The organism is Streptomyces sp. NPDC059874, assembly GCF_042731135.1.
In the GTDB taxonomy this organism is placed as follows: Bacteria; Actinomycetota; Actinomycetes; order Streptomycetales; family Streptomycetaceae; genus Streptomyces.
The window spans coordinates 1-56,508 of sequence record NZ_JBHWJY010000005.1 but is presented as its reverse complement, the minus strand read 5'-3'; the positions used below and the strand labels follow the sequence as shown (position 1 = coordinate 56,508).

Sequence of the window (56,508 nt, the reverse complement as noted above, 5' to 3'; positions counted from 1 at the left end):
GCTCGACGACGCCGTGGAGCAGGCCGAGCTGATGAGCAACCTGATGCTCTGGACGCCCTGACCCCGGCCCGGCGGTGCCCGCTCAGAGTTCCGGGAGCAGCCGGTGGAGCGGGGTGCGGGAGCCCTCACGGTAGGCCGAGCGGAAGGCCTCCGGGGTGAGCCGGGCGCGCAGGAGCCCTTCGGCGCGGGGTGCGCGGGCGGCCGGCGGCCGGGTGCGGGCGACCGATCCGAGCAGCCGCGCGGCCTCGACGTAGTGCCCCTGGTCCGCCTCCAGTTCGGCGAGCAGCGCCGCCGAGAAGGCCTGGCCCAGGTGGTCCCCGAGGGCGAGCTGCGTCCGCAGGGCGTGCAGGAGCCCGGCCCGGGCCGCCGCCGGGCGGCCCTCGTGGCGGTGGACCAGCGCGTGGGCGAATCCGGTCCAGGAACCGGCCCAGGGGTCGGCGGGGCCGCCTGACGGGTCGGCGGGGCCGCCGGGCCGACCGACCGACAGCCCCTCCTCGACCGGGACGGAAGCCGGATCGGTGTACGCGAGGGCCATGGTGTGCGCTGCCCGGAGCGCCTCCCGGCCGGGGCCGAACTCCGGCTCTCCGGGCAGCAGTTCCAGCCCGTCCCGGTACTCAGCGGCGGCGTCCTCGTAGCGGTCCTCCCACAGGGCGATCGTGCCCCGCACGTGCGCGAGGTAGGCCAGGCAGGTGTCCTCCCCCTCCTGTACGGCCGCGCTCCACGCCTCGACCAGCTGGGGGTCCCCCCGGCCGGAGGTGGCGGGAGGAGCGGCGCCGTCCGCCTCGCCGCAGCTCGCCACCAGCCACGCCGCCAGCCACAGCGCGCGGGCCGGCCGCGGCGCGGGGTGCAGCGCCAGGGCCCGTTCCACATGGCGCCGGCCCTCCTCCATCAGCCCGCACGCCGACCACAGGAACCACAGCGACACCGCGATCTCCAGGGCCGCGGCGGGCCCCGGCGCGGACAGCGGGTTCATCGCCACCCGCAGCTCCGGCAGCTCCCGTACGGCCAGCGCCCGCGCCTCCCGCTGCGCCCCCTCCCGCCACAGCTGCCCCGCCCGCTCGGCCAGCACCCGGCAGCGCTCGTGGTGGCGCCGGGCGGCGGTCGCCCCGTCCCCGGCCGGGCCGTGCGCGAGCAGCCGGGCCGCGTGCGCCCGTACGGACAGCGGCAGCCGGTAGCGACCGGGCCCGCCGTCCGCGAGCAGGGCGGGGGCGAGGTCCCGCAGCGCCTCGGCCGCGTCCTCCCGGGTGAGCGCGCCGAAGCCGCACACCTCGGCGGCGGCCGCCGGATCGAAGGAGCCGGCGAAGACGGAGAGCCGCTCCCGCAGCAGCCGTTCGGCGGGCGGGGCCAGCCGGTACGAGCGCTCCGCGTCCACGCGCGTCCCCCGGCCCGCGCCGCCCGCGAGGAAGGTCAGCGGGTCCGCGGCCAGCCGTCGCAGGGCCTGGCCGGGGGCGTACTGGTGCGCGCGCCCCGCGGCGAGCTCCAGCGCGCCCGGGATTCCGTCGAGGGCCCGGCACAGGGCCGCCACGGCGCCGGCGTTGCGTTCGGTGAGCTCGAAGAAGGGGTCGGCGCCCCGGGCCCGCTCCTCGTAGAGGCGTACGGCCGCGTACCCGGCGATTTCGGCCACGGGCATCCGCCGGGCCGCATCGAGGGGCGCCGCCGGCAGCGACAACGGCGGCACGGCCGACGCGGCCTCCTCCCGGAGCCCGAGGCGACGCTGCGAGGTGGCCAGAATCCGCAGCCCCGGCAGCCGGGCGAGCAGCCGTCCCGCCAGGGCCCCGGCCTGCCGGCCGAGCTGCTCGCAGCCGTCCAGCACCAGCAGCGCCTCGCGTCCCGCGAGCGCGGCGAGGAGCTCGCCCTCCAGCTCGGGCAGCCGCCGCGGAGCCGGCCGGGCCAGGTCGACCCAGCGCGCGTCGATGCCGTCACTGCCGGTCAGGGAGCGGACGGTGCGTACGGCGAGCCGGGTCTTGCCGATGCCGGCCGGGCCGGTGAGGGTGACCAGGCGCTCGCCCGCGAGCAGCTTCGCGACGGCGGCCGTCTCCCGTTCGCGCCCGATGAAACTGGACAGTTCCGCCGGCACAGTCTGGCGCATGCCCGAGCCGGCCTCTCCCACAGATCCTCCCCCGATGTCCGACACGTTCCTACAACGGCCCGGTTGAGCTGTTGAATGCAGGAAGAGAGATGATCGGCCGAAAGTCCGGTTGACCGAACGGCTACCGGGAGATCCACCAGGTGAGGGTGATGAAGTCGGCCATTTCCGCCATGGACGACATGGACCGGGCGCTCGTCCACGCACTGCAGCTCGCGCCGCGCGCGAGCTGGGAGCGGCTGGGACCCGTGCTCGGCGCGCGCCCCGACACCCTCGCGCGCCGCTGGGAGCGGCTGACGGAGGCCGGCGAGGCGTGGATCAGCGGGATCGGGCTGCGCACGGGCGGCCGGCCGCCCCACATGGCCTGGGTGGAGGTCATCTGCGCCGCCGGCACCTCGCCGGCGGTCGCCGACACCCTGGTGGACGACGCGCACGCCCTCGCGGTGGAGCACAGCACCGGCGGACGTGACCTGATGGTCTTCGTCGCGGTGCCGGACCTGCACGCGCTGTACCGGTACCTGTCCTTCCGGGTGCAGCGGGTCCCCGGGGTCGTCTCCACCCGGTCCTCGGTGGTCACCGCCGTGCACTACGCCCCCGACCGCTGGCGCCTGGACCAGCTGACCCCGGCGCAGACCGACCGGCTGACCGGGCGGACCGGACGGACCCGCCGCCCGCCGGGCGGACCCGCCTCGCCTGCGCCCCTCGCCGGCGCCTCGATGTCGGAGGAGGAACGGCCGCTCGTGCTGGCGCTGGCCGCGGACGCGCGGCGCAGCGTGGCCTCGCTGGCGCGGGAGTTCGAGATGAGCGAGTCGACCGTACGCAGGCGACTGGCCCGCCTGGAGGCGGGGCACAGCCTGCGCTTCAGCAGCGCGCTCGCCTCGGGGCTGTCGGGGTGGCCGGTCGCGGCGACGGTGTGGGCGGAGGTGCCCGAGTACGAGGTCGCGGACTGCGCGGCGGCGGCCGCGGGGCTGCGCGAGACCCGGACGTGCATGTCCGTCAGCGGGCGCTGGAACTTCATGATCAGCGCGCGGTTGCGGACGGTGGAGGACCTCTCCCGCTACACCGCCGACCTCTCGCGGCGGCTGCCCGGGCTGCGCATCACGGACTCGGCCGTGTCGCTGCACGTGCGCAAGTCGGAGGCGCAGGAGTTGGACCACCACGGCCGTCGGATCCGGACGGTGCCGCCGGACATCTGGGCGGAGCCCGCGCCGGACGCCTCCGGCGTGGTCTGACGGACGTACCGACAGACGGGCGTACGGACAGGCGGGCGCGGAGCCCGTACGGAAACGGCGGTGCGCACGCCACGCCCGCAGTGGGTGGCGTGCGCACCGCCGTACGCTCCGGCGGACCGGTCAGTGGATCGGCACCGGTTCCGGGCCGGCCGTGGCCGCGCCCTTCCTGGCGCCGAGGTGGTTGAAGGCCAGGTTGAGCAGGATCGCGACCACGCAGCCGGTGCTGATGCCGGAGTCGAGGACGACCAGGAGGTCCTTCGGGAAGGCGTGGTAGAACTCCGGCGCGGCGATCGGGATCAGGCCGATGCCCACGGAGGCGGCGACGATCAGGGCGTTCTCGCCCTTCTCCATGGCCGCCCCGGCCAGGGTCTGGATTCCGCTGGCCGCGACCGAGCCGAAGAGGACGATGCCGGCGCCGCCGAGCACGGGCAGCGGGACCACGCCGATGACGGAGGCCGCCATCGGGCACAGGCCGAGCAGGATCAGGATGCCGCCGCCGGCGGCGACGACGAACCGGCTGCGGACCTTCGTCATGGCGACGAGCCCGATGTTCTGGGCGAAGGCGCTGCACATGAACCCGTTGAACAGCGGGCTGATCGCGCTGCCGAGGGTGTCGGCGCGCAGGCCGCCCTCGATGGTCTTGGCGTCCGCCGGACGGCCGACGATCTTGCCGAGCGCCAGGATGTCGGCGGTGGACTCGGTCATGCAGACGAGCATCACGATGCACATCGAGATGATCGCGGCGACCTGGAACTGCGGGATTCCGAAGTGGAAGGGGCTCGGGAAGCCCACCACGGAGGCGTTCTTGACGGCGTCGAAGCTCGTCATGCCCAGCGGAAGCGCGATGAGCGTGCCCGCGACCAGTCCGAGCAGGATGGAGATCTGCTGGAGGAAGCCGCGCAGGAACTTGCGCATGAGCAGGACGATCACCAGGGTGAGGGCCGCCATGCCGATGTTCCGCATCGAGCCGTAGTCGGTGGCGGTGCGGTTCCCGCCCTGCGACCAGTTGAAGGCGACGGGCAGGAGCGAGACGCCGATCAGGGTGATGACCGTGCCCGTGACGACCGGCGGGAAGAACCGGACGAGTTTGCCGAAGTAGGGGGCGGCGAAGAAGCCGATTATTCCGGCGACGATGATCGCGCCGAAGATGATGGGGATGGCGTTGTCCCCCTCCCCCTTTCCGATGGCGATCATCGGGGTCACGCCGGCGAACGAGACGCCGTTGACGAAGGGGAGTTTGGCGCCGATCTTCCAGAACCCGAGGGTCTGGAGGAGCGTCGCGAGGCCTGCGGTGAAGAGCGAGGCGCCCATCAGGAAGGCGGTCTGGGTGGCGGAGAGGCCCACGGCGGGGCCGACGATCATCGGCGGGGCGACGACACCCGCGTACATGGCGGCCACGTGCTGAAGACCGCTGGTGAACATTTTCAGCGGGGGCAGGGTCTCGTCGACCGGGTGTTTCTCCCCTGAGTCGCCTGAGACTTGCGGTACTGCGACTGCGTCTTTGCGAAACCTGGGCACCTGGGCCACGGCTTCCTCCGAACTGTTGAACACGTCGGCAGGGACGGGTTGTGTCTGGGAGGTGATGCGAATGCGAGTCGAGCCTGTATGGAGTTGTGAGTGGTGCGAATGCTTTTCCCAAGGGGTGCGGAAACGTCCACGGAAACGATTCGCCCAAACCGTCCCGCAGTTGATTTCGCGCATGGCGAAGCCGCCGGTCGTGCACATGATGAATCCAGTGGCAGAGCCATGGATGGAGCCACGGGATGAAACCAGTGGCGAGAGTCACCGCTCCCGGGGGCGCCTTCGGAATTCCTCAGGCGCTTCCCGGGAACGGCTGCCACGGACCCCGCTCGGGTCCGTGGCTGCCGGCCGGGGGCCGTCCCCCCCGGCCGGACTCCGTGGGATCAGGCCTGCGCGGAGATCCGCGCGAGGCGCTGTGCCTCTTCCCGGGTGGACACGGCGATGGCGTCCTCGTCGGCGAAGAGAAGGCGGTTGTTCTCGACGATCTGCTTGCCGTTGACGAACGACGCGGTCACCGGTGCGGCCGCACCGAAGACCAGCGCGGTGACCGGGTCGGCGATCGAGGAGTGCAGGAAGGTGTTCAGGTTCCACAGGACCAGGTCGGCGAGCTTGCCGACCTCGAGCGAACCGATGTTGTCGGCGCGGCCGAGGACCTGGGCGCCACCGTACGTACCCAGGCGCAGGGCCTGGCGCGCGTTCAGGGCGCGCTCGCGGTGGACCGGGTTCAGACGGTTGATCAGCAGCGCGTTGCGCAGCTCGGTGTGCAGCTCACCGGACTCGTTGGAGGCGGTGCCGTCCACGCCGAGGCCGACCGGGACGCCGGCGGCCAGCATGTCCGGGACGCGGGCGATGCCGGCGGCCAGACGGGCGTTGGAGGACGGGCAGTGCGCGACACCGGTCTTGGTCCGGGCGAACGCGGCGATGTCGGAGTCGTTCATGTGGACGCTGTGCGCCATCCACACGTCCTCGCCGAGCCAGCCGGTCGACTCGAAGTAGTCGGTCGGGCCCATGCCGAAGAGCTCGTGGCAGAACTTCTCTTCCTCGACGGTCTCCGAGCCGTGCGTGTGCATCCGCACACCCAGGCGGCGGGCCAGCTCGGCGCCCTGCTTCAGCAGCTCGGTGGAGACCGAGAAGGGGGAGCAGGGGGCGACGGCGACCTGGGTCATCGCGTCGAAGGAGGCGTCGTGGTACTTCTTCACCGTCGCCTCGGTGTCCGCGAGGGCACCTTCGAGGGTCTCGACCGCGTGGTCCGGCGGCAGACCGCCGTCCTTCTCGCTGCGGTCCATGGAACCGCGGGCGAGGGTGAAGCGGACGCCCATCTCGGACGCGGCGCGGATGATGGACCCGGACAGGTCGCCGGAGCCCTTGGGGAAGACGTAGTGGTGGTCCATGGCGGTGGTGACGCCGCCCTTGGCCATCGCGGCGAGGGAGCCCTGCGCGGCCGTGTACGTCATCTGCTCGTCGATGCGCGCCCAGGTCGGGTACAGCGCGACGAGCCAGTTGAAGAGGTTGTGGTCGGTGGCCAGGCCGCGCGTGATCCACTGGTAGAAGTGGTGGTGCGTGTTGACCAGACCGGGAGTCACGAGGTGTCCGGTGCCGTCGATGCGGCGGACGACGTTCTCGAGGTTGTCGGGGGCATTGCCCGCGCCGACGAACTCGATCTTGTTGCCGGCGATGACGACGTGACCCGAGGCGTACTCGGCGTCGTTCGCGTCGACGGTTGCAATCGCACAGTTTTCGATGACGATGCGCTCTACTGAGCCGTCATGCGAGGACGAAGCTGCCATGAGACATCCTTGTGCTTTCGGTGGCGGTACGGGCACGGCAAAACCCTGGGGATTTGAGTGCCGGAGCCGGGGGCCTTGGCAGCTGACAGTACTGCCGCCCCATATGTTGCTACCGGGTGCCGATTCATATGGTGAAGAGTGTCGCGCGGTCCCGGGGCCACTGCGGGGCCCCGGGACGACACGTGCCGAGCTTCGACCGGCCCCTTAGAGGTTGGTCATGTCCACGGGGATGCGGGCGTCGACGCCGTCGCGGAGAACCGTGGCCTCGATGAGACCGTAGGGACGGTCCGCAGCGAAGTACACCTCATTGTCGTTCTTGAGGCCGAAGGGCTCAAGGTCGACGAGGAAGTGGTGCTTGTTCGGGAGCGAGAAGCGGACCTCGTCGATCTCCGAACGGTGGTTGATGATGCGCGAACCCATCTGGTACAGGGTCTGCTGCAGCGAGAGGGAGTAGGTCTCCGCGAAGGCCTGAAGCATGTGCTTCTTGGTCTCGGCGTAGGACTTCTCCCAGTTGGGCATCCGCTGCTCGTCGTCCGACCAGTTGAAGCGCCAGCGACCCGACACCTGGGTGGCCAGGATGCGGTCGTACGCCTCCTGCAGGGTCGTGTACTTGTCCTTCACGTAACCCCAGAACTCGGAGTTCGTGGAGTTCATGACGATGAGGTCCTTGAGGCCGGAGATGACCTCCCAGTTCTTACCGTCGTACGTGATCTGGGTGACGCGGGTCTCCATGCCCTTGCGGACGAAGGAGTGGTTCACCTCGTCGGCGCCGATGAACTTGGAGTTGGCGTCGGACGTGGCGATCCGGTCCCAGGCGTACTCCTCGATCCGGATGCGCGCGCGGTGGATCGGCTCCTGGCTGTTGACGAACCAACGCGCCAGGTGGATGCCGAACTGCTCGGCGGACTCGATGCCGTACTCCTTGGCGAACGCGTACACCGTGTTCTTGGTGGTGTCGGTCGGCAGGCAGTTGGCGTTCGAGCCGGAGTAGTGGACGTCGTCCATGTCGCCGGAGAGGGCGACCGAGACGTTCAGGTCCTTGATGTGGTGGGTGTCGCCGTCCCGCGTGATCTTGACTACGCGGTTCTCTGCTTTGCCGTACTGGTTCTGGCCCAGAATGGTGGCCATGCTAGCTCCCTCGGTAAACGGAGTAGCCGAACGGGTTGAGCAGCAGCGGTACGTGATAGTGCTCGCCCGGGTTCACCGCGAAGGTGATGGTGACCTCGGGGAAGAACGCACCGCTGTCCCTTACGCGGGGGGCGTCCTGCTGTGCCTCGGCGGCTTGCTTCTTGGAGAAGTACGTCTCGGTCTCGAAGTCGAGACGCACGTGTGTGGTGCCCTCCGGCAGGTCGGGCAGGTCCTTGCAGCGCCCGTCCGCATCGGTGGCGGAGCCACCCAGGGCCGCCCACTCGCCGTCGAGACCCGTACGGGCCGACAGGGAGATGGCGACACCCTCGGCGGGCTTTCCGATGCTGGTGTCCAGGATGTGCGTGGACACCGACGCGGTGGTCTCGGTGCTCATGCTCACGCTCCTTCTTCTGCGAGTTCTACGAGTCGGGTCAGGCGGATCTTGTTGATCTTGACGAGCTCACCGCGGGCGATCTCTCGCTCCTGCTCCGGCGAGTTGTCGATCCGGACCTTGACCGCGTCCCGCATGAACTCACCGGTCGCACCGGTGGCGCAGATGAGGAAGACGTGGCCGAACTTCTCCTGGTACGCCAGGTTCAGTTCGAGGAGCTCGTTCTTGAGCTCCTCCGAGGCACCGGCCATGCCACGCTGCTCGCGGGCGGAGGTCGGGTCTCCCGGCTTCGGCCGGCCGATCGGCGCGTGGCCTCCCATTGCTTCGCCCAGGTCCTCCGCGGTGAGCTCCGCCATGGCGGCTTCGTTCGCGGCGAACAGGGACTCTGCGGTGGCGAAGGGGCGCTGGGCGAGCAGCTTGCTCCCCCATGCCGAACTGGCGCACACCTCGTGCAGCTCGGCCGTGGCCGCACTGTCATCCAAGGCGTTGAACCGGGTGAGACCCGGGGTCGGACTCGAAGTCACGGTAGGCCTCCGTGGCCTGTTGTTGCTTTGACGGGCTGCGCATAGCTAACGCTGTCCACAACACGGCGTCAACACTTTGTTGAAACTTCCCGTACACAAAAGCCGCCGCCCGGGTGAATCGGGCGGCGGCTCGTCACTGTGAGTCAGGATGCCTTCACTCTTGGGTGCTCTTTTTGGCCGTTTGAGCGTTGGCGTCCCGGTTCAGGTAGTTGTAGACCGTGAAGCGGCTTACACCCAGTGCGCCCGCGACCGTTTCCACACCGTGCCGCACGGAGAAGGCGCCTCGCGCCTCCAGTATGCGCACGACGTCCTGCTTGGACTTCCGGTCGAGCTGTGACAACGGTACGCCGTGCCGGCGCTCCAGGGCGGCCAGGATGTGGTCCAGCGAGTCCGAGAGCTGGGGCAGGCGGACGGCGAGCAGCTCCTGACCCTCCCAGGTGAGCACGACGTCGTCGGGCTGCGCCTGCGTCGGATCCATCAGCTCACCGCCCATGGCGTCGATCAGCGGCTTGATCGCGGTGACGAAGGGGTGGTCGCGGGGTTCGGTCACGGCTTCTCCTCCTCGATCACGTTGACCTGGAGCGAGACGCGCGTGGCGCCGGCCTCCAGGGAGTCGCGCAGCAGCGCGCCCACCGCGGCCAGCACGCTGTCGGCCTCACCCTCGGCCGTATTGCCGAACGGGCCGACATCCACCGCGTCCAGCTGGGCCTTCTGGATGACCTCTCGGGCCGCCACGGCGTGGGCAGGGGCCTCTTCGAGGTCGAAGGGCTCGGTCGTGAACTCCACTCTCAATCGCACGCGGTCAAGCTACCTCTCCGTCACGATTTTTCGGGAGCCCGCACTTGACATCCGCGCGCAAGCCCATGCAGTCTTCCATCAAGCAGAAACTAACTTCCGCAATACGGAAGGAGCGCACACCCCTCATGGGATACACGGACCAGCGCTTCGATGTGAACCTTTCGATCCTCTTCACGGAACTCCCGCTCCTGGAGCGCCCCGCGGCTGCCGCCGCGGCGGGCTTCACGGCGGTCGAGCTGTGGTGGCCCTGGATCGAGACCCCCACCCCCGCACAGGAGGAGCTCGACGCACTCAAGAACGCTCTTGAGGACGCCGGCACCCAGCTCGTGGGCCTGAACTTCTACGCCGGCCAGCTGCCGGGCCCGGACCGCGGTGCGGTCTCGGTTCCCGGTGAGGAGTCGGAGCGCTTCAACGCCAACATCAACGTGGCGGCGGACTTCGCCGCCTCGGTCGGCTGCAAGGCGCTCAACGCCCTGTACGGCAACCGCGTCGAAGGCGTGGACCCGGCCGTCCAGGACGAGCTCGCCCTGAAGAACCTGGTCGTGGCGGCTCAGGCCGCGGACCGCGTCGGCGCGATCCTCCTGATCGAGACCCTCAACAAGCCCGAGTCGCCGCTCTACCCGCTGGTGAGCGCCCCGGCCGGCATCGAGGTGGTGGACAAGGTGAACGAGGCCACCGGCCTCGGCAACGCCAAGTTCCTCCTCGACCTGTACCACCTGGCGATGAACGATGAGGACCTCTCCGAGGTCATCGAAAAGTACGCCGCCAAGACCGGGCACGTCCAGATCGCGGACAAGCCCGGACGCGGTGCCCCCGGCACCGGCGAGCTGCCCCTCGAGGAGCTGCTCGACCAGCTGAAGAAGGCCGGATACGAGGGCTACGTAGGCCTGGAGTACAAGGCCGCCGACGCCGCCGCCTCCTTCGAGTGGCTGCCGGCCGAGGCCCGCGCCGCGAAGTAAGCGGACAAAGTCCGGGCGATCAGCCAGGCACGTCACGAACTTTTCGTACAAAGCATTAAGAGAAGGACCCTCATCATGAGCAACCTCCCCAAGATCGCGTGGATCGGTCTCGGCATCATGGGCTCCCCCATGGCCGAGAACCTCCTGAAGGCCGGCTACTCGGTCACCGGTTTCACCCTGGAGCAGGACAAGCTGGACCGTCTGGCCGCCGCCGGCGGCTCCGCTGCCGGCTCGATCGCCGAGGCCGTCAAGGACGCCGACGTCATCATCACGATGGTGCCCGCCTCCCCGCAGGTCGAGGCCATCTCCTACGGTGAGAACGGCATCCTCGAGAACGCCAAGTCCGGCGCGCTGATCATCGACATGTCGTCGATCACCCCGCAGACCTCGATCGACCTCGCCAAGAACGCCGCCGAGAAGGGCATCCGCGTCATCGACGCCCCGGTGTCCGGCGGCGAGGCCGGCGCCATCGAGGCCGTCCTGTCGATCATGGTGGGTGGCGAGCAGGCCGACTTCGACGAGGCCCTCCCGGTCCTCGAGGCCCTCGGCAAGGTCATCGTCCTGTGCGGCCCGCACGGCTCCGGCCAGACGGTGAAGGCCGCCAACCAGCTCATCGTCGCGGTGAACATCCAGGCGTGCGCCGAGGCCGTCGTCTTCCTCGAGAAGTCGGGCGTGAACCTCGAAGCCGCTCTGGACGTGCTCAACGGCGGTCTGGCCGGCTCCACGGTCCTGACCCGCAAGAAGGCCAACTTCCTGAACCGCGACTTCAAGCCCGGTTTCCGGATCGACCTTCACCACAAGGACATGGGCATCGTCACCGACGCCGCCCGCAACGTCGGTGCGGCCCTGCCGGTCGGCGCGGTCGTCGCCCAGCTGGTCGCCTCGCTGCGCGCCCAGGGTGACGGTGGCCTGGACCACTCGGCCCTGCTCCGCGCGGTCGAGCGCCTCTCCGGCGCCCAGCTCTGATCTTCCAGAGCACCCTTCCCCCTCGGGGGACCTGAGTTTCCGGATGGCGTCGGTGCTGACACCTGTCCTGTCGCGCCCAAGTGCCGACGCCGTCCGGATTACCTCTCCTCAATCTTGTTCAACAAACTGTTGACGTTTAGTTCGCGCCGAATTTAGGCTGTTCCGCATGACGGAAGACTCTTTTCGTCAGCAGTTACCCGTACGGAAGGTCACCATGTCGAAGCGCACGCTGACGACCGAGTCCGGCGCCCCGGTCGCCGACAATCAGAACTCCGCCACCGCCGGCGTCGGTGGCCCGCTCCTGGTCCAGGACCAGCAGCTGATCGAGAAGCTTGCCCGCTTCAACCGTGAGCGCATCCCGGAGCGTGTGGTGCACGCCCGCGGCTCGGCCGCGTACGGCTACTTCGAGGTGACCGACGACGTCACCGCGTACACCAGCGCCGCGTTCCTGAACACGGTCGGCAAGAAGACCGAGACCTTCCTGCGGTTCTCCACCGTGGCCGACTCGCTGGGTGGCGCGGACGCGGTCCGCGACCCGCGCGGCTTCGCGCTGAAGTTCTACACCGAAGAGGGCAACTACGACCTCGTCGGCAACAACACCCCGGTGTTCTTCATCAAGGACCCGATCAAGTTCCCCGACTTCATCCACTCCCAGAAGCGCGACCCCTTCACGGGCAAGCAGGAGCCGGACAACGTCTGGGACTTCTGGGCGCACGCCCCCGAGGCGACGCACCAGATCACCTGGCTCATGGGTGACCGCGGTATCCCGGCGTCGTACCGTCACATGAACGGCTACGGCTCCCACACGTACCAGTGGACCAACGAGTCGGGCGAGGCCTTCTTCGTCAAGTACCACTTCAAGACGAACCAGGGCATCCGCTGCCTGTCGGGCGAGCAGGCCGCCGAGATCGTCGGTTCGGACGCCAACTCGCACCAGACCGACCTGCTGCAGGCCATCGAGCGCGGTGTGAACCCCTCGTGGACCCTGTACGTGCAGATCATGCCCGCCGCCGAGGCCGCGGACTACCGCTTCAACCCGTTCGACCTCACCAAGGTGTGGCCGCACAGCGACTACCCGCTGCAGCGCGTGGGCCGTCTGGTCCTCGACCGCAACCCGGACAACGTCTTCGCCGAGGTCGAGCAGTCCGCCTTCTCCCCGAACAACTTCGTCCCGGGCATCACCGCCTCGCCGGACAAGATGCTCCAGGGCCGTCTGTTCGCGTACGCCGACGCCCAGCGCTACCGCCTCGGTGTGAACCACACCCAGCTGCCGGTCAACGCCCCGAAGGCGACGAAGGCCGAGAACTACGGCCGCGACGGTGTCATGGCGCTGCGCAACGGCTCGCGCCACGACAAGAACTACGAGCCCAACTCGTACCAGGGCCCGGCCGAGACCGGCCTGGCGCTCGGCGCCCCGAAGGCCGTCTCCGGCTACACGGGCACCCACGAGGCCCCGGCCCACACCAAGGACGACGACTTCTTCCAGGCCGGTGAGCTCTACCGCCTGATGTCGGAGGCCGAGAAGCAGCGTCTGGTGGCGAACATCGCCGGCGGCCTGTCTCAGGTCACCCTCGAGGACGTCATCGAGAAGAACCTGGCTCACTTCCACGCCGCGGACGCCGACTACGGCAAGCGCGTCGAGGAGGCCGTTCGCGCCCTGCGCGACGCCTGAGCCACAAAGCTGTACCGGGGGCCTGACGGGAGGTCAGGCCCCGGGTACCGAGCCCGACCCGCTTACCCGGATGAGGGGTGGTACGCGGTGAGGGCAGGACGAGGACCGTGGCGAGCGTGCGAGCCAGTGCGGTGGTAATGGGTTCCGAGGCCCGTCTCTTGACCTGAGGGAGACGAAGCCGGAGTTCTCGTCGCCGTTCGCCACGGTCCCAGCCAACTCCTTCTCTTCGTACGGGGGCTACGCACAGAGTCCCCTGCACGAGGTGAAGGAGCCTCCTACTCCGCCCGGCGGTGCGAACGTCCTGTCGCGCCAGCCTCGCTCCGTCGGGCGGTACCAACCAGAGCGCCGAGTCACGGACGGTCCCGTGACTCGGCGCTTTGTCATGTCCGGATGCACGCGCGGACCCTGCGGGAACGGCCCCGGCGATAGACGTCCCAAGATCGTTGACGATCCGTTCGGAGGGGCAAGTCATGCTGCCGGAAGCATTGTTGGCATTGGCCACGGCTGGTGGAACGGCGGTGGTGCAAGCCGCCGGGACGGAAGCCTGGGAAGGTTTCCGCGCGCAGGTGGCCGGCTGGTTCGGGCGTGGGGGACACCGACCGGGCGAGCGGTGAGCTGGTGCGGCTGGACCGGAGCGCGTCCGAGCTCGCCACGGCAGGCGCCGACACGGGCGGGGAACGGGCCCGGATCCGCCAGGAGGCCATGTGGCAGGCCCGCTTCGAGGGGCTGTTGGAGAGCTCCCGGACGACCAGCGCGACCGGGGCGCCGAGGAACTGCGCGCGCTGCTCTACGCGCCCGCGGCGCCCAGGGTGTCGGCCGGCGACGCCGGGCCGTCCGTCGGCGGGGACCTGCACGTCAGGGCCGAGCACGGGTCGATCGCCGCCGCGGTGATCCACGGAGGTGCGCACCTCAGTCCCCCTCCCCCGCCGGCTCCGTCCCAGGGCTGAACGGACCGGCTTTCGAAAGCCCCATTCCCACCCGGTCCCAACACCCGTACACCGTCCAGGCAGGGCACTACGGCACGGCCGTCGGCCGCGCCGACCACGTCTCGTACCACGCGGCCTCGCGCGCTCCGGCGTCGTGGCCGCTCCTGGTGGGCACGATCCCCGGTGCCGCTCGCTGCTTCCGCCCCCGGACCTCGCTCGACGGCGGCTCCGGGCTGCTGGTCGGCACCGCCGGCACCGGCAAGACCCAGCAGGCCGCGCACCTCGCCCGCACGGCGTGGGACGAAGGCCACCTCGACCTGCTCGTGTGGGTCACGGCCACCGACCGCGAGGCGGTCGTCGCCGGCTACGCGCAGGCCATCGCTGAGATCACCGGATCCGACGGCGCTTCGCCCGAGCGGGCCGCGCAGGCGTTCCTCGCGTGGCTGCGGCCCGACGCCGGGAGCCCGCGGCGGCGCCGGCTCGTCGTACTGGACGGCGTGGCCGACCCCGACGACGTGCGCGGCCTGTGGCCCCCGGAGCACCCCGACGGGCAGACCCTCGTCACCACCAGGCGCCGGGACATCGCGCGGCCGGGGCTTCCGCGTCGGCGAGTTCCTGGGGACGGCGGGCCGGGCCGAGGCTGCCGGGCAGCACTTCGAGCGGCTGGCGGACGAGGCCCTGCGCCGCCAGGGACCGGAGTCCTCCGTCCTCCACAGGGCCCGTGAGCGCGTCGCGCACTGGCAGGGCGAGTCCGGACCCGGCCGGGGCCGCGGTGGCGTACGCGGCGATCCTGGCCGATCAGATCCGCCTCCTCGGTCCCGGGCACGAACGCACCATCACCACGCGGGCCGCCCTGGGGTACTGGCGCGGCCGGGCGGGGGACGCGGCCGGGGCGGCCGCGGCCTACGCCGAACTGATCCCGCTCCAACAGCACAGGTACGGGCCGACGTATCCGGGCGTCTTCGAGAACCGCGCGCTGCTCGCGCGCCATCTGGGCGAGTCCGGAGACGCGTACGGGGCCGCCGTCGCCTACGAGGCCCTGCTGAACGACCTGCTGCGGCACCTGGGCACGCTGGGGGTGGTGGTGACGCGCCCGAACTGGTTCGACGTCTTCGGCGCGCACTACGGCCACGCCCACTGGCGCGGCCGGGCCGGGGACGCCGCGGGGGCCGCGACCTCCTTGACCCATCTGCTGAACGAGCAGGCACGGGTGCTCGGGCCCGACCATCCCGACACCGCGGGGACCCGCCGGGAGCCGGCCCGCTGGGCGCAGTACGCGCGGGACCGGTAGGCGGCCGGCGGCGAACGCGGAACGGCCCCCGTCCCTCCTCGCGGAGGGGCGGGGGCCGCCGTGTACTACGTACCGGTTACCGCGGATCAGACCTTGAGGGACTTGATCGCGGTCGGGGCGTGGCCCGGCTCGGTCGCGAGCTCTTCGAACTCGGTGACGTCGCTCATGTCGACCGTCTTGCTCATCGCGATGTTGGTGACGCGCTCCAGGATGGCCTCGACGACGACCGGAACCTGGTGCTCCTGGGCCCACTTCTTGGCCTGCTCGAAGGCCTCGCCCAGCTTGTCCGGGTCGGTGACGCGGATGGCCTTGACGCCCAGGCCCTCGGCGACCTTGACGTGGTCGACGCCGTAGACGCCGATCTCCGGGGTGTTGATGTTCTCGAATTCGAGGTTGACCTCGAAGTTGATGCCGAGGCCGCCCTGCGCCTGGCGGATCAGACCCAGGTAGGCGTTGTTCACGAGGACGTGGACGTAGGGGACCTTGTGCTGGGCGGCGACCGCCAGCTCCTCGATCATGAACTGGAAGTCGTAGTCGCCGGAGAGGGCGACGACCGGGACCTCGGGCTGCGCGGTGGCGGCACCGATGGCGGCCGGGATGGTCCAGCCGAGCGGGCCGGCCTGGCCGCAGTTGACCCAGTGGCGCGGCTTGTAGACGTGCAGGAACTGCGCGGCCGCGATCTGGGAGAGACCGATGGTGGTGACGTAGCGGGTCTCCGGGCCGAACGCCTTGTTCATCTCCTCGTAGACGCGCTGCGGCTTCAGGGGGATGTTGTCGAAGTGCGTACGGCGCTGCAGGGTGGCCTTGCGCTCCTGCGCCGAGGCGGCCCAGGCAGAGAAGTCCGGCAGCTTGCCCTCGGCCTTGAGCTCCTTGGCGATCTCGATGAAGAGCTCCAGGGCGACCTTGGCGTCGGAGGCGATGCCGAAGTCCGGGGCGAAGATCTTGCCCAGCTGGGTCGGCTCGATGTCGACGTGGACGAACTTGCGGCCCTTGGTGTAGGCGTCCAGGTTGTAACCGGTGTGACGGTTCGCCCAACGGTTACCGATACCGATGACGGTGTCCGATTCGAGGAACGTCGCGTTACCGTAGCGGTGGGCGGTCTGCACACCGACCATGCCGGCGGCCAGCTCGTGGTCGTCCGGGATGACGCCCCAGCCCATCAGGGTGGAGATGACGGGAACGTTGACCAGCTCGGCGAACTCGACCAGCAGGTCGGACGCGTCGGCGTTGATGATGCCGCCACCGGCGACGATCAGCGGACGCTCGGCCTCCAGCAGGAAGCTCAGGGCCTTCTCGGCCTGGGCGCGGCTGGCCTGCGGCTTGTAGACCGGCAGCGGCGTGTAGGTCTCGGGGTCGAACTCGATCTCGGTCAGCTGGACGTCGATCGGCAGGTCGATGAGGACCGGGCCGGGACGGCCGGAGCGCATCAGGTGGAAGGCCTGCTGGAAGACACCGGGGACCTGCGCGGCCTCCAGGACCGTGGTGGCGGCCTTGGTGACGGGCTTGGCGATCGAGGCGATGTCGACGGCCTGGAAGTCCTCCTTGTGGAGCTTCGAGACCGGGGCCTGACCGGTGATGCACAGGATCGGGATCGAGTCCGCGATGGCGGAGTACAGGCCGGTGATCATGTCGGTGCCGGCCGGACCCGAGGTACCGATGCAGACGCCGATGTTGCCCGCCTTGGCACGGGTGTAGCCCTCGGCCATGTGGGACGCGCCCTCGACGTGGCGGGCCAGCGTGTGCGCGATGCCGCCCACGTTCTTGAGCTCGCGGTAGAACGGGTTGATCGCAGCACCGGGCACGCCGAATGCTTGTTCGACACCCTCGAGCTTGAGGATCTCAACTGCAGCGGCAGCGGCTGTCATACGAGGCATCAGGTTCTCCTGCGAGTCTGGCGGTCAGGCTTTTCCGTCATCCGGAAGTTTTGTTCTGCTATACGGAACAAGCTAAGCGGCGGGTCCCGTGACGTCAAGGCGGATCGGGACCTCGGATGCCACCAAAAGCCGCATGTTGGTCAGTGACTTATACAAATGACCAAGGTGATGACCAGAAATGGCTCGCTGCTCGCCCCGGCGGTCGCCGGTGGTGGAGCATGGACCTACGCACAGCGACGGAGGGGGTCCAGGTCTCATGGCGGAAGCGGTACCGGTGCGCTGCCCGGCGTGCCTGCGCGAGAACGGCTACACCGCCCCGGTCTTCCCCTGCGCCTGCGGGAGCCCGGTCCACCCGCCGCTGGACCTGGCGGCGCCACCGCTGCCGCTGACCCATCGCACCTGGTCGGACAGCTGGGTGGCCGTGCGGTGCGAGTCCTGCGGCCGGGAGAGCGAGTGGCCGCACCCGGAGCTGGGGTGCGGATCGTGCGGCACGGTGGTGCGGCTACCGGTGCACCCGGTGGGGGCCGAGCCGGCCGCCCGACTCGACGGTGGGGACGGGGCCGCGGCGGAAGCGGGCGCGGAGGTGCCCGCGCACAAGAACGACGACGCGGACGTGCGGCGGCCGGCGGGGCACGCGCCACCGCCGGCGCCGCAGCCCGCGTCCGAGTCCGAGCCCGCGTCCGAGTTCGCGTCCGAGTCCGAGTCCGAGTCCGCGCCCCAGTCCGCGATCCAGCCCACGCCGGTGCCGCGCCCCGCCTTCCGCCCGGTGACCATCCGTACCGCCCGGGACGCGGTGGCCACGGCCGCCCTGTACCTGCGCTGGCTCGGCTTCCAGGACGTACGCCAGCCCGACGGCCGCCCGATCCCCTCCGCGGCCGTGGACCTGCGAGCGCCGGGCCTGGTCGCCCAGGTGGACCCGACGACCGCGCCGGCCGGGCTGCGGGCGGTGGAGTGCGTCTGGCTGAACGGACTCACCGCTTCCGCGACCAGCGTCTACTTCGCGCTCGCCGGATACACGGAGGCGGCCCGCGCCCGCGCGGACGATCTGGGGATACCGCTGTTCGTCATGGACCTCACGGGCATGCCACAGCCGGTGAACGACCCGGCGGACGAGCTGATCGGCGCGGGAGCTTAGCCTTTCCCTTTGTGCACTTGAGCGCTTCGCTCGAGCGCCGTTTCCGAGCCTTTGCCTGCCTTCCTGCCGAGGAGAGCCCGATGAGCCTGTACGACATTCCGCTGACCACCCTGAACGATGAGCCCACCACCCTCGGGGCCCACAAGGGCAAGGCGATCCTGCTGGTGAACACCGCCTCCCAGTGCGGGCTCACCCCGCAGTACTCGGGGCTGGCCCGCCTGCAGTTCGCGTACGAGGCGAAGGGCTTCACGGTCATCGGCGTGCCCTGCAACCAGTTCGGCGAGCAGGAGCCCGGCAACGCCGAGGACATCCAGACGTTCTGCGCGGCCGGCTTCGGCGTCACCTTCCCGATGCTGGAGAAGTCCGAGGTCAACGGGGAGAACCGGCACCCCCTCTACCAGGAGCTGGTGAAGGTCCCGGACGCGGACGGCGAGGCGGGGGACATCCAGTGGAACTTCGAGAAGTTCCTCATCTCCCCCGCAGGCGAGGTCGTGGCCCGCTTCCGCCCGCGCACCGAGCCCGAGTCCGCCGAGGTCATCGCCGCGATCGAGGCACACCTGCCGGCCTGACCGGGGCGCGGGCACGCAGGGCCCGGGCCGTCTTCGGCGCGGGCCCTGCGTGCCTCGGCGTGGAGGGACGAGCCACCTGAGGCGGTGCTGTGACGAGATCCGGCCATGTGGCGCAGTACGAGTCATGAGCCTGGTGGAACTGATCGCCCGCGCGGACGAGCGTGCCCTCGCCGCGAGCGCCGTCGCCTGTGTGGACCGCTGCCTGCCCCTCCTCGAAGGCGTCGAAGGCCTCGGCCTGGACGTCGACGAATCGGTACTGCGCCCCCTCTGGGTCGCCGTCGAGGGAGGTGACCGCTGGCTCGGCCGACTGCGCGCCGCCGGCATCCGGGTGCGCCGGGTCACCCCGGACTGCGAACTCGCCGAGTACGCGATGCGGCTGGTCGAGCACATCCCCGAGACCTACTGCGCGGACGCGCTGCGCGCCTGGGCCGACGAGTGCTCGACCGTACTGCTCGGCATCCACCAGCTGCTGGACGGCGCTCCCGTCGCCGACGAGGCCCGTGTCGCCGCGTACCGCACCGGTGACACCGAGGGCATCGGCCCCCTCACCCTCGGCGAGCAACGTCGCCAGACGGCCCTCCTGGAGATGCTCGCCGACGGATCGGGCTCGGGGCTGCGCGGCGCGCTGGCGCTGTCCAACGAGGGCAAGCGGGTCCTGCGCGCGGCGGTGTCGCGCCGCAGCAGGACGCTGGGGGCGTTGGCCGGCTGACCCCTGCCGGGCAGGACACCCCTTGGGGCGAGCTCGCGGACGATCGCCGGATGCGGCCGGCAACACCCGCATCCGGCTCACGTGGAACCGGAACGCCGGAGCGTCGACCGTCGCCGTCAGTTGATCTGTCGGTCGAGGCCGGTCCAGTACGGTTCGCGGAGCTTGAACTTCTGGATCTTGCCCGTGGCCGTGCGTGGGATGGCATCGCGGAACTCGACGCTCGTCGGCGCCTTGTAGCCGGCCATGCGCTCCTTGCAGTGGGCGATGATGTCGGCCTCCGCCGCCGTGGCCCCTTCGGCGAGGACCACGAGCGCTTTGATCGTCTCGCCCCACTTCTCGTGCGGCACCCCGATGACGGCGACCTCCGCGACCGCCGGATGGCTGAAGATCGTGTCCTCCACCTCGATCGACGAGACGTTCTCGCCCCCGGTGATGATCACGTCCTTCTTCCGGTCGGAGAGCGTGAGGTGCCCGTCGGTCTCGTCGATCGTGCCGCCGTCGCCGGTGTGGAACCAGCCGCCCTCGAGCGCCGCCTCCGTCTCGTCCGGTTTGTCCCAGTAGCTTTCGAGCACGACGTTCGACCGCGCCAGCACTTCACCGGACTCGGAGACCTTCAGCTTGACTCCGAGTGCGGGCAGCCCCGCGCGGGACAGCTTGCGCGCCCGCTCCTCGGCCGGCAGTTCGACATCGCCGGCCCGGGCCCGGTTGAAGGTGAGCAGCGGTGAGGTCTCGGTCAGGCCGTAGATCTGGGTGAACTCCCAGCCCAGCTCCTCGCCCATCCGCTGGATCGTCCTGCTCGGCGGGGGCGCCCCGGCGCAGACGATCCGTACGCGGTCACGCCCCGGGATCTCGCCCTCCCAGGTCGCCGCCGCATCCAGCACGGCGTTCCACACCGCGGGCGCGCCGCACATGAGGGTGACGCCGTGTTCGTCGACCCGACGCAGGATCTCCGCGCCGTCGACCTTGCGCAGCACCACCTGCTTGACGCCGAGGCCGGCCATCACGTACGGCATTCCCCAGCCGTTGCAGTGGAACATCGGCAGCGTGTGCATGTAGACGTCGCGCTCCCACACACGGGTGTGCAGCCCGAAGGTGAGGCCGTTGACCCAGATGTTGCGGTGGGTCAGCTGCACGCCCTTGGGACGGGCGGTGGTGCCGGACGTGTAGTTGATCGTCGCGGTGGCGTCCTCGTCCGGGTTCGACCACGGGCGCGGCTCGACACCGAAGCGCATCAGCTCGGCCTCGGTCTGTGCCCCGAGAACGAAGCGGTGGCGCGCCGTGACGCCCGCGAGGGCCTCGTCCAGCTCCGGGTCGACGAGCAGGACCGATGCCCCGCTCTGTCGCACCACGTAATCGATCTCTTCCGGCTTGAGGCGGAAGTTGACCGGCACGCAGATCCGGCCGCTCATCGGCACCGCGAACAGCAGCTCCAGCAGCCGCGACGAGTTGTGGCTGACCACCGCCACCCGCTCGCCCTCCCCGACACCGAGCCGGTCGAACCCGGCCTGCCAGGCCCGAACCCGCTCACCGAGCCGCCCGTACGTCGACACGGGCACGGGCGGAGCGGGCTGGTCCGGCTCGTCTACCACGCCGGGGCTGGAGGGGAACCCCAGCTCGGCCCGGTCGAGGAAGTCCGCGACGGTCATCGGAATCCGCATTGCTCTCTCCTGGAATCGGGACGACTACATGGAAACGACTGACACCCGATCTTGACCCGGCCGTCATGACAGGCATCGTGCCGCGTTCGGTGTACGCGCCACCAGGCCGCCGTCAGCCGTGGATTGACCCGAAGCGCACACCTCCCTGACCACGCTCCTGACCACGCCCCTGACCGCGCCCCTGACCACGCCCCTCGGCACTCCCGTCAGCCATGCCCTCGATCAGCGACTCCCCCTCGGCGACGACCTCCGCCCGCCGCGCCTTGGACAGCGTGTCGTCGAACAGCTCGACGGTGAGCAGATCCCCGTCCAGCTTCCACAACCCGGCGAGGAACCCGTCGACGAGGAGCGCGCAGTGTGCCTGGTTGCCCGACCAGGTACGCCCCTTCGCCTCGGGGGTGATCACACGGGCGCGGTCGGCGTGCGAGAGCAGCAGGTTGTCGAACTCGGGGAGGAAGCGGGGCGGCGCCGGGGTGTCCTCGTCGGGCCGCGGCGCGTCGACCAGATCGAAGAGCTCCACCCCGTTCTCGTCCCGGAAGACGACCAGGCCGGGCCGCAGCCGCTCGAAGGCCTCGCGCAGCCGGGTCAGCCCGGCCCAGATCTGCATGTCCTTGACGGAGGCGGGCCCGAAGGCGGCGAGGTAGCGCAGCACGACGTCGTCCACGGGCTGGGCCTCGGGCGCGGGCCGGCCGAGCCAGTTCTCGGTGGTGGTGAGCCTGACCTGACCGCTGCGTCCCCACACCCCCCGCGGCGTGACCTGGACCAGCGGCAGCCGGCAGCGGGCGGCGACGGACAGGGACTGCGGGTCGGCGTCGGGCCATTCCTTGAGCAGCTCCTCACGGATCTCGGCCATGGTGCGCGGCTCGTCCTCGACGAACTCGCGGGCCCGTTCGGCCAGCCGCTCCAGGTCCACCCCCACGAGCCCCTTGCGGAAGTGGTTGACCTCCCTGTCCCGGGCGGGCTGGACCAACGGGCGCAAGGTCAGGGCGTCGTCCGCCGTGTGGGTGTGGATCGTGGAGCGCATGGTGACCATGCGCACCACGTCGCGGGACTGCATGAGCCCGGCCAGTTCGGCGGGCCTGAATCCGGCCAGGCGGGCGTGCAGCTGGAAGTACGGGGGCTTCACGTTCTGCGCCTGCAGCCCGACGAGGTGCGCGACGGCGCCCTCCGCGGACATCTCGGCGCGGCTCAGCAGCAGCTGACGGGCGAGCGTGGCACGGTTCAGAGCGCGGGTGCCGAGTACGGGATGTGCTGTCCTGGAGGCCATGACAGCAAGCTAACCCCCCGTTGCGGACACCCTCTGTCCGCAACCCGGAGCAAATCTCAACACCCTATTCCCCTATATCCTGCCCATCGCCCACAAACCACGTTCGACCGGGAGCTGACCTGCGATGTCGGAGCGACCAGACCGCCGCCCCTCGCCGTCCGCCGCGAAGCGGGCGAGTTGGCGCCGCCCCGCCTCCCCGGCCGCCGCACCCCCGCCGGGCCCCCCGACCTCCCCGCAGCCCGCGCCTCCTTCCCCCGCTCCCCCGAACCACCGCAGCGTGATCGACTCGGCCGTCTACCGCGACGGCCGCCGCATCGCCTCCCCCACCACCCTGGCCGACACCTTCCGCCGACTGCGCGAAGAGCCGGACGGCATGGCCTGGATCGGCCTGCACCGCCCGACCGAACCAGAACTGCACTCCTTGGCAGCCGAGTTCAACCTCCACGAGCTCGCGGTCGAGGACGCCCTGGAGGCCCACCAGCGCCCCAAACTGGAACGCTACGGCGACACCCTCTTCGTCGTCCTGCGCGCGGCCCGCTACCTCGACGCCCAGGAGGAGGTCGAGTTCAGCGAACTCCACGTCTTCGTCGGCCCGGACTTCCTGATCACGGTCCGCCACGGCGGCGCCCCGGACCTCTCCACCGTCCGCCACCGCATGGAACAGACCCCGGAACTCCTCTCCCTGGGCCCCGAGGCCGCCCTGTACGCGATCCTCGACGCGGTGGTCGACGGCTACGCCCCCGTCGTTGAGGGCGTCCAGACCGACATCGACGAGATCGAGACGGAGGTCTTCCGCGGAGACCCGGCGGTCTCCCGCCGCATCTACGAACTCTCCCGCGAAATGGTCGAGTTCCAACGCGCCACCCGCCCCCTGGTCGGCATGCTCCACGGCCTGATGGCGGGCTTCGCCAAGTACGGCACGGACGAGGAACTCCAGCGCTACCTCCGCGACGTGGCGGACCACGTCACCCACACCAGCGAACGAGTCGACGGCTTCCGCCAGGCCCTTACGGAAATCCTGACGGTGAACGCCACCCTGGTATCCCAACAACAAAACGCCGAAATGCGCGCCCTCGCGGAGGCCGGCTTCGAACAGAACGAGGAGATCAAGAAGGTTTCCTCATGGGCTGCCATTCTGTTTGCTCCCACACTCGTCGGAACTATCTACGGCATGAACTTTGAGTCCATGCCTGAGTTGGGCTGGAGATTCGGATACCCCCTTGCGATCGGCCTCATGGGGATGGTTTGCATCAGTTTGTACGTGATTTTCAAGCGGCGCGACTGGCTCTAAGCCCCTCACATCACACTCAGTCATCGTTCGCACTTCGCTTTCGCATCACTCGCAGATCGACCCAGAAGTGGCCGTGGGGAGTCCCTGGGGGGAATAGATGCGGGTGATCTCCTCACCCTCCCCTGGCGAGCCCCTGACCAGCGCTTTCGGCATCCAAACGAGCGCTGGGGAGAATCCGGGGAGAATCGACTGGCCCCACGGGCCTGTCAGCCGCACGTCGAGCAGGACCTCGGGACGTCGGCGGGGCTGGCCGGAACGACCTGCCACCGGTGGGATGCCGTCGACCAGGGCAAGGGTCTGCGTGGCGTCGTTGACGTTGGCCGCGGTCGTCGACCGGCGACGGGCCGGTGTCGACCTCCCTCTTTCGCCCGGGATGTGGGAGCCGTCCACACACGCTCTGGATCAGTCGAGTTCACCGGCCGCGTTCAGTTCGGCGAGCAGGATGCGGTGCAGCCGGTCGAAGACCCCTGCCTGCTGCCACCGCCCCAGCCTTCGCCGCAGAGTCGGCTCGATCAGTGCCCACAAGTCGTCGTCCACGATCCACGGCCGAGTCCTCTCACCACCGCGAATGGCCGAATCCTCACCCCGGACCACGGACGATTTCTCCGTCGAGCGAGATGTCATTGGGCAAGATAGAGCCCGATGACGGCCGTGCCGGTTACCGCACACCAACTGGCATAGGCGATGCGCAGTGCTGGTGCCGCCCGACGGTGTTCCATAAAAATGAGCCCCACGATGAAGACCTTGATGAACGCGACGGCGAGAACGAGCGAGGCCCCGGCTTTGACGCCGAAACCTGTGTAGCCGTGGTCGACGAAGATCCACGACAGCGCGGTGAGCGCCACGAGAACTACCCAAGCTGCGAGGGCATGTTGAGAATCACGCGAAGGTGCCGGCATGGCAACTCCTCAGTTAGCCAGGTAGAAGAGGGTGAACAAGACCAGCCAGAGGGCGTCGGTCAGGTGCCAGAAACTGGCACCGTTCTCGAGGAGACGCATCTGTTTTTCTGTCGGGGGGTGAGTCACCTGGCGCGTCAGGCGCCACAGATATCCGAGAACAACCATCGCGATCAGAACGTGAAGGAGATGCATCCCCGTGAGCATGTAGTACATCTGGAAGAAAACGCCGTCATGCGGCGTATGACCGTTAGCGCTCTGCGTGCTCCATTCGAGCACCTTGTTCATGATGAATATTGATCCGCAGGCTCCGGCTCCCAACAGAAATCTTTGTGCCGCACGGCTAGCTGCACGGCGGACGGAATGAACCGTTAGCGCGATGAAGAGAGAGGCTGTGAGCAGAAGGATCGTGTTGGCGGCGCCGAGCATTGTGTCCAGCTCCGCGCTACCGCGGGAAAACTGCATGCGGTGACGCCCTTGTTCATACATGAACGATATGAAGTAGGCACTGAACGTCACCAAATCGGTGAAAATGAAGGCCCAGATTCCGACCTCGCCGGGAACCCAATGCCGCTGGGCACCGGCCTCGCTCCTCGCAGCGAGCGTGCGATCGGTCCCGGCCACCCTTGTGGGTGACGCCGACCCGAACTCAGTATCTTCCATATCACCATCCAATTGTCTTTTAATGCGGGGTCATGAGCTGCCTGTGTGCTCTTGCGGACCGCCTCCAAGGGATGCCCCGTTCGGCTGCGCAAGCGGCATGCCGAGCGAGCCAGGAGCCGGAAGGGCAGCCGCACGGGCATCTGACGATGCAGTATCCGGGCGTGCCGCGTAGCTCCCGGGTGCTGCGGCTTCCTCCTGGCGACTCAACGCCTCCTGGCGGGCAACCGCCTTGAACCCGAAAGCGGTCATCACGCAAAGCCATCCGAAGAACAGGGAGAAAGTCAGCCACATCGCGAGGAGGCCGGTGTATGTCCACGGTCCGAATTTAAAGAAGACCATTGCCATGGCCGAGGTCATTTCAAGGAGCACTCCGAGAGTCATGTAAGCGATCCACCGCGGATACAGCTGGTGCTCGGGCGGGTTCCACAAGATCCCTAGTGCCAGTGCAGCCAGCCACACGAGAAACGGGGGAGCATCGAATAGAAATAGGAACCATCCAACGTCCCAAAGCGCCTGTGTAATCTCTGGGGAGATTTCTCCCGCCCGAAAAGATGCGACAGCCCAGAACAGCGCAACGAGCACACTCAGGCACACTGCACAGCCGAGCGAGATAATCTGCGTAGCATAAAGGACTGGGAATCGCGCTTCTGCCTTCCGGGTAAAAATCGCCGGTACAGCCCCCCAGGGCCCGAAGAGCGCCCCACCCATGACCATAAGGACGCACCCGGCCTGAAATCCCACCTGATGCCCGACGAGCCAATGCACCAGTCTTTCGGCCGGCCAGTCAGGACTGGGCGGCGGCAAAAGTCTTGCCATCGGAACAAAGCCAACGATATAGAGGACGAACAGCGCCGGTCCCGCCCAGAGGCAGAGACGATGGGCCTTCTGGGAAAACCGCTGCTCCATGCATGAACTCCTTCGAGATCGAGGTGTTGAGGTCTCATCTACTTTCGAAGGTGCAATTGATCGAGAGCGTTGGCGCGACGCACATGATGAGCCTCAGGCAACCAACCGCGCAAGGAGCTGATACCGGCCAAGCACTCGCCGACCTCAAACGTTCATGGCGGCGGCCGGAACACCCGCAAGCCCCACCCGTCGGAGTCCCCGCTACCCCCAGGGCTGACGCGAGCTGGCGGCGTGCGCCGAGGCAGCCGAGAGCCCGGATCACGCTCAGGGCATATGCAGAACAACTGGGCGCTGGCGCGATACGAACCCCCGTTCCACGTACAGGTGTTTGCTCTTTCAGTGCGACGGGGAGGGTGCCTGGGCAAACGGATCAGCGCCGGGCGAGGCTGGCGGGCACGACCGTGACAGACCGCGTACCTGACCAGTGATTGCAGGGGGCCAGCATGAGGTACCACGCATTACCCACGCACGGCGGACGACGAAAGACAGCAGGGGATACCGTTCCACTGGACCTGCCCGGCATCCGCCGCGTTGTTGACGCCAATCTTGCCGCTTTCCTCGACGACAGGGTCCGTACTGCTGTCGACGGCCGCCTCCCGGCCGAAGTACCCGGGCTGCTAAAGGGTTTTCTGGACTCCGGCGGTAAGCGCCTTCGTCCTCTGCTCTGTGTGATCGGCTGGCATGCAGGCGGCGGCCATGGCGATATCGCCCCGGTGCTGAAGGTAGCGGCCTCATTAGAGCTCTTCCATGCCTTCTGCCTGATCCACGATGACGTAATGGACAACAGCCGCACCCGCCGAGGACAGCCGACCGTGCACCGGGCCCTGGCCGACCAGCACACCTCGGACCGCAGTCGCCGGAATGCGGAGCGGTTTGGGACCAGCGGCGCCATCCTCATCGGCGATCTCGCCCTGAGCTGGTCCGACGAACTCGTCAACACTGCTGAGCTCACCGCGGCCCAGTTCAGCCACGTGCTCCCGCTCATCCACGAGATGCGCACGGAGGTCATGTACGGGCAGTATCTCGACATCGCCGCCACCGGATCACCCACTGACAGTCTGGACCGTGCACTGGCGATAGTCCGCTACAAGACCGCCAAGTACACCGTCGAGCGCCCCTTGCACATCGGCGCCGCCCTTGCCGGCGCCGACGACAGCCTTCGCGCCGCCCTCAGCGACTTCGCCCTCCCGATCGGCGAGGCGTTCCAGCTCCGCGACGACCTCCTCGGCATCTACGGCAATCCCGCGATGACCGGGAAGCCGTGTACGGACGACCTGCGGGACGGCAAACACACCGCCGTCATCGCCATCGCCCTCCAACGCGCTGAGCGGGACCAACGGCAGTTGCTGACTAGCCTCATCGGCAAGACAGACCTGGATGCGGACGGCGTTGACCACATCCGCAGCATCCTGAGCATCACTGGCGCCCGCCACGCGGTTGAGCAAATGATCCGAACTCGCTGCGAGCAAGCAGACCGGGCCCTTGCTCAGGCGCCGTTCCCGCCCGCAGCCCGCCACGCCTTGCGCACGCTCGCACGAGCCGCGACAGGGAGGACCGGGTGATCCCCACCCGCCAGAGGTCTGCGGACGGTACTCCTGGCCGGCCCCGCGGCTACCGCGCCGGCATCGCACGCGCCGTCCGCACCACCGAGCGGACTCCAGCTGTACGGGATCCCGGTGTGACGAAGCCGCGAGACCCTCCACTACACACAACGTCGCCGACTGACCGTCCTCAAGGCGACCTGCCCGCTGGTCACCAAAGGACCCTGCGACGAGATCTGCTACGCCACCGTTCAGATGCCAGGAGGATTTGATGAGCGGATCTGGCTTCACCCTGCCGAATATTTACTGCCCGTTCCCTGCGACAACATTCAATGACAGGCCGAATCCGGCGACGCCCGATGTCGCGCGAGACGTCTACGCTTTGATCGACAAGCTTGACGGTGGGACCCCACTCCTGAGGGACGCTGCCGCGGGAGTCCATCTCGCTGACTTCGCCGGCCGCCTTCACCCGGATGTCTCGCCCCAGGGACTGGCGCTCGTCTTCATGTCTCACCTGGTGTTCTACGGTCATGAGGCATGGATCGAACAGGGAGAGGCGCCAGGCCATTACCTGTCACCCCTGGAGTTGAACAGGACCTATGACCGCGCACTTGAGGTCTTCGACGGGGCTTCTACCGCATCGTCCGACACGCTCGTCGCAGACCTCTTGGGACACTTCGGAAATACGGTGCGGTCGTTCAACAGGCCGGAGAATTATGCGCGAATTCGCACTGCGCTGGAAGGATATCTACGGTCTCAGGTGTGGGAACGCGACTTCCGGAACCATCGGGAGATGCCTTCACTGGCGACCTACCAGGCAATGCGTCGGAACACATCCTCGACCGTTCTCTACCTCGAGTTGTTCACTCTGTTCTTCGACCTGAATATCCCGGTCACTCTACTTGATCATCCTGTGGTTCGTCAGCTCCAGGATATGCAGGCAAACTACACCTGCTGGGTCAACGATATTTTCTCCTTCGAGAAGGAGCTGAAGGAGGATGGCGCACTCAACCTGATCTTCCTTCTGCGTGAGGCGCGCAACCTGTCTTGGCAGCAGGCAGTCGATGCCGCTGCCGAGATGGTGAAGAAGGAGGCAACCGACTACCTCGACCTTAAGGCCCGCCTTCCCCGTCTTGGCATTCCCTTGGCTGGCGCGCTCGCGGAACTTCTTGACCAGGAGGAACGCTGGCAGGCGCACTGCATCGTCTACCAGCAGCGGGCACCCCGATTCTCGGTGACATCATGAGAAGCGAACTGTCACCACTCACCGACCTGTCACCGTCGTTGTACGACATTGCTGTCGTTTCCCTGGTCCCAGGACCCCAACAGGCCCTGTGTGTGGACTGGCTGCTGGCACACGCGACGACTGCGCATACCTGGGGAGCGTCCGCGCACCGGTGCTGGTTCGACGCCTACTTATCCACCTACGCCGCTGCCGTCGCACTCCGCAACGCCGAGATGCCGCAGCCGGCCGACCGTGCGGCCGCCTCTCTCCCTGGGATGGTGCCGGCCGGCCCTTCCTCCACGCCGGAGACCCTGACGTTCGGCGGACTGGTGGACGCACTCGACCGGATCAGCACCGCACAGGGCTGGCCCCTGCCCGCTCACCCCGCCCCCGTACGAGCCATCATGGATCGCGAGCGCACCAAGTGGGAACGCATGCGCCTGTGGCCGGACTTCTACAATCCGTCGTTGTCCATCGCCGGCTATTGCGCGGAACGGGTGTACGGCGACCCGGCTGTTGACGCCGCCCGGTTCCTTGAGAGCTTCCAGGTCCCCAACGGGTCCATCGCGAATTCCCCGGGCGCGTCCGCTGTCTTCCTGCTGGAGTGCGAACGCCGCGGCCAGCAGTTCGACGCCGCGCGTCTTGCCCAGCTCCGGCAGTATCTTCACTCGCGCGTTCCCGCGAACATCGGCTACCTGGACCAAGTGCCGCACTTCGTCACCGCGTGGACGGTCATGTTCCATCACGAGCTGGGCATCCCGAAACCTCCGCCCCTTCCACCCCGTGCCCTCGACGAACTCTCCCGAGACCTGTTCCACCCCTCGGGTCTGCTGTGCACCGTGGGCGTGGGAGCCACGATTCCCGGCGACACCGACAGCACCGCATGTGCAGCCATCGCCGCCGCCATAGTTGGCCGTCCCGCGCCGAAAGCCGCGGGTCTCGACATGATGATCGGTTCCGGCGGCGCCTACCGAACCTTCCTCTTCGAACACGACCCCTCACTCACCACCAACATCCACATGGCCGCACTGCTCGACCTCGAAGGCGACCATGAACGGCTCCTCCCCGTCCTGCACTGGCTTCACCACCAGACCACCCAGCACCCCGACCAGGTCTGCAAGTGGCACCTCTCCCCCACCTACACCCTAGGAGAGATGGCCCGTGTCATGTCCAAAATTAACCACCCCCTGGCCCGATCCCTGTGCGCCAACGCCTCGGAACGTCTCTCTCGTACCCAGAACAGCGACGGTGGGTGGGGGAGCGACGGCTCGACAGCCGAGGAAGCCGGCTATGCCGCCATCGGCCTGGCCGCGGCGGCATCGCATGGACTCACCGGCGGGGACTGGAACCGTACTTTGCGACGTGCACACAGCTTTCTTTCCACGCACGAGCCACAGCTGACGCCTCTGTGGCTGGGCAAGACGCTTTACTGCGTCCAACCTCTCGTAGACGTCCTGCACACCGTAGCCATCCGCCGCATCGAAGAGACATGCGCGCAGAAGTAGGCGGACAGACGAGTTGGGCGGACTTCCCCTGCCGGCAACGGCAAGGACAGACCCTCGCACGTGATGACGTTCCGACTCCCGCACAGGCAATGCCCCGGTCGAAGGGGCCCCCGCATCTGCCGCGGAGGCCGGGGCGCCTGCCCATCGCCGGGGCCCGCCCCATGTGAACGAGCGGGCTCGCCGCAGTCCACACCCTCTGGCCGGACATCGATCCGCCGGAGGAGCCACACCGACCTGTACACCCCTGACGACGGCTACCGGGAGTCAATATGAACAACCCCAGTCCGATCCCCACAGCAGCCGGGGGGCTGCCGCTGCTGGGCCACCTCGTGCCGCTGCTACGCGACCCCCTAGGGTTCCTCACCCGCCTGCCCGAGTACGGAGACCTCGTACAGGTCCGTGTCGGCCCGCTCTCGGCGCTCGTGGTCTGCACCCCGGCCCTCACCGGCCAAGTCCTGCGCGATGACCGGACCTTCGACAAGGGCGGACTGGCCTATGACCGGGGACGGGAGTTCATGGGCAACGGTCTGGCTACCTGTCCGCACAGTGAGCACCGACGTCAGCGACGCCTGCTTCAGCCTGCCTTCCATCCCACCCGGTTCCCCGGCTATGCCCAGGCCACCACTTCCCGAGCCGCCGAGACAACCGGATCCTGGCAGGACGGCGAGATCCTCGATGTGTTCGCCGTCATGCAGGAGCTCACCGCCAGGATCACGGTCGACACGCTGTTCTCGACCACGCCGCCGCCTGATGTGCTCACCCAAGCCCTCGGCGACCTCAACACCATTCTCAACAGTCTGATCGTGCGGATGGTGACACCCCCTCCGCTGGATCGGCTGCCCACCCGCCGCAATCGCCGCTACCACCAGGCGCGGGCCCGCCTGCCCCGCACCCTCCACCACCTCGTCACCGAACGCCGGGCCGCCGGCATCGACCACGGTGATCTGCTGTCGATGCTGCTGACAGCCCGCGACCCCGACTCCGGGCCCGCCGAGCAGATGCTGACCGATGCCGAGATCATCGATCAGATCGTCACCTTCTTCGGTGCAGGGGCAGAAACGTCCGCCTCTGCCCTGGCGTGGGCGCTACACCTGCTGGGACAGCACCCCGAGATCGAGAAACGGCTGCACGCCGAGGTCGACTCCGTCCTCGGCGGCCGCCCGGCCACCCACGCCGACCTGCCCCGCCTCGAGCTGACCGGCCGCATCATCACCGAGACCCTGCGCTTGTGGCCTCCCACCTGGATCTTCACCCGCACCTGCACGGCCGACACCCACCTGGGCCAGTACCCGGTCCCCGCCGGGACGACCATCGTCTACAGCCCCCATCTCATCCACCGCCAAGCCGACTTGTATCCCGAACCCGACGGCTTCGACCCCGACCGGTGGGCACCCGACAACCCCCGTCCCCCACGGCGCGAGGCCTTCATCCCCTTCGGGAGCGGAGCCCGCAAGTGCATCGGGGACCGGTTTGCCACCACCGAGATGGTGCTTGCCCTGGCCACCATCGCCACCCGCTGGCGCCTGCAACCCCTCCCCGGTGTCCATGTCCGCCCCCACATCGGCGCCGCCACGAGCCCCGGCGGACTGCGGATGCGCGCCATCGCCCGATCGGCGACGGATACTGGCTCCCGTCCTTCTCCCGGGGAGGATGCTTGAGCCGAGCGCGGCAAGGCCGAGGAGCGGGCCGCCCAGTAGCGCCTCGACCGATGCACAAGCCCCCGGGTCACGGCTCCCAGGGTCCCTTTGTGCATTGGGGTGGTCGGCCGGTGCAACGATCAGCCGACGGCGATGTCACGCCCACTCCACGCCCACCAATCGCGATCTACCGCCAAGCGAACAGCGGCCACCTGCTCCTGCCCCGCTGTCACTACGTCGCGTAGCCTGCCATGGCACGCGGATCACGGTCCCGACCAGCGGCGACCCTCCTTCAGAGACAGCCTCCGCTGGGGGAATCTGGGGGGAATCTGGGGGGAATGAAGCCCCGTTGGGGGGCGGCTGGGGGGAATCGGCCGCATCAACAGACAGCACGACGAAAGAGCCTGAAAGACGGATCGCCGCAGGTCAGGACGCCTGCCCAATCGATTTCCGCAGGTCAGCGGCGTGAGGGTGACGACTTCAAGAAGATCTCCTCCTGGGCCGCCATCCTCTTTGCACCCACGTTGGTGGGAACGATCTACGGCATGAACTTCGAAGACATGCCGGAGCTGAAGTGGGCAGGCGGGTACCCCTTCGCGATCCTCCTGATGGCGGTGGTCTGCGTAAGTTTGTACGTAATTTTCAAGCGGCGGGACTGGCTCTAACTCCTCGCATCCCTCTCAGCTCTCCTTCGCACGTCACTTCCGCATCAATCACAGATCGGCCCAGAAGTGGCCCGTGGGGAGTCCCAGGGGAGAATCCGTGGAGAAATGAATCACAGGCGCTGAGGATCAGCCCGAGCCGTATTGCCACCGCGCTTCACGCCCTCCTCGTGATCACACAAATTCGTTCTTCACTCAGAAAAGGGCAGATCGGAGACGCTCAGCACAAGCGCAGCGGTGAGGATCTGAGGTGGTTTCGTCGACATCAGCTGCTGGTGGTCGAGCAGTTCGAGACGCTTTCGAAGCCGTACATCGAGCTCGACAGCCTTGCGGTGGAGGCTCTCGGAGGACACCTTGGGCTTCTCGCCCCTCCGCTCCTTCTCGGAGGCCTCCGCAGCATCGATGAGCAGCCGCTCACTCTCCGAGGTTAGGCGCTTGGTCACCAGTTCCCGGGCCCTGACCAACTCTGCCAGGCGACGGGGCTGGACCTCGGCCAGATACTGGGGAAGCTGGTTGGCGATGATCCAGCTGGTCGCCTTGTCCTCGGCGTCTGCGAGCCAGGGCAGTCCGTTCGCGATGTCGATCGCCGCGCCATTGGGCGCGGCGACGCAGTCGAGGTAGGGCGCGGGGCCTGCCGGCCGCACGGTACCGCGGCTGTCGACGTAGGCGTAGCCGAACCGTCGGGCCACCGACTCGCCGGTGGCGTCCGCGACCTCTTCGACGACCCCGACGAGGAGGTGCGGTTCGTCGAGGGCGGCCGAGACGAGGACGGTGCCCCGATTGAGGGCGCCCCCGAAGTTCCGGATGGTTTCGGCCATGACGGCGTCGTGCAGGGGGTGGCCAGGGGCGAGCAGGTCGACGTGGGCTCGGTCTTGGGGCTGGACGTGGCCGAGGTCGAAGGCGACGTGATCGTACTTGGCGGCAATGGGCCCGTTGCCTGCTGAGCGGACGTGCTGCGGCACGTTGGCTACCTTGTAACGCCCCGGTTCGCGCTTGACTATCCGGCCACCGAGCCGGGTGAAGGCGTCCTTGAAGGCCGATTCGATGTCGTGCGGCTGAAGACGTCGAGCGCGGGCTTCGTCCATCGCGGCACGCAGGGCGCGGAGATCGGCATCCGAAAGGTGCTCCGAAGCGAGTGCACGCTCGTCCAGGAGGCCCTTGAGACCGTCTCCGACGGTGGTGCCAATGACCTCGTACATCCGATCCTTGACGGCCGGCTGCTCACCGTACTGGATGGCATCGAGGAGCAAGTCTCGCAGCGGGGTCTCGGCGAACGCCTCACCCAGAACATCGAACACCTTCCCGCCGTACGTCTCGCGCATCTGGTCGAGTTTCTCCAGCAGGCGCGTGAAAACCTCGCCCTCGCGGGTGTTGGAGGCGACGAGGTTCCAGAGCCGACAGACCTCCTTCTGGCCGATGCGGTGGATGCGGCCGAAGCGCTGCTCGATGCGGTTGGGGTTCCAAGGCAGGTCGTAATTGATCATCAGGTGCGCGGCCTGCAGGTTGAGTCCCTCGCCGGCGGCGTCGGTGGCCAGCAGGATCCGAACATCGCGGTTCTTGGTGAACTCCTCAGTGATCTGTCGCCGTTCGGCCCGGCGTACGCCGCCATGGATGGCCCTGACGGCATCGGTCGTCCCCAGCAGCGACCCGATCTTGCCCTGCAGGTAGTGGAGGGTGTCGCGGTGCTCGGTGAAGACAATGAGTTTCCGCGGGCGCCCATCGGCGTCCGTCACCAGCGCGTGGTCCCGGAGGAGGGCGGACAGCTCGGTCCACTTACGGTCCGTTCCCGCCTCGCGGACGCGCTGCGCCGTCTGCACCAACGCCCTCAGCTCGATGAGCTCGACATCGAGCTCATCGACCGTCCGCGCCGCCGTCGCGGCATCGAGCAGTTCCTCCTCGATCTCCTCGATCTCCTCGGCATCGAGGTCGCCATGGTCGAAGTCGGCGAGGTCGGCGAGGTCGGCGAGGTCGGCGAGGTCGACGGTGGTCATGCTCTCGCGACAGGTACCGTCGAGGATCTCCTGCTTCCTGCGCTCCAGGCGCTCGGTACGCCGTACAAGGCTCTTGTAGATCGCCTCGGGGCTGGAGGCCAGGCGTCGCTGCAAAACGGTGAGCGCGAAACCGACGGTGTTCTTGCGTGTGCCACCGATGCGGTCGGCACGGTTCATCCCCTCGCGGACATAGTGGGTGACGTCCTCGTAGAGGTCGTACTCGAGTGCCGTGAGTTCGTAGGGGACGGTCTCCGCCAGACGCTCGGGGAAGAGTCTTCTGCCCTCGAAGGTGAGCAAGTCTTCCTTGATCATGCGCCGCATGATCCCGCTGACGTCGGTTCTCCTATTCTGCCTGCCCTCGAACCGGTCACGGTCCAGCAGGGTGAGGAAGAGCTGGAAGTCCTCCTCCTTTCCCGAGTGCGGGGTGGCCGTCATCAGGAGCAGGTGACGAGTGATCTCACCGAGCATCTCGCCGAGCTGGAACCGCTTGGTCTTCTCCACCTTGCCACCGAAGTAGTGGCCGCCCATGCGGTGCGCCTCGTCGACGACGATCAGGTCCCAATCCGTCTCCTGGAGCTGCGCCTTCAAGTGATCATTGCGGGAGAGCTGGTCCATGCGGGCGATCAGCAGCGGGTAGGTCTCGAAGACGTTGAGGTTGAGCTGGGAGTCAACGAGCTGGTTCGTGAGCAGGTCGAAGCGGAGACCGAACTTGAAGAAGAGCTCGTCCTGCCACTGATCCACCAAGCCTCCCGGAGCCACGACGAGGCACCGCTTGACGTCATCGCGCAGCAGGAGCTCCTTGATGTAGAGCCCAGCCATGATCGTCTTCCCCGCGCCCGGATCGTCGGCGAGCAGGAAGCGCAACGGTGTACGGGGCATGAGCTCGCCGTACACGGCGCGAATCTGGTGCGGGAGCGGTTGAACGTCGCTGGTCGCCACGGCGAGCATCGGGTCGAACAGGCCGGCCAGTGAGATCCTCTGAGCCTCGGCGACCAGCTTGAAGTCACGTACGTTCGCGTCGAAGGCGCGGCTGCCACTGTGGGCGACGCTCAGCTTCTCCTCGTCCTTCCGGAAGACGACCCGCTGGTCGAGGATGCCCCGGGTGGTCTTGTAGGTCAGCTCGAGTGCGTTCGCACCGTGCCACTGGGCGGCGATGACCGTGACGACCTCCGCCGGTATGAGTCCGTCGATCCGCAGACCCGGCTTGAGCTCCTCGAGCAGCACGTACACAACCTCCTGCTTTGCAGCCTGCGAACGCTACTCGGACGTTCCGGCGATTTCGTGATCCCGTCGACTTCGTCAACCAGGGTCGCTAATCTTCCCAGAGGTCATGCGAGTCGGCGGGGGCAATGGAGCGAGAAGCACGTCATCACCTGCGTGGTGTGGTGGAGGACATCAGCGGGTGGCACAAGGTCGCGGTGGGGATCGTCGAGCAGCGTGAGGCCGTCGAGACTGCGGCGGAAGACGCCGCCAGGCAGTTCCTCGGCCGAGTTGCTTCACTCGGGACCGCAACCACCGCATGGCGCGTACTACAGATCTCGCCGCCCGATGTCGACCTGGTGACCGCGCTGGCCTGTCGTCAGGCTCTTCCGGCGCTCACAGCCAACGCCCAGCAGGGCATCCACCAGTTGACCGACGACGCCGGCAGGGCGCTGACGGCTGTCCGCGCACTATTCGGTGCCCGCCGGATATTTTCGGGCAAGAGCCGCAAGGACGAAGCAGGGCAGGCTGCGACCTACCTCGTATCCCTTCACCAGCGGGCTGCGAACACCCGGCTCATCACCGAGATGGAAAGCTTGGCCGCATGGGGCAGAAGGACTGTCCCCACAGTCGGGCTCTCGGCCATCCTCGATGACACGGTCGGCTTCAGCCGGCGTCTCGGCGCCCGAGGCGAACTCGTCGGGCGCCATGAACTGGACGCTGCCAAGACCGCGATCGGCGCGATCGATCGGGCACTGCACCGCGAGAGCGAGTTCAGAACGGCAGTCAACGCCGCCGGTAATGCGGTCCGAGAGGACGAGGTACGCAAGCTGGTCGCCGAGATGCCCGTGGAACGGCTCAGGGATGCGACCAGCGGCCAACTACGGATCGCGGCGCTGATCGATGCCGGAATCGGGACCGTGCAGCAGGTCCTCGACCAGAAATCACGGATTCGATCGCTCCCCCGAGTCGGTGAGACGACAGCCAACCGGATGGTCGGCGCCGCGCAGACCCTCTGGCAGACCACGATGGACGAGATGCCGGTCCGCATCGACATCAAGAACCGATCCCACGCCACCACGAAGCTCCTGACGACGATGCGGGCCTGGGACGCGGCACGCTCGATCCGCAGCGCGACGGCGGACCTCGCCGCCGCCGACGCGGTACGACCGCTCCTCCAGAGTCTTGATCCCCGGACCTCCCACGTGGTTCTCGTCCCCCAGGCCCGGACCGTCGCCGAGTTGCGTGCCGCATTGGCGGCCGTCGAGCGCCGCGGGGCGGTGCTCGCCAGTGGGGCCGATGTCGCAGGTGGTGATCCTTGGGAGGATTTCAGCGCCCGGCCGGCCGACTACTACGCGATGCTCGCGGAGCTCGGATTCCTGGCCGACGACGCCGAGACGAGCCAAGGCGACCTGCCGGCCGAAATCGTCGAGGCGGTCAGGGAACTCAAGCTCGACACCACCCATCTGAAGGCGTCCCTGCGCGGATACCAGTCATTCGGTGCCCGCTTCGCGATCGTCCAGAGGAAGGTCATCATCGGCGACGAGATGGGCCTGGGAAAGACGGTCGAATCACTGGCCGTGCTCGCCCACTTGCGCGCCAAGGGCTCCTCCCATTTCCTGGTCGTGTGCCCCGCCGCCGTCGTGACCAACTGGGTGCGCGAAGTCCAGGCGAAGTCCGATCTGCTCGCATATCGCCTGCACGGGCCGGATCGCGATGACGCCCTGAAATCCTGGATCCGGAACGGTGGAGTCGCGGTCACCACCTACGACATCCTCGGTTGGCTGGAAGGGCAGATTCCCGAACGCGCCGAACCCGCATGCCTGGTGTTCGACGAAGCGCACTACATCAAGAATCCGTATGCCCAGCGAACCCGGCGCTCCACGGCCCTCATCCACACATCGGAGCGAGCGGTCCTCCTGACCGGCACCCCGCTGGAGAACCGGATCGAGGAATTTCGCAATCTCGTCGGCTACCTCAGGCCGGATCTGTCGATCAGTGCCTCGGAACTCGCTCCTCGCCAGTTCCGGAAGCAGGTGGCACCGGCCTACCTGCGGCGCAATCAGGAAGACGTCCTCACCGAGCTCCCGGAGCGGTTCGATGTCGACGAGTGGATTCCGATGTCCAGCGCCGATGAGCAGCACTACCGAATCGCTGTCATCGAGGGCAACTTCATGGCCATGCGCCAGGCCGCGCTACGCGCCGGCGCCAAGTCCGCGAAGATGCAGCGCCTCATCGACATAGTCGAGGAGGCCGAGGACAACGAGCGCAAGGTGCTGGTCTTCTCGTACTTCCGTGATGTCCTCGATGAGGTGGCGTCGGTCCTTCCAGGGAAAGTGTTCGGGCCTCTTACCGGCTCCGTACCCGCCGCGAAGCGGCAGAGCATGGTCGATGAGTTCTCCCAAGCCCGCCACGGGGCCGTCCTCGTCGCCCAGATCGTGGCGGGCGGCGTCGGTCTGAACATTCAGGCGGCATCGGTCGTCGTGATCTGCGAGCCGCAGCTCAAGCCGACGACCGAGTGGCAAGCCATCGGCCGCTCCCACAGGATGGGGCAGCTGGAATCGGTACAGGTACACCGCCTGCTCTCCGAAGAAGGCGTCGACCAGCGCCTCATCGAGATCCTGGCGCGCAAGAACCAACTCTTCGCGGAGTTCGCCCGCGTCTCCGAAACCGCCGACAGCGCCCCTGAGGCTTTCGACATCACGGACGCCGAACTGGCACGGGAGATCGTGGCGGCCGAGCGCGAGCGCCTACTCGCGGGCCGCTGACAGACGCCACACTCCCCAACTCCTAGTCGGAAGGCCGCCACGAGCTGCGACATGCTGTTCTTCCGCCTGCCCGAAGACGTCACTTCGGTGCGCGAGATCCCGAACTCCCCCGCGCCTTGGGGGTGACCATCCCGCGCCGCCGACCGCCTTCAACAGCACTTGGCTGCGGAGGTTGGACCACCGCTGTCCGACCCCCTGGCTAGCGTGTCCCCGTGAAGCCCACCGATGACCGACAGTTCCCCGCCGCGCTCGCCACTGCGATGGCCGTTCGATTCGACTACGCCGACGGGAAGACCGGGGTCGACTTCGAGCCCTTCCCGGCCTTCCTGTCCGCTGCCGAGACCACCGACTGGTTCCAGGCATGGAAAACAGCGAACTGGACGGCAGCGACTTCCGCGTGTTCGGGCAGGACGGCACAGGTGGGTACGCGGCGTTCTGGCTGATCCGCCCGAGCCGCCCGCTGGCCGACCAGCCCATCATCTTCCTCGGGTCCGAGGGGGAGACTGGTGTCGTAGCGCGCGACCTGGGCGACTTCCTATGGCTGCTGGCCGACGGCTACGGCCCCTGGGAAGCTGCCACCTCCTACGAGCCTGACTGGAAGGCGCGCTCCAACCCGGAGTTGGCAGCCATCGCTGAAGGAGAGCACCAAGTCCTTCTGTTCTTCGCGAAGTCCCGGTTCCGGGATGGGCGGGGCTCACCTCCCGAGTTCTGGACCCGGCCATGGTGGCGGCCGGGGCGCTGCCGGCCACCCAGGCCGGCTGGACAGTGCGGAGGTGAGGGCGGGACTGGAACATTGCCGCGTTCAGGCGGCCGCCGGCGCAGCGCGCACCGGTTGGGTTCGGCTCACCTCACCCCGAAGCTCCTCGGCGACCGCCACGGCGTCTCCCAGCCCGAGTCCCAGCCCCTCCCGCACGCTGCCGCCCATCAGGTGGACGCCAAGGCGCCCGCCCCGGAGCCGGAGCCGGAGCCGGGGCGGGCGAGCCAAGCCCTGATCCGGAGCCCGTGGACCCAGCCCCTGGCCCGTACACGCCGCCGCCCGCGCCGGAGACGCCGCCGCGACGAGCGGCCCGGCGGGAAGGGAGGCTGCCCGGCCGGCGGCTGCACACACTGAAATTCGTGCGTAGGGTGGTCGTGTGACGGAGACCAAGGCCACGGGGTACGACTGTCTATCGTCTCGTCTGGTTGCGGCGGGCGACCTGCGGGCGTTTCTGTTGGACTGTTTCGAGATCGCCGAGTCTCGGTTGTTCGTGGGTCAAGAGGACCGGGTCGCCGAGGAGTTGGAAGACCTTCCGCAGGACGTGGTGTTCTCCGCGTTCTGCACGTACCGGCAGGTCTTCGGCCACTTCGCGATGGGCTTTGGCGTCGGTATCGAGGGCGAGTTGGCCGATCGGGTCGGTCGCCGGGAGTTCGCCGAACGGTTCGCCGCCCACTTCGATGCGTACGTGCTGTACGGCGCCACCGAACCGCCGGGAGTGTGGACGGTGATCTTGCCGGATGGTAGATGCCTTCGCGCCGCGATGGATGAGGAAGACAACCGGTACGTGCTCGACGCGGCCACCGCGCCGGTGCCGGGGCTGCCCGGGGTCCCCGTGGACGAGGGCCTGTGGCGGCTCCGATGAGCGGGCACTCGTGACTCATGGCCCGCGGGGTGTCGGGTGGGCTGCGGCAGCCGGCAGCGCGGCTGCGAGGGAGAGGGACGCCAAGGCGGCGAACAGGTGGGCGTGGCCGCCGAGCGGGGTGGCCAGGGCCGCGGCTGCCCAGGGGGCAAGGGCGCCTGCCAGGTGGGACGGGGCGCCCAGGAGGGCCGAGAGGCGGCCGTAGTGGGTGGGGCCCCAGCGGTCGGTGACGGCGGTGGCCTGGAGGAGGGTCAGGTTGCCTCGTACGACACCGGCCAGGCTCGCGAGGAAGACCAGGAGGGGCATCGGGCCCGGGGCCGCCGCGAGGGCTGCCGTGGTGGCACCGCCCAGGGCGATCAGGGCGACGGTGCGGGTGGTGACCGAGGTGTGGGCGGACAGGCCGGAGTAGAGGGCGCGGCCGAGGGTCTGGCCGGCGCCGCCGAGTCCGAGTGCCCAGGCGGCCGTTGACGCGTCGGCGCCGCGTTCGGTGAGGAGCGGGATCAGGCCCATGACGACGGCGTACATCGCGAAGCCGGAGAGGGTGAAGGCGACGGCCAGGAGGAGGAAGGGGCGGCTGCGGGCGACCGGGGTGCGGTCGGTTGAGGGCCGGGCCGGTGGCGCCGGGGGCCAGGGGGCGCGTAGGGCGAGGGCGTGGGTGGGGATGGTGATGGCGGCGAGGATCACGGCCAGGACGACGTAGGTGGCTCGCCAGCCGAGGTGTTCGGCGAGGGCGGCGGTGAGGGGCGCGAAGACGGTGGAGGCCAGGCCGCCCGCGAGGGTGACGATCGTCAGGGCCCGCACGCGGTCGGGGCCCCACCAGCGGGTGAGGGCGGCGAAGGCCGGTGGGTAGAAGGTGGCGGCCATGGCGACGCCGGCGAGGATCCAACCGCAGGTGAAGACCGGCAGGTTCGGGGCGGCCGCGATCAGGAGGAGGGCCAGGGTGCCGGTCACGGACCCGACGCTCATCACGGCGCGCGGGCCCCGGCGGTCGAGGATCCGGCCGATGGGGATGCCCGCGAGGGCCGAGACGAGGAGGGCCAGGGAGAAGGCCGCGGTGACCGCGTTGACGGACCAGCCGGTGTCGGCGGTAAGGCGTGGGAGCAGCACGGGGAAGGCGTAGTAGACGATGCCCCAGCTGGTGATCTGGGTGGCGCAGAGCGCGGGGAGGGCGGCGCGTGGCCGCGACCGGGCCCCCGTTCCGGTCGCGGCCGTGCCTGCCCGGGTATCGGTCACCTCGGTCAGCAGCCGCCGGAGGGGACGGGGGCGCCGATGGTGAGGGTGGCGGGGGCGGCGCAGCAGCCACCGCCGGTCTCCTCGGCCGCGGCGGGCTCGTCGAAGAGGCCGGCGCCGCCGCAGACTCCGGTCTCGGGGAGGGTGAGTTCGACGCGCTCGGCGGCTTCGTGGTCGCCGGCCAGGGCTGCGGCGATGGAGCGGACCTGTTCGTAGCCGGTCATGGCGAGGAAGGTCGGGGCGCGGCCGTAGGACTTCATGCCGGCGAGGTAGACGTCCTTCTCCGGGTGGGAGAGCTCGTGCGCGCCGTGCGGGTAGACGGTGCCGCAGGAGTGCTGGTTGGGGTCGATGAGCGGGGCGAGGTCGGTGGGGGCCTGGAGGCGTTCGTCGAGGCCGAGGCGGAGTTCGTCGAGGAAGGTGAGGTCGGGGCGGAAGCCGGTGAGGACGATGACCTCGTCGACTGGGTCCAGCCGGCGGCCGTCCTCCCCTACGAGGACCAGCCGGCCGTCGGTGTCGCGCTCGACGGCCTCGGTGCGGAAGCCGGTGACCGCGTCGGCGTGGCCGTCCTCGACGGCGGCCTTCGCGGCGAGGCCGAGGGCGCCGCGGGCGGGGAGCTGGTCGGCGTCGCCGCCGCCGAAGGTGGAACCGCTGATGCCCCGGCGGAGGATCCAGGCCGCGTGGGTGCCCTCCGCTTCCTTGGCGAGGTCGGCCAGGTAGGCGAGGGCGGTGAAGGCTGAGGCTCCGGAGCCGATCACGGCCGTGCGTCTGCCGGCGTAACGGACGCGGACGGCGGCGTCCTTGAGGTCCGGGACGCGGTAGGCGATGCGGTCGGCCGCGCCCTTCTCGCCGAGGGCCGGGAGGCCGCTGCCGCCGGCCGGGCCGGGGGTGGACCAGGTGCCGGAGGCGTCGATGACGGCGCGGGCGAAGACGCGGGCCTCGCTGCCGTCGGCGGCGGTGTAGTGGATGACGAAGGGCCGGCCATCGCGGTCGGCGTCGACGATGCGGTCGCGGCCGGTGCGGGAGACGCCGGTGACGGTCGAGCCGTACCGGACCCTCTCGCCGAGGACGTCGGCCAGGGGCTGGAGGTAGCGCTCGGCCCAGTCCCCGCCGGAGGGGTAGGTGGCGGCGTCGGGCTTGACCCAGCCGGTGGGGGCCAGGAGCTTCTCGGCCGCCGGGTCGACGACCTCGCCCCAGGTGGAGAAGAGCCGTACGTGTGCCCACTCGCGGACCGCGGAGCCGGCGGCGGGGCCTGCCTCCAGCACGAGGGGCTCGACGTCCCGCTCGACGAGCCTGGCAGCGGCCGCGAGACCGATCGGACCGGCGCCGATCACGACGACGGGCAGGGCTTCGGTGGATGCGTTCACGACGGGCTCCCCGGTTGATTCGATGTTTGTCGATGTCCTGACGACTCCAGACTGGCACCGGATATCGATGTTCGTCAACATAGACATCCATCTAATTTCCGGGGATGATGCATGCATGTCCCCTTCCAAGGTGTTGCCGGTGTTGCCGGTCTTGCCGCTGGTGGAGCCGGACGCCGGCCCGCCGTGCTGCCCGCCCCTGTCCGAGCGCCCGCTGACGGCCGAGGAGGCCGAGCGGACCGCCGTGATGTTCAAGGCCCTCGGTGATCCGGTGCGCCTGCGGCTGTTCTCCGCCGTCGCCTCGCACGAGGGCGGCGAGGCCTGCGTGTGCGACATCTCCGACGTGGGCGTCTCGCAGCCGACGGTCTCCCACCACCTGAAGAAGCTGAAGGACGCCGGCCTGCTCTCCTCCGAGCGGCGGGGCACCTGGGTGTACTACCGCGTGGAGCCCGCGGTGCTCGCCGCCATGGGCGCCCTCCTCACCCGGGCCGGCGCGGCGTGAGCTTCCGCGTCGAGCCGCTGACCCGCTCGCACGCCGACCAGGTCCTGGCGATCTACCAAGCCGGGATCGACGAGCGGAACGCCACCTTCGAGACCTCCGCCCCCGGCTGGGCGGAATTCGACGCGGCGAAGCTGCCCGAGCACCGCTTCGGCGCGGTCGGCGCCGGCGGGAATCTGCTCGGCTGGGTGGCGGCGTCGAAGGTCTCCGACCGCTGCGCGTACGCGGGCGTGGTCGAGCACTCCGTCTACGTGCATCCCGGCGCCCGCGGCCGCGGGGTGGCCCGCGCGCTGCTGGACGCGCTCATCTCCTCGACGGAGGCCGCGGGCATCTGGACGATCCAGTCCGGCATCTTCCCCGAGAACACGGCGAGCCTGGCCCTGCACCGGCGGGCCGGGTTCCGGGTCATCGGCATCCGCGAGCGCATCGGCCGCCACCACGGCGCGTGGCGGGACGTGGTGCTGCTGGAGCGCCGCAGTCCGGCGATCAGCTGACCGGCCGCTCGACCCGCGTCACGCGGCAGGCGCGGCGGCGTCCGTCGTGCCGCGCATGAAGATGACGGCGACCAGGGCCAGGCCCAGCACCGCGCCCACGAGCTGCACTCCGACGAACGCCGGGACCGAGGCCGGGGCGATGCCCGCGAACGTGTCCGTGAAGGCGCGGCCGATCGTGACGGCCGGATTCGCGAAGGAGGTGGAGGAGGTGAACCAGTACGCGGCGCCGATGTACGAGGCGACCGCGACGGGTGCGAAGCGGAGGCGGTCGGTACGGGCCAGCCCGAAGATCAGCATGATCAGCCCGGCCGTGGCCACGACCTCGCCCAGCAGCAGGTTCCCGGCGGAGCGGTCGTGGGTGGACCACTGCACCAGGGGTTCGCCGAACATCGCGTCGGCCAGGATCGCGCCCGCGATGGCGCCGGCCGTCTGGGCGGGTACGTACGCGGCCAGCTCGCGGGCGGTGACCCCGGCGCCGCCGCGACGGCCGGTCCACCATTCGGCGAGGCTGACCGCCGGGTTGAAGTGGGCTCCGGACACCGGGCCGAGGAGGACGATCAGGACCCCGAGGCCGAAGACGGTGGCGGTGGAGTTGGCCAGCAGTTGCAGGGCCACGTCCTGGGTGAGCCTCGTCGCCTGGATGCCGGATCCGACGACGACCGCGACCAGCGCGGCCGTGCCGACGAGTTCCGCGGCGGCGCGGGCGACGAGCGGGGCGCGGCGCGGGGTGGCACCGGCCGGTGGCTGGGGCGCGTCGGCGGCCATGCCGGACTCCGCCGGAGGTACGGCGGCGACGGGCTCGGTGACGGACAACGGTTCTCCTCGGGCAGGTACGGGGAACATGACTGGTACGGGAACGCGGCAGTCCGGGGAAAGGACTACGGGCAGGACCGCTTGACGTTCGCTTCGGCCGTGGCACGCGCGGTCCGAGCGAGGTCGGCGAACCGACCGGCGATGGCCTCGATGGCCTCGATGGCTTCGGGGCGGAGCTTGTAGTAGGTGAAGCGGCCGCACGGCTCGGTCTTCACGACCCCGGCCTCCCTGAGCACCTTCAGGTGGTTGGAGAGGTTGGTCTGCTTGGCACCGGTCTCTTCCACGAGGTGCGTGGTGCACAGCGTTTCGCGGGAGAGCAGGGTCACGATCCGAAGCCTGAGGGGGTCTGCCAGGACTCGGATCAGTTCAGTGTCGACTGATGTCAGCATGTACTGATACTTTCACATCAGCCACCCCAAGGAAGAACAGATGCCCTCCACGCCAGCCGCCTCCGTCCTGTTCGTCTGCATCCACAACGCGGGCCGCTCCCAGATGGCCGCCGGTTTCCTGCGCCACCTCGCCGGCGACCGTGTCGAGGTCCGCTCCGCCGGTTCCGTGCCCGGAGACCGGATCAACCCCTCCGCCGTTGCCGCCATGGCCGAGCTGGGCATCGACATCTCCGACCAGAAGCCCAAGGTCCTCACCCCCGAGGCCGCCCGAGCCTCCGACTACATCATCACCATGGGCTGCGGCGACGCCTGCCCGTACTTCCCCGGCAAGACCTACCTCGACTGGCAGTTGGAGGACCCGGCCGGCCAGGGCGTCGAGGCCGTCCGCCCCATCCGCGACGAGATCAAGGGCCTCATCGAGGGCCTGATCGCCGAGATCGACGCCAAGAAGCACGCCTGACGGAGGGGACCGCGGTGGTCCGCGGCTACGCGGGGGTGTAGTCGCGGGTGCGGACGAGCTGTCGGGTGAGGTGGGTGAAGGCGCGGGCCGCGGCGCTTTGGTAGGCGTTCTCGCGGCACAAGAGGGTGACGGTGCGGGAGGGCAGGGCCGGTTCCAGGGGGACGGGGGCCAGGTGGGGGTGGTCGTGGGTGATGGCGTCCGGCAGGACCGTGGCCAGTGAGGTGCGCTGGACGACTTCGGCGAGGGCCTGGATGGAATTGGCCTCCACGGCGATGCGCGGCCGCACCTCATGGGTGGCGAAGTACGCGTCGATGTGGCCGCGCGTGGCGAAGTCCCCACTGAGCAGGGCCAGCTGACGTTCCGCCAGGTCCTGGACGGACAGCGGCTGATCCTGCCGGCCGGCGCCGGGCAGGTGGGCGCCCACGACGAGACCCAGGGTCTCGATGAACAGGGCGGTCGCCGTGATGCCGGGCAGGTGGGCGCCGTGGAAGGCGATGCCCAGGTCGAGTTCGTCGGCCAGCAAGCCGGCTTCGATGCGGTCCTGCGCCATCTCCTTGACGTCCAGGGTGATGCCCGGATGGCGGGAGTGGAGCTCCGCGGCGAGGGGGCCGATGAGGTAGGCCGTGAACGTCGGGGTGAGCGCGAGGCGCAGATGGCCACGGGAGAGGTCGGCCACGTCCAGGACGGCGCGTTCGGCCGCCCCCAGGTCCCGCAGCGCGCGGCGGGCGTGGTGCGCGTAGACCTCTCCGGCGTCGGTGAGCCGTACGGTCCGTCCGGTGCGGTCGAAGAGCTGTGCGCCCACCGTGCGCTCCAGCTGTTTGATCTGCTGGGACAGGGTCGGCTGGGAGATCCGCAGGTCTTCGGCGGCGCGAGTGAAGTTGGCGTGCTCGGCGACGGCGAGCAGATAGCGCAGGTGACGCAGTTCCAGGGCCATGACCACGACTATAGACGTCATCGATGACAGTCATGGGTACTGCGCCTTGGACACTATAGATGCAGGTCATGCATCGTTGAACTCGTCGGAAGGCACCACCGCCGGCCGGAGAGATCGACGAAGGAGTGACCCCCCGTGAACGTGATGGCGCAGGGTTTTCAGCGGTTCAGCCGGGACGTGTTCCCGGCGCGGGCGGCGCTCTTCGAGAAGCTCGCCACGACGCATCGGCCGACCGCCCTGTTCATCGGCTGCTCGGACGCCAGGGTCGTCCCGGAGTTGATCACCCAGACCGACCCGGGCGAGCTGTTCGTCATCCGCACCGCGGGCAACATCGTGCCCCCGTACGCACGGGGTGCGGACGGTGTCGCGGCGAGCGTCGAGTACGCGGTGAGCGCGCTCGGGGTCTCGGACGTGATCGTGTGCGGGCACTCGGCCTGCGGTGCGATGACCGCCCTCGCCTCCGACGGCGATCTCACCGGTCTGCCCGCCGTAGCCGGCTGGCTGCACCACGCCGACGCCTCCAAGGCCCGCACCGACGCCGGCGGAGAGCTCACCCGCGCGGATCGGGTCACCGCCCTCGTACGGGACAACGTCGTGGCCCAGCTGGCCAACCTGAGGACCCACCCGTCCGTGGCCAAGGCCATGGCGCGCAACAGGGTGACCCTCCACGGCTGGGTCTACGACATCGGCACCGGCTCCGCCGAGATGCTCGACGCCACCGGCGAACGGTTCATCGCCCTGGCCGGCTGACCGGCCCGGACCCCCTCGACCCCCTCGACCCCCTCCTCAAGGAAAGCAAAGGACATCCCCTCATGACGCACGCCCAGTTCGACCCCACCGCCCGCCGGATCCTGGCCTCCCGGGCTGTCGAGGCCAAGATCCGCAAGGACCTGTCCTGGCAGCGGATCGCCGATGAAGCGGGCCTCTCGGTCGCCTTCGTCACCGCCGCCGTCCTCGGCCAGCACCCACTGCCCGAGGCCGCCGCCAAGGCAGTCGCCGAACTCCTCGGCCTGGACGCCGACGCCGCGCTCCTGCTCCAGACCATTCCGACCCGCGGCTCCCTCGGCGGCGCCGTTCCCACCGACCCGACCGTCTACCGGTTCCACGAGATGCTCCAGGTCTACGGCACGACCCTCAAGGCCCTGGTCCACGAGCAGTTCGGCGACGGCATCATCAGCGCGATCAACTTCAAGCTCGACGTGAAGAAGGTCGCCGACCCGGAGGGCGGCGAGCGCGCCGTCATCACCCTCGACGGCAAGTACCTGCCGACCAGGCCCTTTTGACCTACGCCGTCGGCTCCGGGGTCAGGAAGTGGAAGCCGGGCCGCGGGTGCATCAGGAAGTCGTGGTGCGAGATGTTCCAGGCGTAGGCGCCCGCCAGGCCGAAGGCCACGCGGTCACCGGCCCGCAGTCCGGGGGCGGGGACATCGCGGGACAGCAGGTCCTTCGGGGTGCAGAGCTGGCCGGTGAGGGTGACCCGTTCCGTGGCGGCCGCGGGGCGGGGCCAGGGGTGCGGCCACTCGGAGACGGGGACGACGGTGCAGGGCTGGTCGTGGCCCTTGGTCGCCGGGGTGCGCATGTGGTGGGTGCCGCCGCGGACCACGGCGAACTCCTCGCCGTGGCTGCGCTTCACGTCCAGCACCTCCGTGGCGTACCAGCCGCAGTAGGCGGTGAGCGCCCGGCCCGGCTCGATCCTCAGCGTGAGGTCGGGGTGGGCGTCCGCGAGGCGGGCGAGGCCGGCGCCGTACGACGTCCAGTCGAAGCGGCGCTCGGGGGCCGCGTAGTCGACGCTCATGCCGCCGCCCACGTTGACCTCGGCGATCCGGACGCGGTGGCGGCCGGCGAGGTCCGCGGCCCAGGTGACGATCGACTCGGCGACCGCGAGCTGCTCCGGGGCGTCGAGGCCGCTGGCCAGGTGGGCGTGCACGCCGAGCAGCCGCAGCTGCGGATAGGTGCCGTCGGTGAGCAGGCGGACGGCCGTGTCGGCTTCGGCGGGGTCGAGGCCGAAGGGGGTCGGGCGGCCGCCCATGGCCAGCGAGCTGCCTTCCAGGGAGGCGGCGGCCAGGGGGAGGTTGAAGCGGAGCAGGACTCCGGGGCGGGGCGCGCCGCCGGCCGCGTCGGAGGGGGTGCGCGCGGCGAGGGCGGCCAGCACGTGGAGTTCGTGCAGGCTCTCGACGTGGAAGCGCTCCACGCCCAGTTCGAGGGCGTGCGCGAGCTCGGCGGGGGTCTTGCCGGGGCCGCTGAAGGCCAGTGGGCGGCCCGGAACGGCCTTGGCCACGTGGGCGAGTTCGCCGCCGGAGGAGACCTCGTAGCCGTCGACGTACGGGCCGAGGGCGGCCAGGATCTCCGCCTCCGGGTTGGCCTTGGCCGCGTAGTACAGCTCGACGCGCTCGGGGAGGGCGGCTCGGACGGCGGCCGCGTGCTCGCGCAGTGCCGTCATGTCGTAGAGGTAGGCGGGAAGTTCGGTGTCGGTGAGCGTGGCGAGTCGGTCGTGCACCGCGGGGGTGGGGTTGGTCATCGGGCGCTCCGGGTGTCGTGTTCGCGTTCGCGTGCATGGTCGAGGCCGCGCTCGTGGGCGTCGTCGGCGTGGTCCCCCAGCACCTGGGACAGCACGTCCTCGGCGAGCGGGGAGGCGAGCCGGACGTAGCCGGCGTCGCGGTCGGCCTTGCGCTCCCAGCGGGTGAGCAGGTTGGCCTTGGCGGGCAGCGGCACCCCGGCGAGCAGGGCGGCCAGCCGCGGCGGGCACCCGTTGCGGTCGGCGTACGTCTGGAGGGTGGCGCGGACCCGGGCCCACAGGGCGGCCTCGGACTGCGGGTGCAGATCGGCGAGGGCGGCGAGCACCTCGGCGATGTGGTTGACCAGCAGGCAGTACACGACCCGGTCCCAGCCGCGCTGGGCGTCGTAGGTCATCGGGTCGGCGACCTCGGCCGGGAGGGAGGCGAGGAGGTCCGCGTGCTGTTCGGGGACGAGCTTGGTGCCCTCCAGGTCGCGGAAGAGGACCTGGGCCGGCATGCCTTCCTCGTCGACGCAGACCACGACGTTCTGCAGGTGCGGTTCGAGTACGAGCCCGTGGTCGAAGTACGCGGCCAGGACGGGCGGGACGAGCAGCTTGAGGTACGCCGCCCACCAGTCGAGGGCGGTCTGCGCGGAGGTGTCCGCGAGCAGGCGGGAGATGTGCCCGGGGCCGGTGGGGTACTCGTCGGCGACGGCCGCGGCGAGCAGCGGGGTGGTGCCCGGCATGAGCCGGGCGAGCAGCCCCTCGCGGACGATCACGCCGAAGCCTTCGAGGACGGAGCGGTCCGGGGTGCCGTCGGGGCCGGGCAGGGCGATGCTGCGGTAGGCGGGCTCGCGGAGCATGGCGGTGCCGGGGAAGCGCGTCTCCAGGTCGGCGAGGACCGGGGCCAGCAGCCGGGTCAGGGCGACCGCGCCCGAGAGCTCGTAACTCGCGTTCTTGCGCAGGCAGTTGGTGATGCGGATGTTGAGGCTGAACTTCAGGAAGGTGGCGCCGTCGTACAGCGTGCGCACCGAGGCGGTGGCGGCGAAGGGCTTGCCGGCCAGGCCCAGGTCCAGGATGTCGCCGCGGTCGAACGCCGCGCGCAGCTGCGGGTGTTCGCGCAGCATCTCGTACTGCCACGGGTGCGCGGGCAGCAGCCGGTACCCCTCGGGCACGTCGGCGCGGAGCCGGTCGAGGGGCTGCGCCGCTCCGTCGGCGGCGGTCTCCTGCGCGATGAGGTGCTCACGGACGGCGAGGTGGCGCAGCTGGAAGGAGGCGCCGGTCTCGGGGGCGTACGCGAGCCAGGAGGCGGTGTCGCCGGTGCGGGCCTTGGGGGTGGGGTGGAAGCGGTGGCCGTAGACGAGGGACTGCTCGGACTCCAGGTAGGCGGCGAGCCCGTCGCCGTCCCCGACCGCGGTGTCCGTGGCGGGGCGCTCGGCGCGTACGGCGAGCGCGGCGGACACCGCCTGGTGGCTGGAGGCGACCTGCTCCAGGAACTCCTCGTTGCGTACGTCGGTCCGCAGCGTCAGCTCGTCCTGCACGTACTCGGCGAGGCGGCGCCAGCCGACCTCGGCCCAGCCGTCCTCCTGCCGCTCCCGCACCGGACCGGTGAACCGGTGCGCGCCGAGCAGCGACGTACGGCGCAGGGCGGCGCGCAGCAGCACCCCGCGGCGGGGCAGCCACAGCAGCAGGTGGCCGTCGGCCACGGCGGTCTGGTGTTCGGGTCCGGACAGCTCGCGCAGCAGGCAGTTCAGCAGGGTGTGGGCGACCGCGTCGTCGGCCGTGGGCAGCGCGGCCGGGGAGACCGCGGCGCGGGTGGCGGCGGAGGCGGCGGTACCGATTGCGTCGGTGAGGGACATCAGCGGCTCCAGCGGGTGCGGAGTGAGCGGGGGGAGCGGAGTTTCACGGCCGGGAGGGCTGTCGCGAAGACCGTGACCAGTGCCACGGCGGTGCCGGTCAGCACGGGGGCGGTGGGCCCGTACAGGCTGTTGCCCGCGGCGGCGGCCAGTCCGGCGACGACCGCGCCGGCCTTGGAGAAGAATTCGATCGAGCCGAACAGCCCGCCGGGGGCGCGGCCCTTGGCACAGTCGGAGGCCATCACGGAGAGGCAGACGAGGCCGAGGGTGAGACCGGCGCCGAGCAGCAGCCGGACGGCGGCCAGGGTGGCGAGCGAGTGGGCCAGTCCGTGCCCGGCCAGCCCGAGGGCTATGCAGGCGAAACCGAGCGCCACGCCGAGGCGGGGTCTGCTGTGGAAGGCCGAGTGCACCCACATCGCGGCGACGAGGTAGCACAGGTGGGGCAGGGCGAAGAGGACGCCGGAGACCGCAGGGGAAGTACCCGGGATCCGGTCCTCGACGAGGGAGATCAGGTACGGGAAGGAGATCACCGTGGAGAAGACGAAGGCGAACTCCAGGGCGTACAGCCCGTGCAGGGAGGTGGTGCGTTCACGGCGGGACGCCTGCGCCGGGGCCGCTTCCTCGTGCCGGGCGGCGGGGGCCGCCTCGGCGTCGCCGGTCGCCGGGCCGCGGGGTTCCTTCCGTACGCCCCGGGATTCCGGCAGCGCGGTGATCAGTACCGCGGCCGTCAGGGGAAGCACGGCGAGCAGGGCGTACTGGCGGTGCGGGGACAGCCAGGGCGAGAGGCCGCCCACCACGATCGGGGCGAAGACCAGGGCGGCGCGGGCGGCGCCCTGCATCAGGGTGAGGGCTTTGGAGAGCTCCTTGCCCTCCAGCGCGGCGCCGAGGTAGCCGTTGGAGGCCGCGAAGGTGCCGCCGAGGATGCCCTGGAGCACGAGCGCCACGGTGAAGGCGGCGATGGAGTCGGCCCAGCCGGCCAGCAGGAAGGACGCCGCCAGGCCCAACTGGGCGCGCAGCAGCAGTCGTTTGCGGCCGAAGCGGTCGGCGAGCCGCCCCCACAGCGGGGCGCCGACGGCGGCGAAGACGGTGGGGACGATGTAGAGCACGCCGGCCAGGCTCGCGTCGCGGTCGCCGAGTTCCGGGAGGATCTCGGTGAGGAAGGGCGGCAGGCCGAGCGCGGCGAAGGAGGCCACGAAGTAGCAGCCGGCGACGGCGTGCACCTGCTTGCGGCCGAGCGTCGCGGCCGGAGCCGGAGTCGCGGCCGGAGCCGGAGCCTGGGTCGCGGCCGGAGCCTGGGTCGCCTGGGAGGCGGTTCCGCGTCGTTCCGGGGGTGCGCTCGCGCTCACTGCGAACCACCGGCCCGCAGCAGGTAGTTGGGGCCGGTCGTGTAGTGCTTGTTGATGTCGGCGGCGCCGGAGCGCTCCTTGCTGAGCAGGGTTCCGGCGCTGACCATCGCCTTGATGGGCAGCCGCGGGGCGTCCAGGACGTGGGCGCGCAGCGTGGCGCCGGGCTCTCCCGGTCCGGTGCCGAGCCGTTCGACCGCCTCGGCGAGCCGGTCGCGTACGAGGTCCAGCAGGGCGGCGGCCTCGGCGCGGCCGTGCCGCGCCAGCCCGAAGGCGTACGAACCCGCGCACAGGTGCAGGGTGATCGTGGTGAACAGGTCGGTGAGCGGTCGGTCGTCGTCGCACAGGGCGCGGGCGTCGTCGAAGCCGAGCGGGGCGTCGCCGCCGAGCGTCGCGCGCACGCGGGCCGCGTGGACGCGCGGTCCGTCGTCGTCCTTGAGTACCAGCCGCATGCGGGTGTCCCCGGCCGGCCCGTGGTCGAGGACGAGGGAGATGTTCTGCTGGTGCGACTCCAGGGCGATGCCGTAGCCGAACAGGGTCGTCTGCCAGTCGAAGAGCAGCCGCAGGTAGGCGTCGAGCAGGGCGATCGGGTCGCCGCCGTAGAACCGGTCGGCCAGGTGGTCGATCAGCAGCCGGCCCCCGGGGGCTTCGGCGAGCAGCGCGGCGAGCGGGGTGACGACGGCATCGTCGAGGCCGGCCGGGTAGCGGCGGCAGAGCGCGGCGAGGAGCTCGTGGCCGGCGTGGGCGTACACGGTCTCGTCGGCGTGCAGGATCACGCCCTGGAACCGCGGTTCGCGTGCGATGACGGTTTCCAGCAGGCGCTGGCCCGCGACCCCGTCGGCGAGGAAGCCGGGCCGGATGATCCTGCGGTTGCGCAGCCCCAGGGTGGCGGTGGCCATCGGAACCTTGATGTGCAGCGTGGGGTCCTCGGTGACGGCCACGGTACGCATGGACAGCGTCGGGACCACGTCGAGGTACGGGCGCTCCGCGAGCACGGCCCGGTCGGCCAGGCCCGCGGCGCTCAGGGCCTCGCGCAGCGGTGCGCCGACGGTGAGCGGGTGCACGGGGAGGGCCAGGTGGGTGGCGTCGAGCCCGGGCAGGCCGAGCGCGGCCGGGGTGGGCCAGGCGGCGGGGAGCGCGGCCGGGCCGCCGGCCACGGTGAGGTCCTCGCGCGGCACGGCGATCCAGCGCAGCGCGAAGCTCGGGTGGAACTCGGGTGCGTAGGCGCGCAACTGGTTCTCGTCGAGGCCGGAGCGGCCGCGAGCGGTGGGGTACACCGGGTGGTCGAGGCGCGCGGCGAGGGTGTCGTACGCGAGCCCGCCCGCGAGGCCGGTCCAGTCGGCGGGGTCGGCGCCACGCTCGGACGCAAGGGCGGCGGCGACCTCGTCCGCGGTGTCGGCGTGCAGCCGCATGGTGGCGAGGGTCTGGCGGCACTCCTCGGCGAACGCTTCGAAGCCGCCGCGGTCGACGGGGTCGGCGAGCGCGCCGAGGGCGTCGAGGACTTCGTCGTGGGTGGTCAGTGCGCGGCCGTCGGACTCCCGGGTGAGCAGCGGCAGCCGGGCGGCGTACACGCTCTGGTAGCCGTCCTCGACGACCGGGAGGAGCAGGGCGTCGCCGTCGTCCGTCGGCAGTCGCAGCCAGCGGCCGTCGGCACGGTCGACGGCGGATGTGCGGGTGCGCAGGCCGACGACGTCCTCCCGCAGGAGCGCACCGAGGACACGGAGCAGCAGCTCCGCTTCGGCGGCGTCGGCGTGGGTGGCGGTGGCGGTGGCGGTGGCCGAAGTGGTCGTGCTCACGGGGTGATCTCCCAGCGCTGGGCCGCGAGGAAGTCGGCGGCGACGCGCTCGACGGTCTGCTGGTCGGTGTTCCGGCCGACCGCGCGCAGGGCGCCGATGAAGTCGCGGTTGGTGTGGTACAGCTCGTGCCGCTCCCCCACCGCGCGCAGCGGCCGGTACGTCAGTTCGACCCCGTCCACGACGAGGTCGGCGGCCTCGGGCGCCGCCGTGAGCGTGCCGGAGATCTGGGCGCAGGGGTTTTCGAGCAGGGCGGCGCCGTCCGTGCGCGCGCCCAGGTCCGCGGGCAGCGGCTCTCCCAGGTGCGTGCGCAGGACGTGCTCGAAGAGCGGGACGTCCAGCAGCCGGGCGAGCATCAGGTCGGCCTGGTCCCCGATGGCCCGGTAGTTGACCTCGATGATGCGGGCGCGGCCGTCCTTCACCACGAACTCGGTGTGGCAGATGCCGAATCCGACGCCGAGGGCGTCGAGCTGGGCGAGGATCTGCTCGACCACGGGTTCGGGGTGGGCGCCGACGAAGGTGCAGCGCTCCTCGATGAAGTACGGGGGCGCGGACAGCCGGGTGCGGAACCCGCCCAGAACGTGGCGGACGTTCCCGTCGCCGAGCGTCTCCAGGCTGCACAGGTCGCCGGCCAGGTATTCCTCGACCACCAGGGGGGCCTGCGGCCGCCGCTCCTGGATCTCCTTGCAGCGCAGGACGAGTTCCTCGGGCCCGTCGACCAGCACCACGTCCTCGCTCGCCACGCCCTCCCGGGGCTTGACCACGCACGGGTAGGGCACGTCGAGGGCGACGAGACCGGCCGGGTCCTGACCGGCGGCCAGTTCCGTCGACCACACGGCGTCGAGTCCGCTCGCGGCCAGGTGGCGGCGCATCTGGGCCTTGTCCTTGACGCGCAGCGTCGCCCGCCAGTCCTTGGCGGGGAGGCCGAAGTAGTCGGCGGCCAGGGCTGCCTGGGTCTGGAGGTGATCGCTGTTGGTGAACACCGCGTCGGGCGTGTGGTGGGTCGATATCCGGGAGATGACCGCGCGGAAGTCGCGTACGTCGCACTCCAGGACCTCGATGTCCGGCGCCGATCGGCGGTGCGCGTCGGGCTGGTCGGTGAGGACCGTGATCTGGAGGCCGAGTCGGGCCGCGGCGGGGAGGAACCCGTCGGTGACCGAGTCGGTCGGGTTGAGTGCGAGCAGGTACAACCGCATGGGCTGGGCCCCTTCCGAATCCTGAGCTGTGGGGGGTGAGCGGGTGACTGCTTTCCGGCACGCCTCGGTGCCGACGGTTTTCCGAACCCGCCGGCAAAAGCAGCTTAGGTTAGCCAACCCTTAGTCTCAACTCCGGTTCGAGACACGACGGGTGACGTGACAGTCGTGATCATAAATCATTGGGTTAAGGTAAGGCTTACCTACTCCCCCGTACCGGAGTCTCCGTGCCGCACATGATCGACAACCGATGACCACGGTCCCGCGCCTCACGTCTCCCCAGCGCCCCGCCCCGGACGCCGCCGCCACGCTCGCGCGGACCTACGGCCGCCTGGCGGCCATCTGCGAGGCACTGGACGTCCGGGTGGAGGCTCCCGCCGCCCGGTCCTCCGCGCAGCCCTCGGCGCAGCCCACCGCGCTGCCGTGGCGCCGGGTCAGCGGCGCGGAGCTGGCGGCGCGGACGGAACCAGCCGAGGCGCAGGGGGCCTTGGACGCCTTCGTGGCCGCCGAGGCCGCTCGCATTCGGGCCGGCCACGGGCACGATCCGCGCCCCGACGTCGCCGCGTCGCGCGCGCTGCACGACTACCTCTGGACCGTCAGCCTGCTGATGAGCGGCGCCTGGTACCTGGAGCGGCGGGTACCGCGCATCCGGCCGCGCGAGGTGCGCGTGGACCTCTCCACGGGCGCGTTCGAGATCGTTCCGGGGGCCGGATTCGCATGCCTGCCCGGCGACCCCGCGGCGCACCTGCCGGGCGCCCGGGTGGTGGCCGACGAGGAGGCGCTGCGCGCCGAGTTGCGCGCGGCCGTCGCCGACCACGTACGGCCGCTGCTGGCCGCCATCGGGCCTCGGGTCCGGCGCCGGGACCGGGCCCTGTGGGGCATGGTCGCCGACGACCTCGTCTCCGGGATCTGGTACCTCGGACGCGCCCTGGGTCAGGAGGATCACGCGGTGCGCGAGGCGACCGAACTGCTCCCGACCGCCATAGCGCCCTTCCCCGGCGGCGCCGACTTCAGGCGGCTCGCGGACCGCGAGGGGCACCTGCACCCGACCCGCACCCGGCTCGGCTGCTGCATGTACTACACCCTGGACTCGGCGCGGGCCTGCGCCACTTGCCCCCGGACGTGCGACGCGGAGCGGCTGCGCCGGATCGAGGGCTAGGGCCTGTCGTCAAATTCCCGTCGTCGCCCGAAGGGCGGCCCCGCGGCGTCTGGTGCGTGCTCTCGGCGTGCCGGGCGGAAGCCCTTGTACTGGACGT

General features: G+C 69.6%; 50 protein-coding genes and 2 pseudogenes (1 of these 52 only partly in view). 26 read left to right on the top strand and 26 right to left on the bottom strand.

All coding sequences use genetic code 11. The features are described from left to right. Positions 1 to 61 carry the end of a 3'-5' exoribonuclease domain-containing protein gene (locus tag ACFV9H_RS04545; RefSeq protein ID WP_385393212.1) on the top strand. The gene continues 533 nt to the left of window position 1, outside the view, so 61 of the gene's 594 nt are visible here — the last part of the coding sequence; its start codon lies off the left edge, out of view; its stop codon occupies positions 59 to 61. A gap of 21 nt (positions 62 to 82) precedes the next feature. Here the strand turns inward: ACFV9H_RS04545 and ACFV9H_RS04540 are convergent, their stop codons facing one another. Beyond that, positions 83 to 2,089: an ATP-binding protein gene (locus tag ACFV9H_RS04540; RefSeq protein ID WP_385393210.1), complete on the bottom strand. Its 2,007-nt coding sequence runs from the start codon at positions 2,087 to 2,089 to the stop codon at positions 83 to 85. Positions 2,090 to 2,238: 149 nt separating this feature from the next. Between ACFV9H_RS04540 and ACFV9H_RS04535 the strand changes: the two genes are divergently transcribed. Then, positions 2,239 to 3,318 carry an Lrp/AsnC family transcriptional regulator gene (locus ACFV9H_RS04535; protein ID WP_385393208.1) on the top strand — a complete coding sequence of 360 codons (1,080 nt, stop codon included), beginning with the start codon at positions 2,239 to 2,241 and terminating at the stop codon, positions 3,316 to 3,318. Between the two features lie 120 nt (positions 3,319 to 3,438). Here ACFV9H_RS04535 and ACFV9H_RS04530 read toward each other — a convergent pair whose 3' ends face one another. The 7 genes from ACFV9H_RS04530 to ACFV9H_RS04500 all read right to left on the bottom strand — a co-directional run bounded on the left by ACFV9H_RS04530 (position 3,439) and on the right by ACFV9H_RS04500 (position 9,467). Then, complete coding sequence (locus ACFV9H_RS04530; protein WP_385393510.1) at positions 3,439 to 4,845, bottom strand: nucleobase:cation symporter-2 family protein; 1,407 nt, start codon at positions 4,843 to 4,845, stop codon at positions 3,439 to 3,441. Between the two features lie 377 nt (positions 4,846 to 5,222). Next, on the bottom strand, positions 5,223 to 6,626 hold the full coding sequence (locus ACFV9H_RS04525; RefSeq protein ID WP_385393206.1) for an 8-oxoguanine deaminase: 1,404 nt from the start codon (positions 6,624 to 6,626) through the stop codon (positions 5,223 to 5,225). Positions 6,627 to 6,830: 204 nt separating this feature from the next. After that, the gene (pucL, locus tag ACFV9H_RS04520; RefSeq protein ID WP_385393203.1) at positions 6,831 to 7,754 is read right to left on the bottom strand and encodes a factor-independent urate hydroxylase; all 924 of its coding nucleotides are present in this window, start codon (positions 7,752 to 7,754) and stop codon (positions 6,831 to 6,833) included. 1 nt (position 7,755) lies between these two features. After that, positions 7,756 to 8,148, bottom strand: a complete 393-nt coding sequence (gene uraH, locus ACFV9H_RS04515; RefSeq protein ID WP_385393201.1) for a hydroxyisourate hydrolase — start codon at positions 8,146 to 8,148, stop codon at positions 7,756 to 7,758. Between the two features lie 2 nt (positions 8,149 to 8,150). Continuing rightward, positions 8,151 to 8,669: a 2-oxo-4-hydroxy-4-carboxy-5-ureidoimidazoline decarboxylase gene (gene uraD / locus ACFV9H_RS04510; protein WP_385393199.1), complete on the bottom strand. Its 519-nt coding sequence runs from the start codon at positions 8,667 to 8,669 to the stop codon at positions 8,151 to 8,153. Between the two features lie 154 nt (positions 8,670 to 8,823). Further along, positions 8,824 to 9,219, bottom strand: coding sequence for a helix-turn-helix domain-containing protein (locus ACFV9H_RS04505; protein WP_385393197.1), 396 nt, complete (start codon positions 9,217 to 9,219; stop codon positions 8,824 to 8,826). Continuing rightward, positions 9,216 to 9,467 (bottom strand): thiamine-binding protein, encoded by a 252-nt coding sequence (locus ACFV9H_RS04500; RefSeq protein WP_385393194.1) that lies wholly within the window; start codon positions 9,465 to 9,467, stop codon positions 9,216 to 9,218. Before ACFV9H_RS04500 ends, ACFV9H_RS04505 begins: the two co-directional genes overlap by 4 nt. 125 nt (positions 9,468 to 9,592) lie before the next feature. Between ACFV9H_RS04500 and ACFV9H_RS04495 the strand changes: the two genes are divergently transcribed. The 6 genes from ACFV9H_RS04495 (at position 9,593) to ACFV9H_RS04470 (ending at position 15,281) form a co-directional block, all read left to right on the top strand. After that, positions 9,593 to 10,426 carry a TIM barrel protein gene (locus ACFV9H_RS04495; RefSeq protein WP_385393192.1) on the top strand — a complete coding sequence of 278 codons (834 nt, stop codon included), beginning with the start codon at positions 9,593 to 9,595 and terminating at the stop codon, positions 10,424 to 10,426. Positions 10,427 to 10,501: 75 nt separating this feature from the next. Beyond that, positions 10,502 to 11,392 carry a 2-hydroxy-3-oxopropionate reductase gene (locus tag ACFV9H_RS04490; protein ID WP_385393189.1) on the top strand — a complete coding sequence of 297 codons (891 nt, stop codon included), beginning with the start codon at positions 10,502 to 10,504 and terminating at the stop codon, positions 11,390 to 11,392. 214 nt (positions 11,393 to 11,606) lie between these two features. Further along, on the top strand, positions 11,607 to 13,064 hold the full coding sequence (locus tag ACFV9H_RS04485) for a catalase (RefSeq protein WP_385393507.1): 1,458 nt from the start codon (positions 11,607 to 11,609) through the stop codon (positions 13,062 to 13,064). Positions 13,065 to 13,768: 704 nt separating this feature from the next. Then, a complete protein-coding gene (locus tag ACFV9H_RS04480; protein WP_385393187.1) occupies positions 13,769 to 14,011 on the top strand; it encodes a hypothetical protein in 243 nt (80 codons plus the stop codon). Between the two features lie 146 nt (positions 14,012 to 14,157). After that, complete coding sequence (locus ACFV9H_RS04475; protein WP_385393185.1) at positions 14,158 to 14,715, top strand: hypothetical protein; 558 nt, start codon at positions 14,158 to 14,160, stop codon at positions 14,713 to 14,715. Continuing rightward, positions 14,712 to 15,281: a hypothetical protein gene (locus ACFV9H_RS04470; RefSeq protein WP_385393183.1), complete on the top strand. Its 570-nt coding sequence runs from the start codon at positions 14,712 to 14,714 to the stop codon at positions 15,279 to 15,281. The genes ACFV9H_RS04475 and ACFV9H_RS04470 overlap by 4 nt, the downstream gene beginning before the upstream one ends. An 86-nt stretch (positions 15,282 to 15,367) precedes the next feature. Here ACFV9H_RS04470 and gcl read toward each other — a convergent pair whose 3' ends face one another. Beyond that, positions 15,368 to 17,155, bottom strand: a complete 1,788-nt coding sequence (gene gcl / locus ACFV9H_RS04465) for a glyoxylate carboligase (protein ID WP_385393180.1) — start codon at positions 17,153 to 17,155, stop codon at positions 15,368 to 15,370. Between the two features lie 256 nt (positions 17,156 to 17,411). On the opposite strand from gcl, the gene ACFV9H_RS04460 reads away from it, so the two are divergent. From ACFV9H_RS04460 to ACFV9H_RS04450, 3 genes are all read left to right on the top strand, one after another. Beyond that, positions 17,412 to 18,290 carry a hypothetical protein gene (locus ACFV9H_RS04460; RefSeq protein ID WP_385393177.1) on the top strand — a complete coding sequence of 293 codons (879 nt, stop codon included), beginning with the start codon at positions 17,412 to 17,414 and terminating at the stop codon, positions 18,288 to 18,290. A gap of 80 nt (positions 18,291 to 18,370) precedes the next feature. After that, positions 18,371 to 18,859, top strand: a complete 489-nt coding sequence (locus ACFV9H_RS04455; RefSeq protein WP_385393175.1) for a glutathione peroxidase — start codon at positions 18,371 to 18,373, stop codon at positions 18,857 to 18,859. Positions 18,860 to 18,983: 124 nt separating this feature from the next. Then, complete coding sequence (locus ACFV9H_RS04450) at positions 18,984 to 19,568, top strand: hypothetical protein (RefSeq protein WP_385393173.1); 585 nt, start codon at positions 18,984 to 18,986, stop codon at positions 19,566 to 19,568. 116 nt (positions 19,569 to 19,684) lie between these two features. Here ACFV9H_RS04450 and ACFV9H_RS04445 read toward each other — a convergent pair whose 3' ends face one another. Both ACFV9H_RS04445 and ACFV9H_RS04440 read right to left on the bottom strand, forming a co-directional pair. After that, on the bottom strand, positions 19,685 to 21,226 hold the full coding sequence (locus ACFV9H_RS04445) for an AMP-binding protein (protein WP_385393170.1): 1,542 nt from the start codon (positions 21,224 to 21,226) through the stop codon (positions 19,685 to 19,687). Positions 21,227 to 21,338: 112 nt separating this feature from the next. After that, entirely contained in the window at positions 21,339 to 22,493 is a 1,155-nt protein-coding gene (locus tag ACFV9H_RS04440; RefSeq protein ID WP_385393168.1) for a winged helix DNA-binding domain-containing protein, read from the bottom strand. 124 nt (positions 22,494 to 22,617) lie between these two features. Between ACFV9H_RS04440 and ACFV9H_RS04435 the strand changes: the two genes are divergently transcribed. Continuing rightward, on the top strand, positions 22,618 to 23,784 hold the full coding sequence (locus ACFV9H_RS04435; RefSeq protein ID WP_385393165.1) for a magnesium and cobalt transport protein CorA: 1,167 nt from the start codon (positions 22,618 to 22,620) through the stop codon (positions 23,782 to 23,784). Positions 23,785 to 24,186: 402 nt separating this feature from the next. Here ACFV9H_RS04435 and ACFV9H_RS04430 read toward each other — a convergent pair whose 3' ends face one another. From ACFV9H_RS04430 to ACFV9H_RS04415, 4 genes are all read right to left on the bottom strand, one after another. Beyond that, positions 24,187 to 24,321 (bottom strand): hypothetical protein, encoded by a 135-nt coding sequence (locus ACFV9H_RS04430; protein WP_385393163.1) that lies wholly within the window; start codon positions 24,319 to 24,321, stop codon positions 24,187 to 24,189. A gap of 83 nt (positions 24,322 to 24,404) precedes the next feature. Further along, the gene (locus tag ACFV9H_RS04425) at positions 24,405 to 24,683 is read right to left on the bottom strand and encodes a cytochrome C oxidase subunit IV family protein (RefSeq protein ID WP_385393160.1); all 279 of its coding nucleotides are present in this window, start codon (positions 24,681 to 24,683) and stop codon (positions 24,405 to 24,407) included. 9 nt (positions 24,684 to 24,692) lie between these two features. Further along, positions 24,693 to 25,343 (bottom strand): heme-copper oxidase subunit III, encoded by a 651-nt coding sequence (locus ACFV9H_RS04420; protein ID WP_385393157.1) that lies wholly within the window; start codon positions 25,341 to 25,343, stop codon positions 24,693 to 24,695. A 30-nt stretch (positions 25,344 to 25,373) separates the two neighbouring features. Continuing rightward, complete coding sequence (locus tag ACFV9H_RS04415; protein WP_385393154.1) at positions 25,374 to 26,249, bottom strand: hypothetical protein; 876 nt, start codon at positions 26,247 to 26,249, stop codon at positions 25,374 to 25,376. Positions 26,250 to 26,692: 443 nt separating this feature from the next. Here ACFV9H_RS04415 and ACFV9H_RS04410 point away from each other — a divergent pair, with 443 nt between their 5' ends. The 5 genes and pseudogenes from ACFV9H_RS04410 to ACFV9H_RS04390 form a co-directional block, all read left to right on the top strand. Beyond that, positions 26,693 to 27,811 (top strand): polyprenyl synthetase family protein, encoded by a 1,119-nt coding sequence (locus ACFV9H_RS04410; RefSeq protein ID WP_385393152.1) that lies wholly within the window; start codon positions 26,693 to 26,695, stop codon positions 27,809 to 27,811. A gap of 250 nt (positions 27,812 to 28,061) precedes the next feature. Beyond that, the gene (locus tag ACFV9H_RS04405) at positions 28,062 to 29,036 is read left to right on the top strand and encodes a terpene synthase family protein (RefSeq protein ID WP_385393149.1); all 975 of its coding nucleotides are present in this window, start codon (positions 28,062 to 28,064) and stop codon (positions 29,034 to 29,036) included. A gap of 92 nt (positions 29,037 to 29,128) precedes the next feature. Continuing rightward, the gene (locus tag ACFV9H_RS04400; RefSeq protein WP_385393147.1) at positions 29,129 to 30,520 is read left to right on the top strand and encodes a hypothetical protein; all 1,392 of its coding nucleotides are present in this window, start codon (positions 29,129 to 29,131) and stop codon (positions 30,518 to 30,520) included. Between the two features lie 269 nt (positions 30,521 to 30,789). After that, the gene (locus tag ACFV9H_RS04395) at positions 30,790 to 32,178 is read left to right on the top strand and encodes a cytochrome P450 (RefSeq protein WP_385393144.1); all 1,389 of its coding nucleotides are present in this window, start codon (positions 30,790 to 30,792) and stop codon (positions 32,176 to 32,178) included. A gap of 458 nt (positions 32,179 to 32,636) precedes the next feature. Beyond that, a pseudogene (locus ACFV9H_RS04390) lies at positions 32,637 to 32,822 on the top strand (CorA family divalent cation transporter); the annotation flags it as partial. 188 nt (positions 32,823 to 33,010) lie between these two features. Here ACFV9H_RS04390 and ACFV9H_RS04385 read toward each other — a convergent pair. After that, positions 33,011 to 36,034 carry a helicase-related protein gene (locus ACFV9H_RS04385; RefSeq protein ID WP_385393142.1) on the bottom strand — a complete coding sequence of 1,008 codons (3,024 nt, stop codon included), beginning with the start codon at positions 36,032 to 36,034 and terminating at the stop codon, positions 33,011 to 33,013. Between the two features lie 158 nt (positions 36,035 to 36,192). On the opposite strand from ACFV9H_RS04385, the gene ACFV9H_RS04380 reads away from it, so the two are divergent. From ACFV9H_RS04380 to ACFV9H_RS04370, 3 genes and pseudogenes are all read left to right on the top strand, one after another. Then, positions 36,193 to 38,778: a DEAD/DEAH box helicase gene (locus ACFV9H_RS04380; RefSeq protein ID WP_385393140.1), complete on the top strand. Its 2,586-nt coding sequence runs from the start codon at positions 36,193 to 36,195 to the stop codon at positions 38,776 to 38,778. Positions 38,779 to 39,038: 260 nt separating this feature from the next. Next, a pseudogene (locus tag ACFV9H_RS04375) lies at positions 39,039 to 39,415 on the top strand (SMI1/KNR4 family protein); the annotation flags it as partial. 496 nt (positions 39,416 to 39,911) lie between these two features. Continuing rightward, positions 39,912 to 40,397 (top strand): hypothetical protein, encoded by a 486-nt coding sequence (locus ACFV9H_RS04370; RefSeq protein WP_385393137.1) that lies wholly within the window; start codon positions 39,912 to 39,914, stop codon positions 40,395 to 40,397. 15 nt (positions 40,398 to 40,412) lie between these two features. Here ACFV9H_RS04370 and ACFV9H_RS04365 read toward each other — a convergent pair whose 3' ends face one another. Beyond that, the gene (locus tag ACFV9H_RS04365; RefSeq protein ID WP_385393135.1) at positions 40,413 to 41,627 is read right to left on the bottom strand and encodes an MFS transporter; all 1,215 of its coding nucleotides are present in this window, start codon (positions 41,625 to 41,627) and stop codon (positions 40,413 to 40,415) included. A 5-nt stretch (positions 41,628 to 41,632) separates the two neighbouring features. After that, positions 41,633 to 42,988: an NAD(P)-binding domain-containing protein gene (locus tag ACFV9H_RS04360; protein ID WP_385393132.1), complete on the bottom strand. Its 1,356-nt coding sequence runs from the start codon at positions 42,986 to 42,988 to the stop codon at positions 41,633 to 41,635. A 115-nt stretch (positions 42,989 to 43,103) separates the two neighbouring features. Between ACFV9H_RS04360 and ACFV9H_RS04355 the strand changes: the two genes are divergently transcribed. Beyond that, positions 43,104 to 43,487: an ArsR/SmtB family transcription factor gene (locus tag ACFV9H_RS04355; protein ID WP_385393130.1), complete on the top strand. Its 384-nt coding sequence runs from the start codon at positions 43,104 to 43,106 to the stop codon at positions 43,485 to 43,487. After that, positions 43,484 to 43,978 carry a GNAT family N-acetyltransferase gene (locus ACFV9H_RS04350; RefSeq protein ID WP_385393127.1) on the top strand — a complete coding sequence of 165 codons (495 nt, stop codon included), beginning with the start codon at positions 43,484 to 43,486 and terminating at the stop codon, positions 43,976 to 43,978. Before ACFV9H_RS04355 ends, ACFV9H_RS04350 begins: the two co-directional genes overlap by 4 nt. Positions 43,979 to 43,996: 18 nt before the next feature. Here ACFV9H_RS04350 and ACFV9H_RS04345 read toward each other — a convergent pair whose 3' ends face one another. Next, entirely contained in the window at positions 43,997 to 44,791 is a 795-nt protein-coding gene (locus ACFV9H_RS04345) for an aquaporin (RefSeq protein ID WP_385393124.1), read from the bottom strand. A 65-nt stretch (positions 44,792 to 44,856) separates the two neighbouring features. After that, a complete protein-coding gene (locus tag ACFV9H_RS04340) occupies positions 44,857 to 45,180 on the bottom strand; it encodes an ArsR/SmtB family transcription factor (protein ID WP_385393122.1) in 324 nt (107 codons plus the stop codon). Positions 45,181 to 45,220: 40 nt separating this feature from the next. On the opposite strand from ACFV9H_RS04340, the gene ACFV9H_RS04335 reads away from it, so the two are divergent. Next, complete coding sequence (locus ACFV9H_RS04335; protein ID WP_385393119.1) at positions 45,221 to 45,640, top strand: arsenate reductase ArsC; 420 nt, start codon at positions 45,221 to 45,223, stop codon at positions 45,638 to 45,640. A 25-nt stretch (positions 45,641 to 45,665) separates the two neighbouring features. Here ACFV9H_RS04335 and cynR read toward each other — a convergent pair whose 3' ends face one another. After that, entirely contained in the window at positions 45,666 to 46,574 is a 909-nt protein-coding gene (cynR, locus tag ACFV9H_RS04330; protein ID WP_385393116.1) for a transcriptional regulator CynR, read from the bottom strand. A gap of 144 nt (positions 46,575 to 46,718) precedes the next feature. Between cynR and ACFV9H_RS04325 the strand changes: the two genes are divergently transcribed. Together ACFV9H_RS04325 and cynS are read left to right on the top strand one after the other, a co-directional pair. Then, complete coding sequence (locus ACFV9H_RS04325; protein WP_385393504.1) at positions 46,719 to 47,324, top strand: carbonic anhydrase; 606 nt, start codon at positions 46,719 to 46,721, stop codon at positions 47,322 to 47,324. 62 nt (positions 47,325 to 47,386) lie between these two features. Beyond that, positions 47,387 to 47,857, top strand: coding sequence for a cyanase (gene cynS, locus ACFV9H_RS04320; RefSeq protein WP_385393113.1), 471 nt, complete (start codon positions 47,387 to 47,389; stop codon positions 47,855 to 47,857). A 1-nt stretch (position 47,858) separates the two neighbouring features. Here the strand turns inward: cynS and ACFV9H_RS04315 are convergent, their stop codons facing one another. The 5 genes from ACFV9H_RS04315 to ACFV9H_RS04295 form a co-directional block, all read right to left on the bottom strand. Then, the gene (locus ACFV9H_RS04315) at positions 47,859 to 49,091 is read right to left on the bottom strand and encodes a type III PLP-dependent enzyme (RefSeq protein WP_385393110.1); all 1,233 of its coding nucleotides are present in this window, start codon (positions 49,089 to 49,091) and stop codon (positions 47,859 to 47,861) included. Further along, the gene (locus tag ACFV9H_RS04310; RefSeq protein WP_385393107.1) at positions 49,088 to 50,926 is read right to left on the bottom strand and encodes an IucA/IucC family protein; all 1,839 of its coding nucleotides are present in this window, start codon (positions 50,924 to 50,926) and stop codon (positions 49,088 to 49,090) included. The genes ACFV9H_RS04315 and ACFV9H_RS04310 overlap by 4 nt, the downstream gene beginning before the upstream one ends. Beyond that, entirely contained in the window at positions 50,926 to 52,143 is a 1,218-nt protein-coding gene (locus tag ACFV9H_RS04305; protein WP_385393502.1) for an MFS transporter, read from the bottom strand. The genes ACFV9H_RS04310 and ACFV9H_RS04305 overlap by 1 nt, the downstream gene beginning before the upstream one ends. Positions 52,144 to 52,265: 122 nt before the next feature. Next, complete coding sequence (locus ACFV9H_RS04300) at positions 52,266 to 54,062, bottom strand: IucA/IucC family protein (RefSeq protein WP_385393105.1); 1,797 nt, start codon at positions 54,060 to 54,062, stop codon at positions 52,266 to 52,268. Continuing rightward, positions 54,059 to 55,255, bottom strand: coding sequence for an acetyl-CoA carboxylase biotin carboxylase subunit family protein (locus ACFV9H_RS04295; RefSeq protein WP_385393103.1), 1,197 nt, complete (start codon positions 55,253 to 55,255; stop codon positions 54,059 to 54,061). Before ACFV9H_RS04295 ends, ACFV9H_RS04300 begins: the two co-directional genes overlap by 4 nt. A gap of 247 nt (positions 55,256 to 55,502) precedes the next feature. Here ACFV9H_RS04295 and ACFV9H_RS04290 point away from each other — a divergent pair, with 247 nt between their 5' ends. After that, the gene (locus tag ACFV9H_RS04290) at positions 55,503 to 56,411 is read left to right on the top strand and encodes a (2Fe-2S)-binding protein (protein ID WP_385393101.1); all 909 of its coding nucleotides are present in this window, start codon (positions 55,503 to 55,505) and stop codon (positions 56,409 to 56,411) included. Positions 56,412 to 56,508: the final 97 nt, after the last annotated feature.

Excerpts from the sequence above, each read along its gene's own strand:
- ACFV9H_RS04540 (WP_385393210.1), bottom strand. The coding sequence starts at position 2,089 with ATGCGCCAGACTGTGCCGGCGGAACTGTCCAGTTTCATCGGGCGCGAA.
- ACFV9H_RS04535 (WP_385393208.1), top strand. The coding sequence starts at position 2,239 with ATGAAGTCGGCCATTTCCGCCATGGACGACATGGACCGGGCGCTCGTC.
- ACFV9H_RS04525 (WP_385393206.1), bottom strand. The coding sequence starts at position 6,626 with ATGGCAGCTTCGTCCTCGCATGACGGCTCAGTAGAGCGCATCGTCATC.
- pucL (WP_385393203.1), bottom strand. The coding sequence starts at position 7,754 with ATGGCCACCATTCTGGGCCAGAACCAGTACGGCAAAGCAGAGAACCGC.
- uraH (WP_385393201.1), bottom strand. The coding sequence starts at position 8,148 with ATGAGCACCGAGACCACCGCGTCGGTGTCCACGCACATCCTGGACACC.
- ACFV9H_RS04495 (WP_385393192.1), top strand. The coding sequence starts at position 9,593 with ATGGGATACACGGACCAGCGCTTCGATGTGAACCTTTCGATCCTCTTC.
- ACFV9H_RS04490 (WP_385393189.1), top strand. The coding sequence starts at position 10,502 with ATGAGCAACCTCCCCAAGATCGCGTGGATCGGTCTCGGCATCATGGGC.
- ACFV9H_RS04485 (WP_385393507.1), top strand. The coding sequence starts at position 11,607 with ATGTCGAAGCGCACGCTGACGACCGAGTCCGGCGCCCCGGTCGCCGAC.
- gcl (WP_385393180.1), bottom strand. The coding sequence starts at position 17,155 with ATGCCTCGTATGACAGCCGCTGCCGCTGCAGTTGAGATCCTCAAGCTC.
- ACFV9H_RS04460 (WP_385393177.1), top strand. The coding sequence starts at position 17,412 with ATGGCGGAAGCGGTACCGGTGCGCTGCCCGGCGTGCCTGCGCGAGAAC.
- ACFV9H_RS04455 (WP_385393175.1), top strand. The coding sequence starts at position 18,371 with ATGAGCCTGTACGACATTCCGCTGACCACCCTGAACGATGAGCCCACC.
- ACFV9H_RS04450 (WP_385393173.1), top strand. The coding sequence starts at position 18,984 with ATGAGCCTGGTGGAACTGATCGCCCGCGCGGACGAGCGTGCCCTCGCC.
- ACFV9H_RS04445 (WP_385393170.1), bottom strand. The coding sequence starts at position 21,226 with ATGCGGATTCCGATGACCGTCGCGGACTTCCTCGACCGGGCCGAGCTG.
- ACFV9H_RS04440 (WP_385393168.1), bottom strand. The coding sequence starts at position 22,493 with ATGGCCTCCAGGACAGCACATCCCGTACTCGGCACCCGCGCTCTGAAC.
- ACFV9H_RS04435 (WP_385393165.1), top strand. The coding sequence starts at position 22,618 with ATGTCGGAGCGACCAGACCGCCGCCCCTCGCCGTCCGCCGCGAAGCGG.
- ACFV9H_RS04425 (WP_385393160.1), bottom strand. The coding sequence starts at position 24,683 with ATGCCGGCACCTTCGCGTGATTCTCAACATGCCCTCGCAGCTTGGGTA.
- ACFV9H_RS04420 (WP_385393157.1), bottom strand. The coding sequence starts at position 25,343 with ATGGAAGATACTGAGTTCGGGTCGGCGTCACCCACAAGGGTGGCCGGG.
- ACFV9H_RS04415 (WP_385393154.1), bottom strand. The coding sequence starts at position 26,249 with ATGGAGCAGCGGTTTTCCCAGAAGGCCCATCGTCTCTGCCTCTGGGCG.
- ACFV9H_RS04410 (WP_385393152.1), top strand. The coding sequence starts at position 26,693 with ATGAGGTACCACGCATTACCCACGCACGGCGGACGACGAAAGACAGCA.
- ACFV9H_RS04405 (WP_385393149.1), top strand. The coding sequence starts at position 28,062 with ATGAGCGGATCTGGCTTCACCCTGCCGAATATTTACTGCCCGTTCCCT.
- ACFV9H_RS04395 (WP_385393144.1), top strand. The coding sequence starts at position 30,790 with ATGAACAACCCCAGTCCGATCCCCACAGCAGCCGGGGGGCTGCCGCTG.
- ACFV9H_RS04355 (WP_385393130.1), top strand. The coding sequence starts at position 43,104 with ATGTCCCCTTCCAAGGTGTTGCCGGTGTTGCCGGTCTTGCCGCTGGTG.
- ACFV9H_RS04340 (WP_385393122.1), bottom strand. The coding sequence starts at position 45,180 with ATGCTGACATCAGTCGACACTGAACTGATCCGAGTCCTGGCAGACCCC.
- ACFV9H_RS04335 (WP_385393119.1), top strand. The coding sequence starts at position 45,221 with ATGCCCTCCACGCCAGCCGCCTCCGTCCTGTTCGTCTGCATCCACAAC.
- cynR (WP_385393116.1), bottom strand. The coding sequence starts at position 46,574 with ATGGCCCTGGAACTGCGTCACCTGCGCTATCTGCTCGCCGTCGCCGAG.
- ACFV9H_RS04325 (WP_385393504.1), top strand. The coding sequence starts at position 46,719 with ATGGCGCAGGGTTTTCAGCGGTTCAGCCGGGACGTGTTCCCGGCGCGG.
- cynS (WP_385393113.1), top strand. The coding sequence starts at position 47,387 with ATGACGCACGCCCAGTTCGACCCCACCGCCCGCCGGATCCTGGCCTCC.
- ACFV9H_RS04315 (WP_385393110.1), bottom strand. The coding sequence starts at position 49,091 with ATGACCAACCCCACCCCCGCGGTGCACGACCGACTCGCCACGCTCACC.
- ACFV9H_RS04310 (WP_385393107.1), bottom strand. The coding sequence starts at position 50,926 with ATGTCCCTCACCGACGCAATCGGTACCGCCGCCTCCGCCGCCACCCGC.
- ACFV9H_RS04295 (WP_385393103.1), bottom strand. The coding sequence starts at position 55,255 with ATGCGGTTGTACCTGCTCGCACTCAACCCGACCGACTCGGTCACCGAC.
- ACFV9H_RS04290 (WP_385393101.1), top strand. The coding sequence starts at position 55,503 with ATGACCACGGTCCCGCGCCTCACGTCTCCCCAGCGCCCCGCCCCGGAC.